39 protein-coding genes and 3 pseudogenes (1 of these 42 running past the window's edge) are annotated in these 57,671 nt (G+C 41.6%); 12 read left to right on the plus strand and 30 right to left on the minus strand.

What is annotated here, in order from left to right; translation table 11 throughout:
• Positions 1-95 precede the first annotated feature (95 nt).
• From V7K89_RS31950 to V7K89_RS31965, 4 genes and pseudogenes are all read left to right on the plus strand, one after another.
• Positions 96-551: pseudogene (locus V7K89_RS31950) on the plus strand (histidinol dehydrogenase); the annotation flags it as partial.
• Positions 552-585: 34 nt separating this feature from the next.
• Positions 586-762, plus strand: a complete 177-nt coding sequence (locus tag V7K89_RS31955; RefSeq protein WP_335194550.1) for a hypothetical protein — start codon at positions 586-588, stop codon at positions 760-762.
• A 334-nt stretch (positions 763-1,096) separates the two neighbouring features.
• Positions 1,097-1,270, plus strand: a complete 174-nt coding sequence (locus tag V7K89_RS31960; protein ID WP_335194552.1) for a hypothetical protein — start codon at positions 1,097-1,099, stop codon at positions 1,268-1,270.
• A gap of 95 nt (positions 1,271-1,365) precedes the next feature.
• Positions 1,366-1,494: a hypothetical protein gene (locus tag V7K89_RS31965; RefSeq protein WP_335194554.1), complete on the plus strand. Its 129-nt coding sequence runs from the start codon at positions 1,366-1,368 to the stop codon at positions 1,492-1,494.
• A 268-nt stretch (positions 1,495-1,762) separates the two neighbouring features.
• Here the strand turns inward: V7K89_RS31965 and V7K89_RS31970 are convergent, their stop codons facing one another.
• The 14 genes from V7K89_RS31970 to V7K89_RS32035 all read right to left on the minus strand — a co-directional run bounded on the left by V7K89_RS31970 (position 1,763) and on the right by V7K89_RS32035 (position 30,363).
• Positions 1,763-3,241: an alpha-amylase family glycosyl hydrolase gene (locus tag V7K89_RS31970; protein WP_335194555.1), complete on the minus strand. Its 1,479-nt coding sequence runs from the start codon at positions 3,239-3,241 to the stop codon at positions 1,763-1,765.
• 184 nt (positions 3,242-3,425) lie between these two features.
• Positions 3,426-3,737, minus strand: coding sequence for a cupin domain-containing protein (locus V7K89_RS31975; RefSeq protein WP_335194557.1), 312 nt, complete (start codon positions 3,735-3,737; stop codon positions 3,426-3,428).
• A 594-nt stretch (positions 3,738-4,331) separates the two neighbouring features.
• Positions 4,332-6,893 carry a CHAT domain-containing protein gene (locus tag V7K89_RS31980; RefSeq protein ID WP_335194630.1) on the minus strand — a complete coding sequence of 854 codons (2,562 nt, stop codon included), beginning with the start codon at positions 6,891-6,893 and terminating at the stop codon, positions 4,332-4,334.
• A gap of 135 nt (positions 6,894-7,028) precedes the next feature.
• The gene (locus tag V7K89_RS31985) at positions 7,029-10,193 is read right to left on the minus strand and encodes an S-layer family protein (protein ID WP_335194559.1); all 3,165 of its coding nucleotides are present in this window, start codon (positions 10,191-10,193) and stop codon (positions 7,029-7,031) included.
• Between the two features lie 249 nt (positions 10,194-10,442).
• Positions 10,443-13,979: a two-partner secretion domain-containing protein gene (locus V7K89_RS31990; protein ID WP_335194561.1), complete on the minus strand. Its 3,537-nt coding sequence runs from the start codon at positions 13,977-13,979 to the stop codon at positions 10,443-10,445.
• Positions 13,980-14,272: 293 nt separating this feature from the next.
• Positions 14,273-18,850 (minus strand): two-partner secretion domain-containing protein, encoded by a 4,578-nt coding sequence (locus V7K89_RS31995; RefSeq protein ID WP_335194563.1) that lies wholly within the window; start codon positions 18,848-18,850, stop codon positions 14,273-14,275.
• 589 nt (positions 18,851-19,439) lie between these two features.
• Positions 19,440-19,646, minus strand: a complete 207-nt coding sequence (locus V7K89_RS32000; protein ID WP_335194565.1) for a hypothetical protein — start codon at positions 19,644-19,646, stop codon at positions 19,440-19,442.
• A gap of 12 nt (positions 19,647-19,658) precedes the next feature.
• Entirely contained in the window at positions 19,659-19,823 is a 165-nt protein-coding gene (locus V7K89_RS32005; protein WP_335194567.1) for a hypothetical protein, read from the minus strand.
• Between the two features lie 550 nt (positions 19,824-20,373).
• A complete protein-coding gene (locus V7K89_RS32010) occupies positions 20,374-23,637 on the minus strand; it encodes a two-partner secretion domain-containing protein (RefSeq protein WP_335194569.1) in 3,264 nt (1,087 codons plus the stop codon).
• A 451-nt stretch (positions 23,638-24,088) separates the two neighbouring features.
• On the minus strand, positions 24,089-25,591 hold the full coding sequence (locus V7K89_RS32015) for an HlyD family efflux transporter periplasmic adaptor subunit (protein ID WP_335194571.1): 1,503 nt from the start codon (positions 25,589-25,591) through the stop codon (positions 24,089-24,091).
• A 25-nt stretch (positions 25,592-25,616) separates the two neighbouring features.
• Entirely contained in the window at positions 25,617-27,836 is a 2,220-nt protein-coding gene (locus tag V7K89_RS32020) for a peptidase domain-containing ABC transporter (protein WP_335194573.1), read from the minus strand.
• A gap of 128 nt (positions 27,837-27,964) precedes the next feature.
• Positions 27,965-28,366: a hypothetical protein gene (locus V7K89_RS32025; protein ID WP_335194575.1), complete on the minus strand. Its 402-nt coding sequence runs from the start codon at positions 28,364-28,366 to the stop codon at positions 27,965-27,967.
• 616 nt (positions 28,367-28,982) lie between these two features.
• On the minus strand, positions 28,983-29,537 hold the full coding sequence (locus V7K89_RS32030; RefSeq protein ID WP_335194577.1) for a hypothetical protein: 555 nt from the start codon (positions 29,535-29,537) through the stop codon (positions 28,983-28,985).
• 484 nt (positions 29,538-30,021) lie between these two features.
• Positions 30,022-30,363, minus strand: a complete 342-nt coding sequence (locus V7K89_RS32035) for a hypothetical protein (protein WP_335194579.1) — start codon at positions 30,361-30,363, stop codon at positions 30,022-30,024.
• Positions 30,364-30,699: 336 nt separating this feature from the next.
• Between V7K89_RS32035 and V7K89_RS32040 the strand changes: the two genes are divergently transcribed.
• The 6 genes and pseudogenes from V7K89_RS32040 to V7K89_RS32065 form a co-directional block, all read left to right on the plus strand.
• Complete coding sequence (locus V7K89_RS32040; RefSeq protein WP_335194581.1) at positions 30,700-31,902, plus strand: sigma-70 family RNA polymerase sigma factor; 1,203 nt, start codon at positions 30,700-30,702, stop codon at positions 31,900-31,902.
• A 58-nt stretch (positions 31,903-31,960) separates the two neighbouring features.
• Positions 31,961-33,112: a DUF1822 family protein gene (locus V7K89_RS32045; RefSeq protein ID WP_335194583.1), complete on the plus strand. Its 1,152-nt coding sequence runs from the start codon at positions 31,961-31,963 to the stop codon at positions 33,110-33,112.
• A 608-nt stretch (positions 33,113-33,720) separates the two neighbouring features.
• Positions 33,721-36,081: a CHASE2 domain-containing protein gene (locus V7K89_RS32050; RefSeq protein ID WP_335194585.1), complete on the plus strand. Its 2,361-nt coding sequence runs from the start codon at positions 33,721-33,723 to the stop codon at positions 36,079-36,081.
• A 284-nt stretch (positions 36,082-36,365) separates the two neighbouring features.
• Complete coding sequence (locus tag V7K89_RS32055) at positions 36,366-37,304, plus strand: DUF928 domain-containing protein (protein WP_335194587.1); 939 nt, start codon at positions 36,366-36,368, stop codon at positions 37,302-37,304.
• Positions 37,305-37,322: 18 nt separating this feature from the next.
• The gene (locus tag V7K89_RS32060; protein WP_335194589.1) at positions 37,323-37,466 is read left to right on the plus strand and encodes a hypothetical protein; all 144 of its coding nucleotides are present in this window, start codon (positions 37,323-37,325) and stop codon (positions 37,464-37,466) included.
• A pseudogene (locus V7K89_RS32065) lies at positions 37,430-37,631 on the plus strand (ATP-binding protein); the annotation flags it as partial. The gene V7K89_RS32060 and the pseudogene V7K89_RS32065, both read left to right, overlap by 37 nt.
• A gap of 7 nt (positions 37,632-37,638) precedes the next feature.
• On the opposite strand, the gene V7K89_RS32070 reads toward V7K89_RS32065, so the two are convergent.
• Positions 37,639-38,223: a Uma2 family endonuclease gene (locus V7K89_RS32070; RefSeq protein ID WP_335194591.1), complete on the minus strand. Its 585-nt coding sequence runs from the start codon at positions 38,221-38,223 to the stop codon at positions 37,639-37,641.
• Positions 38,224-38,339: 116 nt separating this feature from the next.
• Positions 38,340-38,978: a peroxiredoxin gene (locus tag V7K89_RS32075; RefSeq protein WP_292860289.1), complete on the minus strand. Its 639-nt coding sequence runs from the start codon at positions 38,976-38,978 to the stop codon at positions 38,340-38,342.
• A 121-nt stretch (positions 38,979-39,099) separates the two neighbouring features.
• Here V7K89_RS32075 and V7K89_RS32080 point away from each other — a divergent pair, with 121 nt between their 5' ends.
• Positions 39,100-39,810, plus strand: coding sequence for a hypothetical protein (locus V7K89_RS32080; RefSeq protein ID WP_335194593.1), 711 nt, complete (start codon positions 39,100-39,102; stop codon positions 39,808-39,810).
• On the opposite strand, the gene hpsP is transcribed toward V7K89_RS32080, so the two are convergent.
• The 6 genes from hpsP to glmM form a co-directional block, all read right to left on the minus strand.
• The gene (hpsP, locus tag V7K89_RS32085) at positions 39,807-40,985 is read right to left on the minus strand and encodes a hormogonium polysaccharide biosynthesis glycosyltransferase HpsP (RefSeq protein WP_335194632.1); all 1,179 of its coding nucleotides are present in this window, start codon (positions 40,983-40,985) and stop codon (positions 39,807-39,809) included. The two genes, V7K89_RS32080 and hpsP, sit on opposite strands and share 4 nt — an antisense overlap.
• Before the next feature lie 43 nt (positions 40,986-41,028).
• Positions 41,029-42,204, minus strand: a complete 1,176-nt coding sequence (gene hpsO / locus V7K89_RS32090) for a hormogonium polysaccharide biosynthesis glycosyltransferase HpsO (protein ID WP_335194595.1) — start codon at positions 42,202-42,204, stop codon at positions 41,029-41,031.
• A 74-nt stretch (positions 42,205-42,278) separates the two neighbouring features.
• On the minus strand, positions 42,279-43,259 hold the full coding sequence (gene hpsN / locus V7K89_RS32095) for a hormogonium polysaccharide biosynthesis glycosyltransferase HpsN (RefSeq protein ID WP_335194597.1): 981 nt from the start codon (positions 43,257-43,259) through the stop codon (positions 42,279-42,281).
• A 234-nt stretch (positions 43,260-43,493) separates the two neighbouring features.
• Positions 43,494-45,149, minus strand: coding sequence for a hormogonium polysaccharide biosynthesis protein HpsL (gene hpsL, locus V7K89_RS32100; protein WP_335194599.1), 1,656 nt, complete (start codon positions 45,147-45,149; stop codon positions 43,494-43,496).
• A gap of 405 nt (positions 45,150-45,554) precedes the next feature.
• Entirely contained in the window at positions 45,555-46,331 is a 777-nt protein-coding gene (locus V7K89_RS32105; protein WP_335194601.1) for a glycosyltransferase family A protein, read from the minus strand.
• A gap of 414 nt (positions 46,332-46,745) precedes the next feature.
• Positions 46,746-48,218, minus strand: a complete 1,473-nt coding sequence (gene glmM / locus V7K89_RS32110) for a phosphoglucosamine mutase (protein WP_335194603.1) — start codon at positions 48,216-48,218, stop codon at positions 46,746-46,748.
• Positions 48,219-48,794: 576 nt separating this feature from the next.
• On the opposite strand from glmM, the gene V7K89_RS32115 reads away from it, so the two are divergent.
• A complete protein-coding gene (locus V7K89_RS32115; RefSeq protein ID WP_335194605.1) occupies positions 48,795-49,511 on the plus strand; it encodes a biliverdin-producing heme oxygenase in 717 nt (238 codons plus the stop codon).
• Between the two features lie 686 nt (positions 49,512-50,197).
• On the opposite strand, the gene V7K89_RS32120 is transcribed toward V7K89_RS32115, so the two are convergent.
• The 8 genes and pseudogenes from V7K89_RS32120 to V7K89_RS32155 all read right to left on the minus strand — a co-directional run.
• The gene (locus V7K89_RS32120) at positions 50,198-51,385 is read right to left on the minus strand and encodes an MFS transporter (protein WP_335194607.1); all 1,188 of its coding nucleotides are present in this window, start codon (positions 51,383-51,385) and stop codon (positions 50,198-50,200) included.
• Positions 51,386-51,894: 509 nt separating this feature from the next.
• The gene (locus tag V7K89_RS32125; protein ID WP_335194609.1) at positions 51,895-52,905 is read right to left on the minus strand and encodes an SDR family oxidoreductase; all 1,011 of its coding nucleotides are present in this window, start codon (positions 52,903-52,905) and stop codon (positions 51,895-51,897) included.
• 373 nt (positions 52,906-53,278) lie between these two features.
• Positions 53,279-53,494, minus strand: a pseudogene (locus V7K89_RS32130) (NAD(P)/FAD-dependent oxidoreductase); the annotation flags it as partial.
• A 558-nt stretch (positions 53,495-54,052) separates the two neighbouring features.
• Entirely contained in the window at positions 54,053-55,324 is a 1,272-nt protein-coding gene (locus V7K89_RS32135; RefSeq protein ID WP_335194611.1) for an ATP-grasp domain-containing protein, read from the minus strand.
• A complete protein-coding gene (locus tag V7K89_RS32140) occupies positions 55,321-55,560 on the minus strand; it encodes a hypothetical protein (RefSeq protein ID WP_335194613.1) in 240 nt (79 codons plus the stop codon). The genes V7K89_RS32135 and V7K89_RS32140 overlap by 4 nt, the downstream gene beginning before the upstream one ends.
• A gap of 539 nt (positions 55,561-56,099) precedes the next feature.
• Positions 56,100-56,522: a hypothetical protein gene (locus tag V7K89_RS32145; RefSeq protein ID WP_335194615.1), complete on the minus strand. Its 423-nt coding sequence runs from the start codon at positions 56,520-56,522 to the stop codon at positions 56,100-56,102.
• A 129-nt stretch (positions 56,523-56,651) separates the two neighbouring features.
• On the minus strand, positions 56,652-57,239 hold the full coding sequence (locus V7K89_RS32150; protein WP_335194617.1) for a DOMON-like domain-containing protein: 588 nt from the start codon (positions 57,237-57,239) through the stop codon (positions 56,652-56,654).
• A protein-coding gene (locus tag V7K89_RS32155; protein ID WP_335194619.1) for a phosphotransferase enzyme family protein crosses the window boundary here: on the minus strand, positions 57,236-57,671 show its 3' end. 683 nt of this gene lie beyond the right edge of the window; the window shows 436 of its 1,119 coding nt (coding positions 684-1,119); the start codon falls outside the window, past its right edge — the gene reads right to left on this strand; it ends in the stop codon at positions 57,236-57,238. Before V7K89_RS32155 ends, V7K89_RS32150 begins: the two co-directional genes overlap by 4 nt.

The raw sequence follows: 57,671 nt of genomic DNA on the forward strand, positions 1-57,671 counted from the left end.
CGTAGATCATAACTGTAAGGGTTTGCCATACGAATGCAGAAATCAATCACTTCTCTATATATTCTACGTCCTAACTAAGATGGCGACTGCTATAAGTAATAAAGGCTGTTGAGAAAATTCTCGTTGAGCTACCCACTAGAGAAGTTAGTTGCCAGTACAAGTTGGCAAAATTATGCAGCCGTGATTCTGGTTAGTGATTTAGCCGAGAGTATACCACTGCTCAATCAACTAGCTCCAGAACATGTGGAATTGTGCACAGAAAATCCGCAACTCCTTGCCAATCAAATTAAGTGTGCTGGCAGCGTGTTTTTAGGACGCTATACTCCAGAAGCGATTGGTGATTATTTAGGAGGTCCCAACCATGTACTGCCAACTGCCCGTTCAGCTCGCTTTGCTTCTGGTTTAAGTGTCTACGACTTTCTCAAACGAATTACTCTTTTTTAGAATGTGACAAACAATCATTACAGACAATAGGCAAAGCATCTGTCACCTTAGCAGAAACAGAAGGTTTGCCAGCCCATGCAGGTAGTGTATCTGTACGCTTGCAATAAAAAGCTGAAATAATTTGTGAATCAGATATCAAAGATGAACTTGGTCATGGGTTTGAGGAATGCGATCGCAGTGGGTAAAATTCCCATTTTGGGAAAATTCACGAGAGATTTTGTGCAACCACTCGATAACGCTGTTCAATCAAAGGTGCAAACACTGTTCCAAATGAATAGCCTTGAGCTTCCAAATCTTCGAGATTTCCGGCTATTTTAATGAGAGCGATCGCAGTAGGGTTTCGTCTTTATAGAGTAATATCAGTCTAACTCCCAAGCAGCATAGAAGATTGAAAATAGGAGAAGTAGGCTTGTTCTTTAAAGCAACCGATAGCGATTTTGATATCACCACAGTACAGCTTGCGGTCTGAGTCTAGATCCGAATGGCGGCGATTGCTTCATTCTAAATAGAACAAGTCGGATTTCTTTGCACGTACCATTTTGTCATTTTCAATATGAACCAGATGTGAAGGTATTAACTTGACGACCATTAATTGTGGTTAACTCAAAAAAGAGTTCATCTGTTACAAAGCTTAGGGGGTGGAATGTTTGGGATGACTACTCGTTGGTGTTTGGGGATTGGGATAGGAGGTGCGATCGCTTTGGGTGCAAATTGTGCTTCTGCCCAAATCACCACCGATGGCACTCTGCCTAATAATTCCATCATCACATCAGATGGTAACACCACCAAGATCACAGGGGGTACACAAGCTGGTGGTAACTGGTAACTCTCAATCCCAGCACCAGAGAAGGCAAGAGTCCACCTGTTACCATCAAATCTACTACTGTTACGCCAAAACCCATTATAGAAGCTACTGGGTGGGTGACAAATGCCAAAGGGGAGTTGGAACTTACAGCGAATGCACTCACTAAGCCTCATGGTTTATGGCAGAACCCTGTATCTTGCCGTGCTGCTTCTTATCGCTCTTCCATCACTCTCAGAAAACAATAATCGAAGCAGAAAACTGAAACTATGACTAAATCAAGGTTTGAGGCTTTATTTTCTCATATAAATTCTTATTGTTAAAAAACGTACTACTAATTCACGTAAAGCCGAGTAGAAACCTGCTTGATTTCTAATTTTTTTAATTTTTCTTTTTGCTTCTGCTCAACTTACCTTCCCTGAGTCATTTTGTACTTTTTAGTCTAAAGTCCAGATGATAGCGTTGACGCCGTTGCAAAAAAATGGATAAAGTCGAGCTAAGAGTAGGAAGGAACATCTACACTTGACATTGATTAAAAGATTCTCGAATAAAATAGAGTGCATCGCGTTTTTGAACTTCCATACCGCCTCTATTCCAGTTTCCCCAACGAGTTATAAGTTTTTTCCCACCTTGGCGACGTTCAATAGCAACAGTAAAATTATTACGGAGTTCCCGATAACATCCATCCAAATTCGTCAAGGTCAGATCCAGTGCTGGGATATCAAATTTATTATTCCCTTTATTGACAACAAAAAATCCTTCACTACCTCGCTCCATTAGCAATACAGTCGGACTATCAATGGCTGCTAAAACATTTTCTTTGATATTTTTTCCCTGATTTCCTCGTTGATGCATAATTTGGCGGAATTTGACACCATATTTGATAAAAGAAACATCTCTGTTATCCCAGTTCAGTATTAAAGGAGTGCCACTTTCTCTCGCCAGGATATATGCTGTTGCAAGGAAAGAATCAGAAGGATCGTTATAGGGGTTAATGGCATAGGAATTAATCTCACGGATAGTATCATGATTTCTGCCAAAAGTGACGCTACGCGGATCGTTTATGCCTGTGGGAACTCGCAGAGAACGCAAATCTCCACCAAAGCTGAAGGCATTTTTCATTGAATTGTAGAGAACAAAATCTGTGACAGTAGCAATCCAGTTATAATTTTCTGCACTGGTGTCGCTATCTGTGATTACCTCAAGATAATTCCATGCTTTTCCTTGACTTTGTTGATCCACATAGCTGATGTACTCTTTGATAACATCTGCTGGGATATGCTTGGCAGCATCAAACCGAAATCCATCAATTCCTAAATCTAGCAATTTTTTTAAATGAGCTTTTTGAATTTTTTTAACATTATTGGTAAATCTCAAGTCAGGAAGACCACCTAACCAACAATTAATTTCTGAATCTCTGTTGCCATCACTATAATTAATTCTACAAGGTTTTTTACCTGGACTGTTTGAATCCGAATTAAAGTCATTTATAGAAAGACCTGGAAATTTAGTTAAATCTTCAAAATCATCATTACCATCTAAATTAGCCATGTGATTGAAAACAACATCAGCAATCACTTTGACCTTACAACTGTGGGCTTGACTAATAAGTTTTTTTAAATTTAAGAGTGAACCTCTACCTTCGATAATGCTGTAGTCTACAGGCTGATAGCGTGCCCACCATTCTGGAGCAGGATTAGATTTTTGGGCTGGAGAAATTTGAATGTGAGAATATCCTTGCTTCCCTATTTCACATACAAAGTTTTCAATATCAGTGTACTGCTGGTCAAATGCATGAAAAATCGCAGAAGGTTTTTCTCCTGCTGATGTCTTAATCGGGTAAATACAAGCTGTGCAGATTACAACTGCACAGATGAAGATATTTTTCATCAAAGATATTACTCCTAAACCGTATCGTGTTTTACTATTAGTTCGCCAAGGAAACTTGACCGAACAATTCGCAATTTGTAGTTCGCAATTCGCTTTTTCTGACAAAATTGTAAATTGATTATCCTTCGAGTCAAAGCCCCCACTGATTTAATTGCGAATGGGCGAAAAAGGAAATTGCAAATTGGTTTGACTCTTTATTGGGTAAGGGGAAAAGGTTTTTAATCCCTTACCCTTTACCCTTTTCCCAGCCCTCACAAGCTCGCTAGATGAAGGGTTTAAGACTAACTGCCTAACCAAATGCTTTAGCATCCTTTCGATCAAATATTTCTACAGAATCGCCACATCGAACCATGCATTTTTCCAGATGTGGAAAATCTGCAATTTCCACATCAAGATTTTCTCCTCCCATTAAGTAAACTAAGTTTTCGTCTCCTGTATTCCTGAGATGGTGGGCTACTGAAGGAGTTGGGAATGCCATAAACTCTCCTGGGAAAACCTCAAATTCTTCTCCATCGATTTCTGCGATCGCTTCTCCCGATAAAATATAAATCCATTCTTCCTCACAGTGGTGGGAATGGTAAACAAAAGATTCTTTCCCCACAGGAATAACAGCAAAGTTGACCCCACCCAGTACGCTTTAGCCCAACCATGCGTCCCATATATGTCCCCGATATTTCCGAATTTGGATTCCAAGGGTGAGAGAAGGTCTGCATACTGTCGGCAATTTCTTCAGCACGCAAAATCAAAGATTTTTTGTTTGTCATATTTCTTAACTTTTTAAGTAAAACATTTTAGTAATCATAGTTCTCACACATTCAATCTGGCTCAATCTATTGCAATTCAATGACATCATGTTCTATAATTTTTATTTCAACATTATCTATTTCTTACAAAGCTGAATTCAGGTAGCTTGTATTCTCAAACAAGAGTGAATTTCTTAACAATGCAGTTATACCAAATAGAGAAAGGGAGTATCATTTGAAGCAGGGGAAGAGAGGTCATTTGACTTGACTACTCAAATAATAAATACTTCCTATCCCAATTCAGTATGAGTGCTTAGATTACTCGCATCAAGCAGCTTCCTCTTCACGTCGCAATGCCTGGATACTAAAGTTCTGTGTATACGTTTGTTGCATCTTATATCACTCTCCAGAAAGGTAATCTCTAGAAACTTCAATAAAGTAGATAGAATTTGTCAAAGCCAGTTACCAACTAAAACATAAGGTGCCCAGTAGCCAGGACGACTGTAATTGGGATAATCTTTTAACAACTTTACTTGGGCACGACGCAAGGCTTCAGCCTTTGTCACCTCATTTTTAACTAACTCATGATAAAATTCACCAATTAAGATAGCAGTGGATTTATCACTGATATGCCATAGTGAAGCCAAGGTACTACGGGCGCCAGCTTTCACGGATGCTCCTGCTAGCCCTAGCGTGGCGCGATTGTCACCAGTAGCAGTTTGGCAAGCACTTAACACCAACATTTCCAAGGCTTCTGAGCGAGTTTGATCCCGACGACGCAGCAGGCTATCAAATTGCGTGACGTTGATCGGCCCATCATCTGCAAGTATAAAAGTATTCTCAACACTGGAGCTAAATTGACCGTGAGTTGCCAGATGTAACACATTAAATGGTACAGTATTTACCTTGCTCTCTAGGTTTTTGCTGTTGAAGTCTCGATCTAGTAACTGGGTGGTAGACGCGATCGCTTGGGAAATAGAGTCGAATTCTGATTTAATTTCTGGTAGCGGTGGAAATTGCTGTTTAAAGCCTTGTGGTGGTTGCACTAACCCGGCAGCTAGTACATTGAGTTTTGTTTGTGTCAAAGGTTTGAGTGCGAGTAACTGAAGTCCTAAGCTGAGTGCTACAGCGTATTTTTCTACCAGATATTGCTGACCGTCATACAATATAGCCATTGGCACATTTCGCAATATTCCATCCAGTACAAATACAAGGGTTTTGACGCCACTATCTTTTAAATCTGACTCAATTTCTTTGATTAACCACCCATAGACTTCCTGTGATAACGCCTGCACTTCCTCTGCGCGATCGGGTTCTAATAGATACTCTCTGAGTTCTCTTATAGTACCTTCTACCTCGTTCTGTGACTTGTTTACTGTATAATTACGCAGTGGCTGTTTAGGAATTTTGACAATCACTTGGAGTTGATCAGGCAAAATAATTGGATAAATGATTGCGGCTGTGGGATTATCTTTATCTACTATTGTGTCAAGCAAAACAGTTTTGGCATTAATGCAAGCTTCCCGGAAAAAGTCGTCTAATTCCGCTAGTTGCAGTGCTTCAATCCTCTGTCTAGCTTTGTCTAGCATTGGTTCGCTCGGATGAGTTTGCTGAAACTGTAACAATAATTCTACGGACTCTCGATATACAGGTTCTACGCTTTCTTTAAAGGAAAACTGGACATCTCGATTCACAACTACTAAGTCATTACGGAGAGTCTGCAACTCACCGATCGCAGTATCATAGCTGGCAATAGCGCCCTCAATCTCTCCCTGCTGTTTTAACAAGCGTCCTAACTGCCAATACCAACGATAAGCGATATCTGGGGCATTGATTGTTTGGGCTATGTTCAGTGCCTGTTGGGTGAGGTTCTGTGCTATTGACCATTGTTTAGTTTGTTCGTATACACTGCCCAGAGTCCCAAGGGCAAAGCTTTCCGCTCGTTTATCTGCCAAATCTTCAGCTTGTTGCAAGGCTCTTGCGCAGATTTGAGCAAGAGCTTGGGGTGTAGTCCCGAATTTCATCAAGCTTTGAGCTAGATTAATCTGGGCATAAATAGTTGTCACAGAAGCAGGTAGTTGTGCCAGTTGAGTTTGGATTTGCGGCAATAGTGTCTGCACGGCGGCTGTTTGTCCCGTGTTCACTAGTAAATTCAACTGATTAACTTGAGCCTGAACTTTGCTAATCGGGTTAGGAGCGATCGCAGCAGCTTGCTGATAAAACTTTATTGCACCCTTAAAATCTTGCTGTACTTGTGCCGTGTTGCCTAAACTGAATAAAGCCGCGCTCACATCCTGGGGAGAATCCAATTTTTGGGCAATTGACAAACTTTGCTGTAGTACCTGACGGGATTGATTCAAATCTCCTGCTAATTGCAGAGCATTACCAAAAGACCGTAATTCTACTGCTTTACTGACTAAATTAGGTTTTGATTGTAACTCCTGCTGCAATTGAGTCAAGATTGTTAAGGCCCGACGGTAAAATCCTAAAACTTGCCATGCTTGTGCTTGATTGATGCGATCGCGGGTAATGCCATTTTGATCGCCTAATTGTTTATAGCTGACTTCCGCACGTTGCCAGGTGTTAAGTGCCTGTTCAGCTTGTCCCAAGTCTAGCTGAATACTACCTTGAATATCTAGGATTGGAGCCAAAACCTGAATATTTTGAGAATTAGAGGATTTTTCGAGCAACTTCAAGCTATCTGTAATTGCCTGTTGCGCTGGTGGCAAATTACCCATTTTTTGATATGCCAACGCCAAATTACTTAATGCCACAGCTTGCTGCAATTCATTGCCCTGACTGGCATAACTTTTAACTGCTTGTTGCAAAACTTTAACCGCTTCTGCAAATTGTCCTGCCTCATACAGCACTTTAGCCTGTTGCAGCAAGTCTTGTGTTTGTGCAGGAGGATTTTGGATTGAGACTCCAAAAGTCGCGATATGTTGTGTCTCTAAAGTTGCAGCAACAGGAAAAGCAACAACGCACAAAAAAGCTGTCACCAGAACCAAGAGCATGAAAACAGGCAACTTATAGATTTTAAAGGGAAGAGTGAACCATATATTACATCCGTTACATATCCTTTGCCACTGATTATTTTTATAATTCTTGAGTTTCATCGTAATTCCTCCCCCGACTCTTGGAGTAACGAATTATTGACTACAGGACATGGCAGAGGGAATAAAAAAACTTTGAGGAAATTGAGCCACGAGCATAATATTACCATTAGCATCGGCAATCCATCCTTGAGCCTCCACAATCCGATCGCTAGATTTGGTCATAGATGCAGTAGATGATTTATCCGTGATGGCTGTTGCTTGTGCAGGCAAATCTACCCAACCAGTAATCACTACTCGTCCCCGCAACGGTTCATTGGGACTTTGGGGTAATCCACCGCGTCCGGTAGCGATAAAACTACTGGCATTTTGTCCTCTTCTGGGAGTGCAACCTTGGGCAATTTGTTGGGATGCATCCACGAGGTTAGAGGGTAGTTGAATTAAGCCGCGACTAGGGTCAGTATCTGGAGTGTTGATAGTTACCTGACCGTTTAAAGTAGGACTTGTCTGGGAAATTGCCGTGATCCTACTTGGAAGCTGTTGAAGGTCGAGTTGAGCTAGGTCATTAGTTCCCAACAGTCGCACCAAGTCTTCTCGACTCAGCACTGTCATACCAAAAATACCAGTAGCGTTGATTGTAACTTTGCCACCAGAGCCTTTGAAGGCATTGGCGGTGATGTTGCTATTTTCATTGGGAACGGCGACGAGGAAAGGAGTGTTAATCGTAATGTTGCCACCATTACCACCAGCCTGGGCAATGCCTGCGGTGGTTGAAATCAGACTTTCACGGCGCAGCAGGAAGATATCTTTTGCTGATACGACAATATCTCCTCCGTCACCAGATGTAGTTAAAGATACAACACCACCTCGATCGAGACGGATAGAGTCTGCCTCGACTTTTACGTTGCCTGCCTTTCCTTCTCCTGATGAACTGGCACTCAGAAAACCACTATTTAAAGAAAGGGAGCCAGTTGTGATGTTGATGTTACCCCCGTCACCAACTGCCCCAGGTTCTACACTACTAAAAGCACCACTATACAAGCCATTACGACCTACACCAGCAAAGGTAACGGTGTCATAAGCATCAATATTGACATTGCCCGCATTTCCCTTTCCAAAAGTGCTGGCAGCCAGTTGAGCGCCATTAGTAAGCGAAAGGGATGCTGTGGTGATGTTAATGTCTCCACCCCTACCCTTGCCATCATCATCTAAAGTACTGAAGGCAATAGTATCATCTCCATTCAAAGAAACAGTTTCTTGGGCATTAATTATGATATTACCTGCATTACCATTACCATCACTACTACTAGCTAGTTGAGCGCCATTGGTAAGGGAGAGCGCTCTTGTAGTGATGCGGATGTCCCCACCCCTTCCTTCACCTGTTTTTTCTAACGTGCTCAAGGCAAAACTTCTATTACCATCCAAGAACACAGCCTCTTTTGTATCAATTATGATACTTCCTGCATTTCCCTGTCCAAAGGTACTAGCAAGCAGTTGAGCATTATTACTGAGAGAGAGTGATTTGGCACTAATGCGGATATCTCCTCCCTGTCCTCTGCCTTTTTCTTCCACCCTGCTAAATATAGCACTGTTATCAAAGGCAACGGTATTGCGAGCATCAATTGTGATGGTACCTGCATCGCCCTGTCCATAAGTGCTACTGGCTACTTGAGCGCCATTAGTAAGTGAAAGCAACCCTGTAGTGATATTGATGTTTCCTCCCTTACCCACAGTATTAGATCCCAAAAAACTGAAAACGCCACTGGTAGAGCTTTTATCTACACTTACACCATCAAAGGAAACGCTATCACGAGCTTGGATAATCACATTGCCTGCATTACCAAGATTTCCTAAGTTTTGATTTGTTATATTTGCTCCGTTAACTAAAGAAACTGACGCTGCATTGAGGTAGATATTACCTGCATCACCTACACTATTCGACCCGATATCGCTAAATACACCAGTGATATTAGGCTTAGAGCTGTCGAGAGCATCCAAAACAATCGTACCTTGGGTTGAAATCGTCACATTCCCCGCATTTCCCTGTCCTAAACCACTAGTACCTATGTAAGAGCCATTGATGAATGCAACCCTATCTTGAGCTTGAAGTGTTACATTTCCAGCATCTCCCTGCCCAAAGGTGCTGGTTAGTACAGTAGCTGCATTTGTAAGCGTAAATGATCCTGCGGTTATGTTAATATCTCCTCCCTTTCCAGTTGCGCCTAGCATAGCGTTAGAAATGAGGCTGCCATCCCTAAGATTAACTGCCCCTGTTGCATTGACCTCAATGTTTCCTGCCTTGCTGCCAGTCGAATCCAACCCCAATCCTATTCCTGCCCGCAGGCTACTTCCTCCTAAAAGCTCCAAATTCCGAGCATTGATTGCAATACTGCCATCATTGTCTGTACGAACATTTATTTGAGCGCGATTAATCAGTGATACATCTGCTCGTTGCACCCCATCAGGAAAACTCAAACTTAGGTTATTGCCATTAATATTCAGCCCAACTGTTCCTGCACTTGCTAATCCTCCCAACTCTACTCGCCCACCAAAAGCATTTAACCTTCCACCATCCATGCTGATGTTGCCACCCACTAGTAGCAAACTTTGACCATCTGCTACACGTAAACCAAAGGCATCAAAGCCAGACTTATTGAATCCTGCTAGGGCGACTGAATTATTTTGAATCGGTGCAGCAGTAATTTGATTGAATAGCAAAGCGGAAGGATTAACTGTTAGTAATGAGGAAGAAGTCTGAGGATTAGTTGCACTAAATTCCAACCCATCACCAAACACAAAAGAATTCGCCGTACTTGCTACAAAGGAACCCGCCACATCCAGTTGTGCATTGTTCCCAAATAAAATGCCATTGGGATTGATAAAAAACAAATTTGCGCCACCATTCACCCCCAAAGTGCCAAGAATATTTGAGACGTTACTTCCTGTCACTCGTGTGAGAATATTGGAGATTCCCGTGGGATTGGCAAAATAAACTCGTTGGGATTCTTCGACATTGAATTCCAGGAAACTATGGAACAGGTTTGCACCGCGAATTGCTCCACCATCAATCCGGTCAGCCGGAAGCCCTTTAATATTGACATTGGGAGTGATTTTTGAAGAGTTATTACCCAATGTTCCATCAGGAGTAATCTGAGCTAAGACGTGATTTTCAAAACAAAATATGACATGAGCAAGCACTCCAATAATACTAAAAACTCCTAATAAATCTGAGTGCCAATTCTTATCTTTACAGGTTGTCATATCATAACCAGCCTCGCTTGCTCATTTCCTACCTGTGAATATGCAATTTTCTTACACCACGGCTTCGAGCCACATATTCAAGGGTTTTTTGCTAGCCGTCCTGATAAATTTTTATACAATTAATTTCAGCAGATATTTTAACTAGATCGGAGTAAAGTTTTTAAAACTTAAAGTTAGGTAATGCATCTGATTGTTTTGATCGCTTTTGGGTTTCATCGTAATTCCTCCCCCAACTCTTGGAGTAACGAATTATTGACTACAGGACATGGCAGAGGGAATAAAAAAACTTTGAGGAGATTGAGCCACGAGCATAATATTACCATTAGCATCGGCAATCCATCCTTGAGCCTCCACAATCTGATCGCTAGATTTGGTCATAGATGCAGTAGATGATTTATCCGTGATGGCTGTTGCTCGTGCAGGCAAATCTACCCAACCAGTAATCACTGCTCGTCCCCGCAACGGTTCATTGGGACTTTGGGGTAATCCACCGCGTCCGGTAGCGATAAAACTACTGGCATTTTGTCCTCTTCTGGGAGTGCAACCTTGGGCAATTTGTTGGGATGCATCCACGAGGTTGGAGGGTAGTTGAATTAAGCCGCGACTGGGGTCAGTATCTGGACTGTTGATAGTTACTTCCCCACTTACTCCCAATTGTGAACTCGCTGTAATGTCGCTGTTTTCGTTTGGGCTTTTTTGCGGGAGAATACCGAAAATACCGTTTGTTGTAATGTCAACTCTACCACCAATCCCTGTGAAGGCGTTAGCACTGATATCGCTATTCTCTTTGGGAACTGCAACGATAAATCTGGAGTTGATATTGATGTCACCGCCATTGCCACCTAATTTTTCTGTACCTGCGTTAGTGGAGATTTGACTGTTGCGACGGAGTAAGAGGAAGTCGCTATTGAGGTTGATATTACCACCGTTACCGGATGCAGATTCGGCGTTGAGTTTACCTTGGTTATCTAAGGTAATTTTGGGTGAGTTGATTTCGATGTCGCCGGTGATTCCTGAACCAGTGGCACTGACAAATAAGCCACTGTTAGCACCGATATTTAGTACGTTGTTAGGAAATTTAGTAATGCGATCGCTGTAACTAGGGTCAATACCCCTAATTATTACCTGCTCATCAGCGTTGACAGTTATTTTACCTGCACGTCCATTGCTTGAGGTAGTACTGGTGAGTTGTCCACCATTGAGTGCTTCAAAGAGATTTGCATTTACTGTAATATCGCCACCTTTTTGATTATTTCTAGTGCGTGCATCCAGTAAAGCGCCGTCTGATAGGCGAAAAATATTGGTGTTTATAGTGATGTTACCACCCTTACCTGTGGAAGTAGAATCAGTAAATGTAAATAAAGCACTAGAAAATCTTCTCTGTTGACTAGTCCCATAAACATTTATCGCATCTTTTGCATTGATGCGAATATTCCCTGCATTCCCCACTCCTGAAGTTGAGGCAAAAAGTCGAGCGCCATCACTTAGAGAGAAGTCACTAGAATCGATGTTAATGCTACCGCCATTCCCAAAAGTCCCCGTTTCCACATAGCTAATAATCGCACTGGAAAAATTGTTTTTCTCCCCAGTAATATTAACAGTACCTGTTACCAAAATATTGACATTGCCTGCATCCCCCTGTCCTGCTGGTTGGGTAGCAGATGCTCCACGAGTAATGGTTAGCAGTTGAGTGCCATCAGTGAGTGAGAGTGTTGTAGCATTGATGTTAATATTGCCTCCTTTACCTTTGCCTCCTGCTTCCACGGTGCTGAGGATGCTAACGTTACCTGCAAGGTCAACAGCATTTTTTGCACTCACTCTCACATTCCCTGCATTCCCCACTCCTGAAGTTAAGGCAGAAAGTCGAGCGCCATCACTTAGAGAGAAGTCACCAGAATCGATGGTAATGCTACCGCCATTCCCAAAAGTCCCCGTTTCCACATTGCTGCGAATCCCACTAAACGAACCGTTTTTCTTACCAGCAATATCAACAGCACCTGTTACCAAAACATTGACATTGCCTGCATCCCCCTGTCCTGCTGGTTGGGTAGCAGATGCTCCACGAGTAGTGGTTAGCAGTTGAGCGCCATCAGTGAGTGACAGTGTTGTAGCATTGATGTTGATATTGCCTCCTTTTCCTTTGCCTCCTGCTTCCACGGTGCTGAAGATGGCAGCGTTACCTGCAAGGTCAACAGCATTTTTTGCACTCACTCTCACATTCCCCGCATTCCCCACTCCTAAAGTTGAGGCTTGAAGTTGAGCGCTATCTCGTAATGAGAAGTCACCAGAGTCGATGGTAATGTTACCGCCATTCCCAAAAGTCCCCGTTTCCACATTGCTGCTAATCTTACTAGAAAAATCGTTTTTCTTACCAGCAATATCAACAGCACCTGTTACCAAAACATTGATATTGCCTGCATCCCCCTGTCCTGCTGGTTGGGTAGCAGATGCTCCACGAGTAATGGTTAGTAGGTGAGCGCCATCAGTGAGTGACAGTGTTGTAGCATTGATGTTGATATTGCCTCCTTTACCTACGCCTCCTTCATCCACGGTACTGAGGATGCCAGCGTTACCTGCAAGGGAAATAGCATTTTTTGCACTCACTCTCACATTCCCTGCATTCCCCACTCCTGAAGTTGAGGCTGCAAGGTAAGTGCCGTCTCGTAATGAGAAGTCACCAGAATCGATAGTAATGTTACCCCCATTGCCTTTTGAATTTTGACCCACAAGATTGAGAATCCCACTTCTGGAGTCAGCAACTTTGATTTCCCCTGTAGCATTAAGCGTGATATCCCCAGCAGTCGCCTCTGGTTGATCCAAACCTTTAGCGATACCAGCAGAAAGCCGACTCTCTCCCAAAATATCTATGTTGCGGGCATTAATCGCAATATCACCGCCACCAGCAGCTTCTACATACACACGCGCTTGATTGGTAAGCGATACCGAAGCACGGGTCACATTAAGAGGAAATTTTAAGCTGAGATTATCGCCATTAAAAAGAAGATTGACATTTCCAGGTGCTGCTAACCCCCCTAATTCAACTCTCCCGCCATAAGCATTTAACTCGCCGCCATCCATGATGACATTACCACCCACTAGGAGTAAACTTTTACCATCTCCTACTCGTAAACCAGATGCATTAAAACCTGCTGGATCTATTCCTGCTGGTGCAATTGACTTATTTTCAATTCTACTAGCCTGAAGTTGATTAAAAAACAATGCTGAAGGATTAACTGTTAGTAATGCAGAAGGAGTCTGAGGATTAGTTGCACTAAATTTCAACCCATCGCCAAACACAAAAGAATTTGCCGTACTCGCCACAAACGAACCTGCCACATCCAAACGTGCATTCTGTCCAAAAAAGATGCCATTGGGATTGATCAAAAACAAATTCGCGCCACCATTCACTCCCAAAGTACCGAGAATATTCGAGACGTTACTTCCCGTCACCCGTGTGAGGATATTGGAGATTCCCGTAGGATTGGCAAAATAAACACGCTGGGATTCTTTGATATTAAATTCACGAAAACTATGGAACAGGTTTGCACCGCGAATTGCTCCACCATCAATGCGGTTAGCAGCACTACCTTTAATATTGATATTGGGAGTGATTCTTGAAGAGTTATCGCCTAATGTTCCATCAGGGGTAATCTGGGCTAAAGCGTGATTTTCACAACAAAATATGACATGAGCAAGCACTCCAATAATACTAAAAACTCCTAATAAATTTGAGTGACAACTCCTATCTTTACAGGTTGTCATATCAAATAAGCCTCGCTTGCTCATTTCCTACCTGTGAATATGCAATCAATTTATTAAAAAATTTATTTACTATTAATTTCATTTCAGCAGATATTTTGACTAGATGAGAGTAAAGTTTTAAAAACTTAAAATTAGGTAATAGACATAAGAGTGAAATTAAATATGCGTTATCCAAAACCCTTGTAATAGAATGAAAACAGGCAATTTATGGATTGAATAAATCATCTCTTACATCCGTTATACATTTGTTGCCACTGATTATTTTTAAAACTCTTGAGTTTCATTGAAATTCCTCTTTTGAATCTTGAAGTAACAAATTATTGACTACAAGACATGGCAGAGGGAATAGAAAAACTTTGCCCAGATTGAGCCACAAGCATAATATCACCCTTAGCATTAACAATCCATCCTTGAGCTTCCACAATTTGATTGGTAGATTTGGTCATAGATGCAGTAGATGATTTATCCGTGATGGCTGTTGCTTGTGCGGGCAAATCTACCCAACCAGTAATCACTGCTCGTCCTTGCAACGGTTCATTAGGGCTTTGGGGTAATCCACCGCGTCCGGTAGCGATAAAACTACTGGCGGTTTGTCTTGCTTTGGGTGTGCAGCCTTGGGCAATTTGTTGGGATGCATCTACGAGATTAGAGGGTAGTTGAATTAAACCGCGACTGGGGTCAGTATCTGGACTGTTGATAGTTACTTCTCCACTCACTCCCAATTCTGAACTTGCTGTAATGTCGCTGTTTTCGGTTAGGCTTTTTTGCAGGACGATACCGAAAATACCGTTTGTTGTAATGTCAACTTTACCACCAGCTCCAGTGAAGGCATTAGCAGTAATATCGCTATTTTCTTTGAGGACGGCGACAATGAAGGGGCTATTAATGGTGATGTTACCGCCATCACCACCAAATTTGCGATTCCCGGCAGTGGTGGAAATTTGACTGTTGCGACGGAGTAGTAGCAGATCCTGCACCGTTAGCGCGATATTTCCACCTTGACCTCTGTTTGCTATTGCCGAGAGGAAAGCCTTATTGTCGAGGGTAAGAAAGCCTGCTTGTACCTGTAAGCTGCCACCCTTCCCGGTTCCTTGGCTATCTACGGCAATACCCGCACCATCTGCGATCGCTAACTGCATCGGGTCAATGAAGATACTGCCGCCATTTCCACTAGAGCCAGTCGCGGTGTTGGCAAACAACCCTGCTTCTGGGCGAACAGGATCAATTGTAGCTTTGGCTTGCTCCTCACCAAAAACTTTAGCAACAGAGTTAAAGCGATCGCTGAAGGTGGAATCACTGCCTGAAATAGTGATGCGGTCTTTAATTTTGACGTTGATGTTACCTGCATCGCCACTGTTGAAGGCAGTGGTCAGAAATTGCCCACCATTTATTACTTCAAGCACATTAGCATTAACAGTGATATTACCACCCTTGGAGCCGCTTTGGCTGCGGGCGCTCAAAACTGCCCCATCTGATACACGTAAGATACCAGTAGTAACGCCCAGTTCACCACCTTGTCCACTGGCTCCACTGCTGGTGGTTGTAAACAACCCACTAGAGAATCCGCCTGCACGACCATCTTCAAGGACTGGGAACAAAGCAACTCCAGAGAGTTCAACAGAATCTGTTGCATTGACTAGAATATTTCCTGCATTTCCCTGTCCTTGAGTGCTAGCTGATAGTTCAGCGCCACCCGTTACAGAAAAAGACCGGGATGAAATGTCGATATCACCACCCTTGCCTACTCCTCCACGGTTCACAGTACTGAAGATATCAGTGCCACTACCTGCCAGAGAAACCGAATCTTTAGTTTGCACAAATACGTTACCAGCATTGCCCTGTCCACTAGTACTCGAAATTAGTGCAGCGCCATTGGTCAAAAAGAGTGAGCCAGCAGTAATATCGATCTCGCCACCCTTGCCCACCGCTTCAGAAGATACATTACTGAGGATACCAGTGCCACTGCCTGCTAGAGAAACCGAATCTTTCGCTTGGACAAATACGCTACCAGCATTCCCCTGTCCAGCAGTACTGGTTTCCAGTTGAGCACCGTTGGTCAAGGAGAGTGAACTAGCAGTAATATTGATATTGCCACCCTTGCCATTGCCGACAATTCCTTGATCTGGTATCAATCCCAAAAATCCGAAAGCCTCGAACTGGCTAGCTGATAACGCTCCCACCCCGCTGTAAACGCCGCTTGGTACAGGGATACCACTTATTTCCCCCGCACCGTCTAATAAAACTGCACCATCAGCTTTAATAGTTACGTTTCCTGCATTCCCCTGTTCACCAGTGAAGGTACTCAATTGAGCGCCATTGGTTAGAGAAAACGAACCTGCGGTGATATTGATGTCGCCACCATTGCCAATGCCCACACTTCCTAGAGTTGCTACTCGTATCACCCCACTGTAAGCCCCGCTACCTCTAGGAAAGCCATCTATTACCCGTACACCGTCTAAGGAAACTGCACCATCAGCTTTAATCGTCACATTTCCTGCATTCCCCTGTCCAGTAGTGGCGGTAAATAGAGCAGCGCCATCAGTTAAGGAAAGCGAGTCGGCGGTGATATTGATGTCGCCCCCTGTTCCTACTCCTATAACATTGCTAGAAATGTAGCTGCCACTTGCAAGCGAGACTCTACCTGATGCCTGTACAAATACGCTGCCTGCATTCCCTTTTCCAAGGATGCCGGTAACTAAAGCAGCTCCATCAGTTAAGGAAAATGTCTTAGCTTTAATATTGATATCGCCACCATTGCCGACTGCTCCACTGTCTACACTGGTAAGCATGTTGCTATTTGTGAGAGAAATCAAGTCCGACGCTTGCACAAAAATGCTGCCGCCATTCCCCTGCCCAGAGGTGTTGGCAGACAGGGAAGCGCCATTAGTTAAGGAGAGCGACCCAGCAGTAATATTGATATCACCACCATTGCTGCCGACTACTTCTTTTGCTACACTGGTGCCGATAAAGCTATTGTTTGCAAGAGAGACTCTACCCGAAGCTTGCACAGATATGTTACCGGCATTCCCCTGCCCATATGTGCTAGTAAACAGGGAAGCACCATCACTTAGATAAAGCGCCCCAGTAGTAATATTAATATCACCACCATTGCCGACCGCTTCATTTTGTACAGGGCTAGCAATGATGCTATTGATGAGAGAAACCGAGTCAGAGGCTTGCACAAATATGTTACCTGCATTCCCCCGTCCAAGGGTACTAGCAATTAGGTTGCCATCATCAGTTAAGGAAAGTGTCTTAGCTTTAATATTGATATCGCCGCCCAGGCCTTCCGCTTCACTTCCTACAGCACTGAGGATGTTGCTATTTGCGAGTGAAACCGAGTCAGACGCCTGCACAAATATGCCGCCGGCATTCCCCTCTCCATATATACTGGCATCCAGTTTAGCGCCATTGGTTAAAGACAGCGACCCGGCAGTGATATTGATGTCACCCGCATTGCCTATCGCTCCCTTGTCCACAGAGGTGTAAACTCCACTGACATATTCGTTATTCACCCCATCAATAATGACAGCATCGCGGACATCAATATTCACATTGCCAGCATTGCCACGCCCAGCAGGGAGTTGATCAGAAGTTCCCCGCACGAAGGTTAGCAGTTGAGCGCTATTAGTTAAAGACAGCGACCCGGCGGTGATATTGATGTCGCCACCCGTTCCGACTGCTCCTGTTTCTACAGTGCTGTAGATGTGACTATTTACCAAAGAGACAGAACCTGATGCCTGCACAAAAATGCTTCCCCCACTCCCCTTACCAAAAGTGCCGCTCTCTAGATAACTACCATTGCTAAGAAAAAGTGACTCAGCATTAATACGAATACTACCACTGTTACCATTTGCATTATATACTGAGTCCCATATTGAACTTGTATCAACTTTGATTGCTCCCGTTACGTTGAGTGTAATATCTCCTGCCTGACTATCCACAGATCCTAAAGACGGTCGTATTCCTCCCACAAGCTCACTCCCTCCAGCAATATTTAGATTTCGCCCGTAGATGGCAATGTTGCCGCCATCCCCAGCAGCGACATCTAATCTAGCTGCGTTAGTAACAGACACATCTGTTCGCTCTACCCCCTCAGGAAAACTCAGACTCAGATTATTACCATCCATATTTAGTCCAACTGTTCCTGCTGCTGCTAATCCTCCTAACTCCACCCGCCCACCAAAGGCATTTAATTTCCCGCCATCGATGCTGATATCGCCACCAACTAACAGCAAACTTTGACCATCTGGTACACGTAGACCAAATGCATCAAAGCCTGATGGGTCTAATCCGGCTGGTGCTTGTGAGTTGTTTTGAATCGACGCAGCAGTAATTTGATTGAATAGTAAAGCTGAAGGATTAACTGTTAGTAACGAGGAAGGAGTCTGAGGATTAGTTGCACTAAATTCCAAACCATTGCCAAACCCAAAAGAATTCGCTGTACTCGCTATAAACGAACCCGCCACATCCAGCCGTGCATTCTTCCCAAATAAAATACCATTGGGATTGAGAAAAAATAAATTTGCACCGCCGTTCACCCCCAAAGTGCCGAGAATATTGGAGATATTATTTCCCGTCACTCGTGTGAAAATATTGGAGATTCCCGTGGGATTATTAAAATAAACTCGCTGGGATTCTCTGACATTGAATTCACGAAAACTATGGAACAGGTTTGCACCGCGAGTTGCTCCACCATCAATCCGGTCAGCAGCACTACCTTTAATATTGACATTGGGAGTGATTATTGAAGAGTTATTACCCAATGTTCCATCAGGGGTAATCTGGGCTAAAGCGTGATTTTCAGAACAAAATATGACATGAGCAAGCACTCCAGTAATGCTAAAAACTCCTAATAAATCTGAGAGCCAATTCCTATTTCCACAGATTGCCATATCATAACCAGCCTCGCTTGCTCATTTATTATCTGTGAATATGCAATTAATTTATTGATAAATTTTTCTACAATTAATTTCAGCAGATATTTGAACTAGATAAGAGTAAAGTTTTTAAAACTTAAAATTAGGTAATAGACATAGGAGTGAAATTAAATATGCGTTATCCAAAACCTTTGTATAGACGTAGCACTTCTATGTCTAAGCTCGACTTTATCCAAAATTAAGAACTTGGTTTTCTTTATCTGGCAAAAATTTTAGCTTTTTGGCAAATACTTTTTCAACTTCACAGATTATCGATGAAGTTGAAAAAGTAAAACTCCCGTCTCGCAGAGGTTTCAGCGATAGCTTGAGCGTTGCCAAAAAAATGGATAAAGTCGAGCTTAGCTCCCCGACTTTTTAAAAAAATCGGGGATTCTGAACACCGAGGTGAAAACTATTTTAGTCAAGTTGTTGAGTTGATAAGCAATAAAGCAAGCAAGTTAAAACTCCTACTGAATCGTTGCTTGCACCGTCAACGGTTCACTATAAAAAATACTAAATCGACCATTGACAGCTTCAAAATATTCCACATCGAACAGCGTCTTTATTAAGCAACAGCCCCTTGTTTAGGCTGACGCATTGGACGCTTGCGTAGGCGTAGCCCGTCGTAGACATCGCTTCGACGAACGCCTCCTGCCATTTTGTACTCATCGCTATTCTTGCCATACTTTGCAGCTACACTGACTAACATATGTTCTGTTAGTTCCATCAGCGACTTTTCGGCAACTTCTAAGGCTCCCTGAGTCAGATCCACGGTGGAGAGGCTTTAGTTATATGTTTCTAATTTGTCTTGCGTTGTTTTGATGGCGGCTGCAAAGAAGTCAATTGTTACCCCATTGCCGAAGTCTAAGGTAGGACTAATCGATTTCAAAGCTGCAATCCGACGCTGTGCTCTATCAAGTACTTTAGACCCACGTTTGGGACGTGACATAAATCACTTTCCTATTATTAATAATGCGCTAGGACAAAAACTGAGTTATACCCTGAACTGTACAGCACTAAAATAGACAGAACTTGGGTTACTTGACACCCGCATAATTCCGTATAAAATGACTTATTTATTACAAAAATTTATTAAGTATTTTTATGTAAATTATTGGACTTTGCCCGAATTCAATAAACGACTGCCCGAATTCAATAAACGACTGTCCAAATTCAATATAGGAATTTAGCAAACTTGCTTTTATTAAACACAAAAGCGATGGCTTTGCCAACGCCTGCCGTAGGATGCCCGTACCCCTGCGGGGAAGCAAGCTACGCGGAGCGTCTCGTAGAGAAGGGCTGTAGGGCGATCGCAAGAATTGAACTGATACAAAGCGTAGACTTGCGTTCCCTTAACATAATCACAAATTACGAATTACGAATTATTTAAAGGGACGAATCAACCATATATTACATCCGTTACATATCCGTTGCCACTGATTGTTTTTATGACTTTTGGGTTTGATCATAATTCCTCCCCCGACTTTTGGAGTAATGAATTATTGACTACAGGACATGGCAGAAGGAATAGAAGAACTTTGCCCAGATTGAGCCACAAGCATAATATCACCGTTAGCATCGACAATCCATCCTTGAGCCTCCACAATCTGCTCGGCAGATTTGGTCATAGATGCAGTAGATGATTTATCTGTGACTGTATGTGTTGCTTGTGGGGGTAAATCTACCCAACTAGTAATCACTGCTTGTCCCCGCAACGGTTCGTTGGGACTTTGGGGTAATCCACCGCGTCCTGTAGCGATAAAACTACTGGCATTTTGTCCTCTTTTGGGAGTGCAACCTTGGGCAATTTGTTGGGATGCATCCACGATGTTAGAGGGTAATTGAATTAAACCGAGACTGGGGTCAGTATCTGGACTGTTGATAGTTACTTCCCCACTCACTCCCAATTGTGAACTTGCTGTAATGTCGCTGTTTTCGGTTGGGCTTTTTTGCGGGACGATACCGAAAATACCGTTTGTTGTAATGTCAACTCTACCACCAATTCCTGTAAAGGCGTTGGCGCTGATATCGCTATTTTCTTTGGGAACTGCAACGATAAATCTGGAGTTGATATTGATGTTACCGCCATTGCCACCTAATTTTTCTGTACCTGCGTTAGTGGAGATTTGACTGTTGCGACGGAGTAACAGTAAGTTGCTGTTGAGGTTGATATTACCACCGTTACCAGATGCAGTTTCGGCGTTGAGTTGACCTTGGTTGTCTAAGGTAATTTTAGGTGAGTTGATTTCGATATTGCCAGCCTTACCCACACCTCCGGCTGACACCATGCTGAAGATGCCAGCATTATCTGTAAGGTAAACAGCATTTTTTGCACCCACTGTCACATTCCCCGCATTCCCCTGTCCAAAAGTTGAGGCAACAAGTTGAGCGCCATCTTGTAACGAAAATGAGCCGGAATCGATAGTAATGTTACCCCCATTGCCAACTGCCCCATCTTGTAACGAAAATGAGCCGGAATCGGTAGTAATGTTACCCCCATTTGCCCCACTCACCTGGGTGTAAATCCCAGTAATACCACCGTTTTTGTGCCCAGCAATATCAACAGTACCTGTTACCTTAATATTGACATTGCCTGCATCCCCTCTTGCTGCTGGTAGGATATCAAATGCACCACGAACAATGGTTACTTGTTGAGTACCATCAATGAAGGTTTGCAGTTCACCATCAGTCAGTACCACGGTTGCTCCAGCAGTGAAGGTTTGCAGTTGAGCACCATCAGTGAGTGACAGGGTTGCTGCATTGATGTCGATATTGCCACCCTTACCCATACCTCCGGCTGACACCGTGGTGAAGATGATAGCATTATCTGCAAGAGAAACAGCATCTTGTGCACGCACTGTCACATTCCCCGCATTTCCTTGCCCATAAGTTGAGGCAGAAAGTTGAGCACCATCTTGTAACGAAAATGAACCGGAGTTGATACTAATGTTACCCCCGTTGCCAACTCCCCTATTCACCTGGGTGCGAATCCCACTCGATAAACTGTTTTTCTCCGCACCAATATAAACAGCGCCAGTAACATTAACATTGACATTCCCTGCATCCCGCTGTCCTACTGGCTGGGTACCATATACACTAGTAGTCTCGGTTGTTAGGGTACCGCCATCAATTAGTGATAATGTTGTAGCATTAATGTCGATATTGCCACCATTACCTACACCCCCAGATTCCACTCTGCTCGATATCTTAGGATTATTTGTAAGAGAAACAGCATCTCGTGCATGTACTGTTAGATTTCCGGCATTTCCTTGTCCAGATGTTGAGGCAGTAAGTTGAGCACCATCTCGTAACGAGAAAGAACCAGAATCGATAGTAATATTACCACCATTACCAACTGCACCCGTATCCACCAAGCTGAAAATCCCACTTTCACTAAATAAAGCGTTTTTCTCCCCAGCAATATTAACAGCGCCAGTAACATTAATATTGACATTCCCCGCATCCCCCCGCCCTGCTGGCGCTGTTGCAGATGCACCACGAGTAAGGGTTTGCAGGTTAGCGCCATCAATTAGTGATAATGTTGCAGCATTAATGTCGATATTGCCACCCTTACCTACACCCCCAGATTCCACCGTGGTGAAGATGATAGCATTATCTGCAAGGGAAACAGCATCTTTTGCATGTACTGTCACATTTCCGGCATTTCCTTGTCCAGCAGTTGAAGCAACAAGTACACCAACATCTTGTAAGGATAAAGAACCAGAATCGATAGTAATATTACCCCCGTTACCTTTTGAACCCAAAAACACAAAATTGCTAACTCCGCTCCTAACAAATTTGATTTCCTCAGTAGCATTAAGCGTAATATCTCCTGCAACAGTTTCAGGTGTTCCCAAACCTCGTCCAATACCACCGCTTAAAATACTTTCTCCTAACATCTCTATATTTCTGGCATTGACTACAATATTACCGCCACCAGCACCTTCTACATATATACCTGCTTGATTGGTAAGGGATACCGAAGCTCGCCCAACATTGGAAGGAAATATCAAGCTAAGATTATCGTCATCTACACCCAGTGCTACACTACCAGGTTCCGCCAATCCTCCTAACTCAACTCGTCCACCAAAAGCATTTAATCCTCCCCCATTCATAGTCACATTACCACCTACTAGCAGTAAGCTCTTACCATCTGGTACTCGTAAACCTAATGCGTCTAAGCCTGCTGGATCTGTTCGGGCAGGTGCAACTGAGTTATTTTGAATCGCTGCGTTTTGATTAATCTGATTAAACAGTAATGCTGAAGGGCTAATAGTCAACAACAGTGAAGGGATATTTTGATCAGTAGCACTAAAAAATCCGATATTTCCAAATTGCAGTGCATTCGCTGTACTCGCTACAAAAGAACCACCAATATTTAATTGAGCATTTGCACCAAATACAATTCCATTGGGATTAATTAGAAATAGGTTAGTCGTACCCAACGTGCGAATTATCCCATCAATATTAGAAACTGAGCCACCTGTTACTCGACTAATAATATTTTGAATATCTAGAGCATTATTAAAAGAAGCAGCGCCACCAGTAGTCACAGAAAACTCACCAAAACTGTGAAACAAATTACCGCCAGCTTGAGTTCCTCCAGTAATGTTAAAGGTGTTACCCTCTCTTGTGACGCTAGAGTTATTAGGTAAAGTGCCATCTGGAGTTATTTGAGCGATCGCATAATCAATGGTACAAAAGTTGACACCGAAAGCAATAGTCATTAAAGCACCCCAATGAGTACAACTTAAACCTGACATTGCAAGCCTCCACTAATAGCAGTACCAAAGCTTAGTTAAGCATAAATCAAGTTACTAGCTGTTAGATAGCGAGTAATTAGGCTACTAAGCTTTCACCCGAAAACTCTTTTCGCAAAAACTTGAAAAATTTACAAAAATTGGTTCTTCCGTACCTGTTATGCTGAATCTTTAGTTAAGCATCAGAACTTGACTTTGAAATCCAGGTTAGAAGCCTAAATTTCGCGCATAAGCATAAAACGCTAGTAATAACGACTGCTATTGTTGCATAGCAAGGGTTTAAAGCTTTTGATTAGACTGATTTAGCATACTAAGTAATGAAGACCCTTAAAACTTAAGATTAGGTAATAAATATCTCCAGAAATTAAATATGCGTTATCCAGAACCCTTGTAAAGACGTAGCACTGCTACGTCTCTTTTTTCCCAAATATATAATACATACCAAAATAAAAAGTTAAAAATCACTAATCAACCTCGCCTTACGGAGAAAGAATTGCAGCACTGTTTCTTCACGGGAAATAATATCAACCCTACCCTCCATGCCCAATTGAATATGACACTGGTTTTTCCCTTTACCTAAAACCAGAGTTTCCGGTTCAATAGTCACTTCGTAAAAAGCACCAGGCGCAGTAGCTTTTGGGCTAGTAGTTCCATTCATTGATGCATTTGTACCATTTTTTTGAGGAGCGATCGCATCTGGAGAAATCGTTTGCACTTGACCATTGAGAGTACCATAATCTGGATAGGGGCAAGCGCTGACCCGCATTTGGACTTTTTGACCAATTTTTAACTTACTTTGATCTTCAGATCCTACTGCTGCTTTCAAAACTTGAGGCGCATCAGTGGGGACAATTTGCAATACTTCCTCGCCAGGACGCACAGTTTGACCTGGGTTTCGCAAATTGAGTTGGGAGATGATACCATCGGCAGTAGCTGCGATCGCAGTTTGAGCTAAATCTATTTTGGCTTGTTTGAGTTCGCTAGTATCGTGTTCTAACTGCTTTTCAATTTCAATCTGTTGGTTAACTAAGGCTTGGCGTTCCTTTTCTATTGTTGCTTTGTTGCTTTCCCCTCCAGCTTTTTCTTGAGCGATTCGCTCAGTAGCAACAGTTACTTCTGTATTACTTGGATTTACGGCAACTTGGGCGCGTTGTCTTCTGGCAATGACAGCAGATACTGCTTGTTGTAACCGTTCAATTGTTTCTTTTTGCGCCTCCACTGCTGCTGCTTGCGCCTTTACCGCTTGCTCTTGCTGTTTGGCAGCTAATTGTGCTTCTTCAAATTGATCCTGGGATAGCGCCCCAAGGGCAGCTACACTCTCATATCGCTTCTGTTTTGACTGGGCTACACCCAAGGCAGCTTCAGCAGCATGGAAATTTGCTTGTGTTGTTTTTAACTGTGCTTTCCCAGCCAGCAATTCTTTTTCGGCTATTTTGACGTTGGCATCAGCTTCTTGGAATTCGGAAACAGTGGTAAGATTTTTATCTTGATATTCCCGACGACGACCGCTCAATTCGGCTTGGGCGCCAATAATAATTCGGTTGATCCGGTCAGTTTCGGCTCGAATCTGGCTATTAAGGGAACTAATCTGGGCATTGATTTGCACTAGTTGTAACTTAGATTGTTGAATACTAGTTTGCAATTGGCTCTTTTTGGTTTGCAGACGAGAGTCATCAATAGTTGCGATCGCATCTCCTTTTTTGATAAGTTGATTTTCTTTGACATAAATGTGCATCACCTGACCTTCAGTCGCCGCTTGCACAATTCGCAATTCACCCGCCGGACGCACAACCGCCTGTGCTTGGACTGTAACCTTATACTTACAAATTGCTGCAAGTGGCACAGCTAATCCGAGAACACAGAGAATAAACATTCCACCCCATGTTGTCCAACGAGTAATTGGTGGAAGAAATTCGTTTGTTTGAATTGGGGGGAGAAAATTTGTGTTGCTAACCATGATGTCTTACAAATTACAAATTATCTTAATTAATGGTGGTAGTCTTACCGTTATGATGAACCGGGGAAGATATTAGCGCCAACCCATTATGAGAGGTAAAAATATCATCTAAGAAATCTAAATGTTCGCCAGGTAAAGAGCGTAATTCTTCTGGTGTACCTTGGATTTTTAAGCGTCCTTGTTCTAAAAATACAATTAAATCTGCCCTCTGTATCACCTTAGGACGGTGACTAATTAAAATAGTCGTTTGATTGTGACGATAGGATAAAAGTCTATCTAGTACTTGTCTTTCGCTTACTGGGTCGAGTGCCCCCGTAGATTCATCTAAAATTAAGATTGGTGGCTGAGTAACTATGGCTCTGGCTATGGCTAATCTTTGGCGTTGTCCACCAGAAAGATTTGCCCCAAATTCTCCTAAAACAGTTTGATATTTATCAGGTAGTTTGCTAATAAATTCATCTGCACCTGCAATTTGACAAGCTCTGACAATTTCTTCAAAACTAATATGGGGATAGCTAAACTGGAAGTTATCAATAATAGAACGACTCCAAAAGTGGGGTTCTTGGGGAACTAATACCACTTGTTGCCGTAAACATTCTAAGGATAGGTCTTGCTGATTATAAAAACCATAACGAATATTGCCAGACTCAACTTTATATAAGCCAGTCAGCAATTTTGCCAAGGTACTTTTACCACAGCCAGATTTGCCAATTAAAGCAATGACTTTACCGCCAGGAATAGTTAAGGAAAAATCTTGGAGGAGATCAACTCTACCTGCATGATGAAAGTTAAGTTCAGTGCAAGTAATATCTGCATGACCAGGAATTTGTGCCCAAGGCTTTTTAAAATCATTTTCGGATTCTGGGGTAGCGTCAATCACTTCTGTCATGCGTTGCAGGACTATCTGGGCTGTGATAAACTCATCTACTAAGCCAATAGCAGCACCTAAGAAGCCGAGAAAGTTGCCACTCATGCCGTTATATGCCATTAATTGACCGATTGTTAAGGTGCGATTAATGACTAAATAGCTACCTATCCAAAGGATGCCAATACTAATGAAGGTGGAAAGAATGCCAGTAACTGTACTGCTATACAGTCCCAATTTCATCATACTCCAGCCCAAGTTGGCGAGGCGACCATAATTACCTTGGTATTCTGACCAAGCTTGGGGAGTGGCTTGGGTAGTTTTTAATACTTGGATGCCGCGAAATGTTTCTACCAGAAAGCCTTGATTTTCTGTACCAGAAACAATTAAATTTCGGGTTTTCTGCCGCATTGCGGGTAAGAAAAGCAGGTTAACACCCGTGACAATCATAAATGCAACTATGGAAGCTAGAGTTAGTTCCCAACTGTAAAAGAGCATAAAACCCAAGGAAATTACCGCAATAAAGAATTGACTGGGTAATCCGAGGACAATTTGGGAAACTAAGTTATTGATGGCTTTGACATCAGCAATGCGGCTGACAACTTCCCCACTGCGTCGTCCTTCAAAGTAGGAAAGGGGTAAATGTAAGAGTTTGCGTCCGTATTCTAGAATTAGTCCTAATTGCAATCTTTGACCGAAGTGACCTATGAGGTGAGATTGGACTAAACTAATGGCACTTCTAATTAAATTCATGGCGATAACGCCAATGGCAACGGTGGTTAGTAGTTGGGTATCACCCCGGACTAAGACATCATCGGTGAGGAGTTGCATCATGAAAGGAGATGCTAAAGAAAGCAGTCCAATGGCGATGTTAATAGCGATCGCTTGAGCGAGAATAGAGCGATAAGGCCAAACCCGTTGCAGATATCTTCCCAGACCGCCAATTTTATCTGATTCTTGTTGATAAAAACGACTGTCATCTGGAGTCAGCAGTAACATGACGCCATTATTCCAACCTGCGATTAACTCTTGACGGGTAAGATGACGAATACCAACACCAGGGTCGGCTATGATATATTTTTTGGCTTTTTGTCCGTATAAAACTACCCAGTGGTAACCTTTCCAGTGGATAATGGCTGGTAAGGGAGCTTGATCTAATTGGTCGATTAGTTGGGGACTAGCTTTAACTTGGCGGGCATTGAATCCTAATACTTCTGCTCCTCGCTTCAATCCCAGCAAGGATGTTCCTCTAGAACCTGTGCCTACGGCTTCTCGAACGCGGTTGAGGGTAAATGTGCGTCCGTGGTGTTTGGCAATGGTTGCAAGACTTGCAGCACCGCAGTCTTCTTCACTGTGTTGTAGAACTATCTGGTATTTCATTTTCAAGACGAATAGCAAGGGAGAAAGAGATATCAGGGCTTTCGCCCCGATAGGCCAGGGAAGCTTACACGAAAAGCTTTAGCTTCAACTACGCTATTTTTAGAGGACAAGTGCCTTATACAAAAGGATCAAAAGGGATCGATGGGTTCTACGACGGCGTAAGTCAGTGTGTACTGGGAACCACTTCCGGACAAGGTTATGGTTGTCGCCGATTGAAGGCCGTTGATTGTAAAGCCACCCATGAAGTCATCACGGCTCCAAAAGCCATCGTCGTCGTAGAGACCAACGAATGAGCCGTTATCGACCGCAACCTTGAGCCGGGGGTCGAAATCCTTATTACTCCCTGATCCCATGTCACCGCTCCAAACCTTATTCCCATTAACCTTGAGGATAGTATCGTCGTCACCTAATATATCTGCACCTGCCTTCACGCAATACAGCTGTTTGATCACAAGTTCGTAAGCACCGCCATTGAGGTCTGCTCCTTCTTCACGAGTTAAATCAGTAAATAATTGTTCTTTGTCAGCCATTATTTTCTCCATTTGAAATTGTTAATTACTAATTATTTGACTTAGATCAGTTATCAATTAGGCACTAATTAAATGCCCAATACAGAGATAATTAGATAAATTATAATTCACCTTTTTTGTAGTACTTACTAGGTGAATCTCTCTGCATATCACTCTTTACGACAACTTTGAGTTTTTATGCATTTAGAGCAGAACTATTTTTAAAAATCTGGTAAATCCTTATGCATAAACAAATCGGGGCACTTGCCCCGACCTTATATTGTATTCAGCTTCTTAACCCAAATTTTTAAGTAGTGACTCTTTGATCTGAACCAAGACAGGACAATCTAATCTCGAAAATTAAAATTAGTAAATCCACTTGAGAACTGCAAATTAGGCTACCCTATAGAGTTCGATATTATATGGATTGGCAACAGAAAAATTGTATGTTGGGTTACCCTGCGGGATCTTGCTACGTTCCTCAACCCAACCTACACACTTTAAGGCTTTTGGTGCTAACTAAATTAGGTAACTTTTAAGAAGTTGCAGTTCAGACTTTTGATAGCTTGGGTGAGGCGCTAAAAAGTCATTGCGCTTGCCATAACCCATATATTAATAATTGTCGTAATTAATCCGGCTAAATAGGGTTGAGGATTACGTCATTGCAAGATTGGAACCACTTAGAGCCGCCAAAACCTCCAGTAACGTAGTTTCTGCTAAATTCTGGGACACTTCCGTTCCAGCCTGGTGGAACACTCAAATTAAGAATTCCTCCAGAGCGGATTCCACCTCTAGGGACATCAGCCCATTGCCCAATAACCGTATCGCCAATTCTTGTTCCCTTGAATACATTAGTCCAGGATCTTCCTTCATCAGCGCTCATTCCAAGCCACCAAATGTCATTGCCAATTTGCCTAACGTAATAAGTGCCTCCGTCATCCGAATGCCAAATTCCATTGAAGTCTCTAGGTGCAATACATAATGCTTGCACTGGCTGGTTCAGCACTAACGGCATGGTTACAACTGAAATCGGAATCGCTGATAGGGCTACAAGTGTTGATAATCCCAAACCGAGTTTTTTAACTTTCTCTTTTTTTGGCGAAGGTATTTTTGTCTTATCACTGTTGGTATCTATATTTTTAGATATTACATCACCATTGGCATCGTAAGTATAAGTTATAGTTGAGGTCATAAATTTGTGTTCCTTGATAAATAATTGTATGACTCCACATGATATGCTCTTGTGTATATCTGCACACAAGCGCAGAAAAAGGAAAAACATTTTTGACTTTTGACTTCCGCTTTGCGGTATTACTGGTCTATCGCAAAAGTTTTGAGAGGTGAATCAGTTTTAAATTTCTCTTCTTTACCTCTTATACTTCTCTGCGAGACGCTGCGCGTAGCTTGCTTCCTACCCTACGGTCAGCCGATGCAGCGTCTATGCGGTTCGTTGTCTTAATTCTCAGAATTAATCGGACAGACCATTAGGACAATCTGGTATTTTATTTTTAAGCGCAATTATTAATGAGAAAATCCAGTCGGGTCAACTGACCCGACTAGATTGAGGGTTTGGCTTGTTAGCTGAGATTTTTGAGTAGTGACTCTTTGATCTCAACTAAGACAGGACAATCTAACCTCGGAAATTCAAATCAGTAAATCCACTTGAGAATTGCAGATTAAGCTACGGAATAGATATTGAAATCATATGGATTGCCAGGACTTGGGTCATCTTGGAACTCATATACTCTTCCATCAGCCAAATTGTATGTTTTGTATTGCTCGTAGCCACCTCGTTTATCACTGTCAAACTTAATAGTTCCTCCGCTGTAAGCGGTATATATCCATGTTTCATTTGCAGGCAGTGTAAATGACGTATCATCTAAGGAAAAGTTAACGTCAAATCCCACTGTATTTTTAATGCTAAAAACTTCGTAACCACCACTAATTGTTTCAGCAGCTTGTTCGTCAAGTTCTTCAATTAAACCAAAAGATTCTAGGCAGTTTTGATTAGTTAACATGGTTTTTCTCTCTTTGTGAATTAGATCATGCAGAGATAATTAAGTAAATTTTAAGAAGTTGCATATTTGTAGGATAAATTTGCGGCTGTAACTATCGAAATTTTGTTCTGTATTTGACGAACTTATTCAATGATTCCGCTATTCCCCAAAGAAAGCATCTTTTTAAATGAACTTCTCTGCATATCACTCTCTACGATGACTTTTAGTTTTTATGCATTTGGAGCGGAAAAATTATGAAAAATCTGTAAAATACTTACACAGCAAGGAATTAACTTTTGGCTGCATGGCTGTATTATAATTGAAATCAGCTATGGTTCAAATAACGGCAAGTATTCCATGCAACCCCGACAGGGCATTGTTGAAATCTTTTCTACCTTTGTGCAATTTGATGTAGACCAATTTAGTGGTTGGGCAATAGATGCCAAACTGCGACGCAGTATGAAAGTTTGCCTGGAGGGGACATCAACTGAGAAATCAGATGCCTTTTGGGCACTTTACTGGTATAGAGTTTGGCAGACTCAATCTAGTGCTGTGGCACTGGCACATATTTCTGCTTATTTACAAGAGGTGTGCTATTGGACTGCTAGAAAATTCGCCCTCAACTTTCCCACGCAGTCGTCTGTAGCAGATTGTTTTCAGATGGCGATCGCTCATATTAACAAAATACTCAAAACTTTTAACCCTCAATACAGTTCGCATTTAAAAGCCTATGCAGAATTAGCTTTTGAATCAATTATCAAAGATGCACTGCGCTTACACCGGGAAGCAGACATTTGCTCAGACTGGGCATTATTGCATAAACTCAGCCGCAAACGACTAGTGCAGTCATTACAAAATGCCGGATTTAACGCCGAAAGCATCGAGAGTTATGTTTTAGCCTGGGAATGCTTTAAGGAACTCTATACAGGTGACAATACAAAAATTCGTCAGCTGACCAAACCAGATGCTCGAACTTGGGAGGCTATTAGTCATCTTTATAATGCAGAACGTTTGGGCCGATTAAGTTCGCCCACTGCCGAAGTCAATCAGCAAACCATAGAAACTTGGGTATTATCTGCTGCTAAAGCTGCTCGTACTTTCCTTTATCCTAAGTTTATTTCCACAGACGCTCCCCTCAAAGAAGATAAGGGTAATTTATTAGATATATTGCCTGTAGATTTGCAAACATCTTTACTAACGGAAATTATTGAGCAGGAAGAAGCTGCAAATATGCGATCGCAGCAAACTCAGTTAAACCAAGTTTTGTCCCAAGCGATCGCTGCACTCGATGCTGAGTCTCAAAAGATACTACAAGCTTACTACGTTCAACAACTGACTCAACAAGAAATTGCTGCACAGTTAGAAATTAAGCAATATACTGTTTCCCGTCGCCTTAGCAGCATTAAAAAGTCATTACTTTTGACTCTCACGCAATGGAGTCAAAACACCTTGCATATTTCCCTTAAATCCGACGTAGTAGATGCCATAAACACAAGTTTAGAGGAATGGCTCAAAGTCCAATATAGCCATACCCAGATTCAACGAGCAGACAAGAAATAATTTTGTCTCTCCCCTTTCCCTAATATGGTTTTTATATGGAGCCATTCTCAAATTAATTATGTTGAACCTACCTCCCCCATTCACCATTGACTCACAGCATTTATACTTGGAAATTACCCAATCTCCAGAGGCGCAAGAACAACTATACTCAACAGCTGGTGCTTGTCAACGTGGGTGGATAAATCAAAAATGCTTGCAAGCATTTTTGCCTTGGTTCAAGGAGGAAATTGCTCCCACCGCCAGGGTTTATCCTAACAGTGAGGCATTGCCGAGTTTTTGGGAAGTAGTCAATGGCACAGCTATTACTTTTGCTCGCGATCGCCTTATTTTAATTCCCACCCTGGCGATGGATGATGATGAGTTGCGCGTACCGCAAGAATGGGTAGATATTCCAGAATGGGTTGCTGACTATTACATAGCAGTACAAGTTAATCCCGATGATGGCTGGATGAAGATTTTTGGCTATACAACCCATCAAATTCTGAAAACAAAAGGGATTTATGATGCTGGCGATCGCACTTACAGCTTGGAAAGTGAAGATTTAATTCCAGATATTAATGTGCTGTGGGTTACACGCCAACTCGATCGGTCAGAAGCCTTACGTGCCGAGATTGCACCTTTAGATTCTATTGCCAAAATCCAGGCAGAAAACCTTTTAGAAAGATTGGGCGATCGCGATGTGAAATTCCCGCGTTTGGCAGTTCCATTTTCACTCTGGGGTGCGCTCTTGGCACATAGCGGTTGGCGAAAAAAGTTGTATGAACTGCGTCAGGGTTTACTCATACAGCGCTCAATTCCGCAATGGTTACAGACAGGAGTAGCCAATTTAGCTCAACAGTGGGGATGGGAAAAAAGAGAATTCGTTCTAGTATCTGCCAGAATGCGGAGTGCAGAACCAGTTCTTGGTTTGTCTCGGCAAATAATAGTTGCAGAGCAAACATACGAGTTACGTATTTTCCCAAAAAGCGCTTCTGAGGAATATGTTTGGCGTTTTGAATTGCGAAGTACAACTCTTGATGGTCAAATTCCGGCTGGGTTTAAGCTCCGACTACTAACAGAAGACTTACAAGGTTTTGAAAATAATCAAGATACAGCAACAACTCCTGTAGATATGTTGTATTTGGAAGTAATTTTGGAACTAGGAGAAGGATTGGTTTGGGAAATAGAACCGACGCCTGAAGACTATGACCGAGAAATTTTGCGGTTTTAAGTGTTACCTTCAAAAATATTCATGTTTAGACTCTATTATTTACTCTTACACTGAATTTAACTACACACAGTAGGTAATTCATTTAGCAACCAAGATATATAACAGGGTGTAAGGGTACGGTAGTGCCCATAGATGTCAATTTAACCTAAAACCCTTGTCAAGACTGATATTGAGTTCATTCGCTTATGGTTACTCACAGCGTCACCCCACCTCGGTTTTGTCTAAAGCCAAAACCGCTTCTCCCCGATGCCTTGGGGCTACGGTGTACACACAAGTCAAATTACCCCCCTCAATCCCACGCCACTTGCTACAACGGAGGGAACCTCCCTTCGGGTTCGGGGGTGACGCTCCTGCGTCGCTAACGCTGCGCTAACGCAATCGACGGGAACCGCCAAGACTGCGACCCCCTCACCGCAACGCAGTGGCTCTCCTTTACAAGGGGGGGAAGCCGGAAATAGAGTTCCCTCCCCAATACATACGGGGAGGATTAGGGTGGGGTAAAGCGTATGTGGGACAAGCGTTTGAGCTTCAATTGACACCTATAGGTAGTGCCGTGCCCTACGGTGTACCTCACATAGATACAACTCAACATCCAGGGAGAACTAGCTGTGGACAAGTTAATCATCTTAAAGTTAGGGGAGGGAAACTTTGAACAAGGGTTTACCGTGACTCTACAGATTGGCAATGAAAATGTCCGCCCAACTGTGGAAATCACAGGTGAGCTTCCCCCTAACCCGGAAATTCTCCGCGATTATCACCGGTGGCAATCTATTTATCGTAATTTAAGGCTGCCATCTCGTCCGATTGGTTTACCTAAAGAACTTAACCAAGTCCCCAGCCTAGAATACTGCCAGCAAGTGAGTGAGGAATTTAAAATAAGTTTTAATACTTGGCTTGCTTCTGATTCCTTTCGTTCCATCCGCGAGAAATTGTTAGAAAAACTCATGCTTGCGGATAATATTCGTATGCTTTTACAAACCAAAGACCTGCGATTACAGAAACTCCCCTGGCATCTTTGGGATTTAATAGAACGCTATCCCCAGGCAGAAATAGCCCTGAGCGCTCCTGCCTACGAACAAGTCAACCTTAACCGCATAGCAACTACATCCGACAAAGTAAAAATCTTAGCGATTTTGGGTAACAGTCAAGGTATTGATACCAAAGCAGACCAGGCGCTACTTAATTTATTACCCAATACAGATATCACTTTTTTAGTTGAACCACAATGCCTTGACCTTACTGACCAGCTATGGGAGCAGAATTGGCAGATTCTATTTTTCGCCGGACATAGTTCTACTCAAGAAACAAATCAAACAGGAAAAATCTACATCAATCAAACAGAAAGTCTAACAATTAGCCAATTAAAGTATGCCTTGAAAAAGGCAGTAGAACGAGGTCTACAATTAGCGATTTTCAATTCCTGTGATGGCTTGGGATTGGCATGGGAGTTTGCAGATTTACATATTCCTCAAATTATCGTGATGCGAGAGCCTGTACCCGATCGCGTGGCGCAGCAGTTTTTAAAGTATTTTTTGGAAGCCTTCGCGCGGGGAGGCTTATTGTATTTAGCCGTAAGAGAAGCACGAGAAAGGTTACAAGGACTAGAAAACCAATTTCCCTGCGCTACATGGTTGCCTGTTATTTTTCAAAATCCAGCTGAGATGCCGTTGAATTGGGGAAAATTGTTTAGAAATACACACAATCTTCCTGCATCTTTGTCTAAAACCACGCCTGTTAGAGGAACTACAAATCGGCTTGGCTTCTCATTAATCTTACTGGCGAGCATGGTAGTAACTGGAATATTAATCGGGATACGGTATTTGGGAGTGCTGCAATCATTAGAGCTAAGTGCATTTGACCAACTGTTACGCTTGCGTCCTCCTGAAAAACCAGACTCACGCCTACTGATTGTGACTGTGACTGAAGAAGATGTGCAGGCGCAAAAACCGGAAAAACCTCAAGGTTCGTTGTCAGACAAATCACTTGCCCAACTGTTAGAAAAATTAGAAGCATATCAACCACAAGTTATTGGTTTGGATATATACCGAGATTATCCAGTGGATAAGAATTATCCAGCATTGGCAGAAAGGATGCGAAAAAGCGATCGCTTTGTGGGGGTATGTCAACTCAGCGATTCCCAAGCAGGAAAACCAGGTGTAAAACCACCCCCAGAATTTTCTTTACAGAATCTCGGTTTTAGCGATATTGCCGTAGATTCAGATCATGTCGTGCGTCGCCATCTGTTAGCGTCAACTCCTTCGCCCTTATCTCCTTGTACTGCGCCCTATGCCCTAAGCGTTCAACTGGTGCTGCATTACCTGTATATGCAGGGAATTGAGTTGCAGTTTACCCCTGATGAGGCGTGGCAATTAGGGAAGGTGACATTTAAACCAATAGAAGCTCATACCGGAGGTTATCAAGGAGTTGATGCTTTTGGACACCAAATTTTATTAAATTATCGTTCTTCTCCTTCACCAGAAGCGATCGCACCAAGTATGACCTTACAACAAGTGCTAACGGGTAAGCTAAATGCCAATGCAGTCAAAGACAAAATAGTAATTATTGGCACAACAGCAGAAACTTTTGGTGATTACTGGTTAACTCCCTACACCACTCCTCAAGGGACATTACAGGCAATACCAGGAGTATTTTTACAAGCTCAGATGGTCAGTCAACTGCTCCGTGCTGCTTTGGACGGAAAACCTCTGTTGTGGACTTGGCCGCTTTGGGGTGAGGTAATTTGGGTTTGGGGTTGGTCTTTTTTAGGCGGTTTGTTTACTGCTTATCTGCACCGATTCATTTATTTAAGCTTGGCAGGAGGAATAGCCATTATCAGTTTATACGTTAGCTGTTTTATATTTTTAATTGTATATAGTTGTTGGGTTCCTCTCATTCCTGCTATGTTGGCTTTAGTAGGTAATAGTTTAATAGCTACAACTTACTTAAATATGAAATTTAAAAATTATTGAAGAAGAATTCAGGAGCGAAGCCGGAGACGCTCCGCCTCCGGTCAGAATCAAGACGCTTGCGGACTCGCTAACGCTGCACTATCAGTTGGGGATTCAGACCCGCGACTGATTAAAGAACACCAAATTTTCAATTTTGTGGAGTGCAAAAACGCCGATTATTCATCCGCCAGTCATACAGAATACCTTTCCTGCATTCTGACTCCTGACTCCTGAATTCTGTTCAATAACAACGCCAATTTGAAGCATGAAAATCGCCGTTTATCAGGCAGAATTCAGAAGTTTTTATGAAAAGCTATTGGCAAAAAATACAATTAATCGCGGCATTCGGAATGACTTGGTTGGGAATTATCGGCTACTCTGCAATGATTTCGATGACACCAGTTGCAGCCATTCCTAAGAAATTTTCCCCTCCTTCGCCTCCTCCAGACAGGGGTGCCCCACGCGGTCGCAAAGAAGCTGCAAGTCGCGAATTTTCGCCTCCTTTGCCTCCTGGAGGTCGTATCAGAGGGGGTGCAAGTCGCAGATTTTCGCCTCCTCCGCCTCCTCCAGATAGGGGTGCAGCAGGCGATCGCGGCGGAGCTGCAAGTCGTGGTTGTGGTGTTAGTAATCAGTCTGTTATTGCACTTGTGCCTGTATACGAAGAGAGACTCAAACAAGGACAAACAGAAGCTGTTTCTGTTACTAAAGTTTGGGGCTTGACGAATGAGGAATATCCAACTTTTTGGTTTTTCGTCCCCTATAAAAAATCTACAATTGATTCCATTGAATTTGTTCTCAAAGATGAGTCAAGTAAACCAAGTCAAACTCTTTACCGAACAATAGTAACAATACCAGAAGTACCAGGAATTATTAGCATTCCCTTAAGCGCAAATACTTCCCCATTGCAAGTAGACAAGATGTATCACTGGTTTTTCAAGATAAAAGTTATTTGCAATCCACAACAACCTCCAGAACGAGAGTATGTGGAAGGATGGGTGCAACGGGTCAATGTAAATCCTAAATTAGTAGATAGCTTGAAGCAAGCAACTCCTGAGCAACGGGTAAACCTTTATGCCGAGAATGGTATTTGGTACGATGCCTTGACTACTTTGGCTGAATTACGTCTTAGCAAACCTGAAGATGCAACTCTAGCGGTGGAGTGGATGAATTTGCTTAAATCCGTAGATTTAGAGAATTTAGCTAAACAACCTTTGATAAAATGTTGCCAAGCTAATGCAAAGTAGCACAGCAAAGCAAAAGCCTTGCTTGAGGTCAAAACTGGCTTATTCGAGGAGGATTTGATCGGATCGCCTCAATTTTATGCTCAGTCTTTGCATGGCGATACCAAGCCAAAAGTAGAGGAATTTGCAGCGATCGCTCTCGTAAGAGTGGTGGTTCTGGATTAGGATTAGCGATCGCTCAGGCAATTATTCATGCACACACACTAAGGTAATTTAAATGTGCAGAGTCAATTAGGCAAAGGTAGCACTTTTACCATTCAATTACCCTTTGATGTCACGCCAATTTCTCAATTTAAATTGCTGTATTGTTGCCAGCCTAAATTTAAATAAAATTTTCTTACCAAACTTTACTCATATTCAAAATAAACCCAGGCAATACCAACTCACCGCTAACAGTAGCAGGATTATCTAAACATTCTTCTGGCAATCCAGGACAATAAACATAGACTTTACGCTGCTTACGGTCAATTAACCAGCCTAACTGTATTCCTGGCTCATTCATATATTCTTCCATTTTTTCCTTCAAAGTCTGGAGATTGTCGCTGGGAGATTTGAGTTCGACTACAAAATCTGGACAAATGGGTACAAACTTTTCTTGTTGTTTTGGAGACAGAGAATTCCACCGTTCTAGTTTAATCCAAGAAGCATCAGGGGATCTGTTTGCACCTGTTGATAGTTTAAATCCAGTACTAGAGTCAAAAGTTATACCTGTACTATCTTGTTCCGACCACACCCACAGTTGCCCAAAGATATTGCCTCCACGGTTGCCTGTTGTTCCACCTGTAGGCGGCATAATTGATATCTCTCCGAATTTATTCCGCTCAATGCGTAAGTCACAATTCACCTGACAGAATTCAAAAAATTGTTCGTCTGTCATTTGCATTGATGACGGAATTTGCAAAACCAAAGGAGATGAAAACATCGGATTTCCTCCAGCTTTAGATGCCTAGCCCACTGACTATATTCTCACGCAAAAAAACAAAGACGCAAAGTTATATCTTGGCGTCTTTGCTTTTTTATCCGAAATCATTTTCAGATTTACTTGTTAGGCTGAGGAGTTAGCCGCAGATAAGGTTTAACTTCCTCGTAGCCTTTGGGGAATTTCTGTTTTAGTACTTCTGGATCTTTGAGTGAGGGGACAATTACAACATCCTCTCCATCTTTCCAGTCAGCTGGTGTCGCTACGCTGTAGTTATCAGTCAATTGCAGAGAATCAATCACCCGCAAAAGTTCATCAAAGTTGCGTCCCGTACTGGGAGGGTAGGTGAAAGAGAGACGGAGTTTTTTATTCGGGTCAATCACGAAGACTGATCGCACTGTCACAGCTGCATTCGCATTGGGGTGGATCATGTCATAAAGGTCAGCAACCTTACGATCCGCATCTGCCAAAATTGGGTAGTTGAGGGTGGTGCTTTGAGTTTCTTCAATATCTCCCACCCAGCCTTTGTGGGATTCTACGTCATCAACGCTGAGTGCGATCGCTTTGACATTGCGCTTGTCAAATTCTGGTTTGAGCTTGGCAACTGTGCCAAGTTCTGTTGTACAAACAGGTGTAAAATCAGCAGGGTGAGAGAACAGCACAACCCAGCTGTCACCTGCCCATTGGTAAAAATCGATGTCGCCGTGTGTTGAGGCTTGCGTAAAGTTGGGTACTGTGTCACCTAGACGGAGAGCCATGAGAGATTCCCTGTAGTTAGAAAGGCATATATATTCTAGTATGCCATCATGACATAAAACCCCTATTTCCCAATCGGACTTTAGCAGTTTGAAACAAAATTTTAGTATTTTTGAATTATTTATGATAATAACCTTTTTAGTTATTGGTGTTATCCTCAGCACAACTGCGAGTTTTGTTTTTGGAGTTCCCCAGTTGATGCCAATTTTAGGTGCTGCTGTCCCTTATCCCATTTTCTTTTTACGAGTACGTCGTCAACAATATAAAAGTGCTTTTTGGTGGATGTTACTGTGGGGAGTTTTGCAGAGTATTGCCGTAATTATAGCAACAGCGATCTCACCAGAAACAGCAGCAAAAGTCATCCTCCGTGGACAGTCGTACACTACAGAGATGTTGCACTGGATTCGCACGGGAGAAGGTACAGAAGGTTCACTGGGTTCATTTTTACCAGACCATTTATTGTACTACGGAATTTTTTGTATTCTCTGCGTTGTCACCTTAAGTAGCATGGCATTAATATTCGGCACTTGGATGCTGAACTACATGAATTTTTATGTTACAGAATTAGTGAAAGTTAGCACTAAACCTTGGTTAGCAGCTATCTTAGGGTGGTATCCGTGGTCAATTTTGCGGATAATCGGGTTTATCGCCACTGGAGTAGCTTTAGCTGCTTTAGGATTAAATCTAGTAACTCGCATCAGAGGCGAAGTTCCGAAATCTCCCTTTCCGAAAACTTATATGTTGATTGGGATTGGTTTTGTGATTGCGGATATTGTTGTCAAAGCAGTTTTAGCACCTATTTGGCAGAAATTGCTGTTGTCTGCGTTGAGTTAAATTAATTTATTTGCCAGAATTTTTTGGTAGGCTAGGATTGTTTGCTTGGCGATCGCATCCCAGCTAAAATTTTCCAAGGCATACTTTTGGGCATTTAATCCCCGTCGTTGGCGTTCTGCGGGATTTTCCAAAGCCTCTTGCAGTAACTCTACCAGTGCTTGAACATTTGTTGCACCTACCCAACCCGACTCACTATCACGTATCTGTTGACAAATATGCACTTGGTCAGAAATGACTACGGGTACACCTGCTACCATCGCTTCAGCTACAGCAATCCCAAAGTTTTCGTAGTAGGAAGGTAAGACAAATAAATCAGCAGTTTGTAGTAAACTAACTTTGAGTTCACCAGTGACAAAGCCAGTAATTGTAGCGTGCGATCGCAGTGGTGAATTTTGAATTTGGGATATTATCTTTTGTTCATAATCTGGTTGTTGGGGATTAGTACCAGCTAAGACAAAATGAAACTTATAACCAATCGCTAATAGCTTCTCTAGCGCCGGAATCAACAAATTCAACCCCTTTTTCGGGTCAATTCGTGACATAAACAGTACCAATGGTACATCCTTTGGTATTTCTAACTGACTACATACATTTTTAAGAGAAGATTGACGGGGAATCACACCCAAGGGAATCACCAAATCTGGCGTAGATACTCCAAATCTTTCTGATATTTTAGCTTCTTGGTCGCTGGTAAAATGAATTGCTGCCGCACTAGCTAAATTTTGACGTTCTATAATTGCGGCATAAAGCTGTTTTAATTGCTTTTTCTTCTGTAAATCAGCCGGGTCGAGAGTACCCAAAGGACGGAAAATATAAGGTAGCTTTTGCTGACGACACACAAGAGCAGCAACACTAATTATTGGTGAGAATAAAGCATGAATATGTGCTATGTCAAACTCATGAGCGTGACGTTTTAGCCAGTTTAATAAATCTAAGGAAAATTTGTAGCGACGAAACGGCGCGCAACGAAAGTAAATTATTTCATAGCCATCTTGTTTAATAGGACGATTTAAAGGGACATCCAGAGGTGTCTGACCATTATCACCATTACTATCAGTTGTGAGAATTGTAACTTCTACTCCCTCTTTTACTAAGGCTGGAGCTAATCCTAGTACCATTTGACTAGGGCCGCCGTAAATTAGAGAAACTGAAGGAACAATTTGTAATATTTTCATTTTTTTTGTCATTTGTCTTTCATCATTTGTCCTTTGTCCTTTATTATTCACTAATAACCAACTTTTTATAAAATTCTAATTGCTGTTTAGCCAAAGCTTTATTTGTATATTGAATCATTGCCTTTTGATAACCCATTTCACCAAGATTATGAGCAAAATCTGGTTTATCTATTAATTGAATTAAGCAATTAGCAAGAGCTTGAACATCACCTTCAGTAAATACTAAACCAGTATCACCAATTACATAGGGAATTTCCCCAGAATCAGAACCAATCACAGGAACTTGGCAAGCCATCGCTTCAATTAACACATGACCAAATTGCTCTTTCCAGCCAGCAGAAGTTAAGGTTTTAAACTTGTAAGTTGTTTCTGAAGGTAATACTAAAGTACTCATTAAGTTGATATAGCTTGCAACCTCATGATGAGGAACACTTTCTATAAAAATTAATCGTTCTTTAATATTGTTTTCTGTCGCTATTTTGATTAATTCGCTTTGTAACTCTCCCCGTCCCAATAACAGTAATTTCCAAGATTTATTTTTCAAAGTTGCTAAGGCTTGCAAAAGCGTTAACAAACCCTTCTCTTGCACAAATCGTCCCACAAAACCTACTACAAAATCCTCTTTTTCAATGCCTAACTTTGCTGCTAACTCTGGTTGGGTTTTAAAAGTAAATAAACTTTCATCTACACCCAGTTGTGGCATGACTTTAATTACCCCTTTATATCCTCGTTGTCGCAAAACTTCTGCTCCATCTTGATTGCCAGAAATAATGCCGTGGCTGTGGTTAAGGTTATACTTTTCTAATAAAGCAACTGGTAGTTTCAGTTTATAAGGAAGATTCCACCAGGTAAAAAATACATTTTTTGCATTGAGTCTTAATAGCTGATTTAGGGTAATCATTTGAGTATAAGCCAAGGCTCTAGACCCTTGTTCTACTTGGATGATTTGCGGGCGAAATTGTTTTAATAAAGATATCAAATCAGCGCCAAATGTAAGGAGTCCTTGATGATTTTGACTAAAATTAGAAACTGGAACTATTCTAAATCTGCCTTCATCACGGTATTCAGTTTCAATAATTTTGTTTTGTACACCACCTGGTTTCCACCGCTTTGGGACTACAACTGTCACTTCAATGTCAGATTCTAGTTGAGATAAAGCACGTAGTTTTTCACAGTTGAGGTCTACGATATAAGTGTGACTAGCAACTAAGATTTTCATTGATATTTATTATTTGTCATTTGTCATTTTTTTTAATAGCTAATACCCCATGCCCAATGCCCCATACACAATAACTAAACTTGTTCATCCAATCGACTGTAAATTTGACCATCGTTCCATAGTGATTGGATGACAGTACCCAAGGCTTTGAAAAAACCCAAAGTGTAGAAAATAGCGCGAGTGGCAATTTTGATGGGAGAACCGCTTTTGTGACAAGGTGGGCGTCCGAGAACGTGACAGTCAAATAAACGACCATATAAACGTAAAGCTTGACTCACAGTCAGGTTTTTCAGCCCCAGTAAAAAATGGTTGTGGTAGAAGGTGAGTTGATATTTTAGCGATCGCATACTAATATCATGACAACCCCCTGTTTCTTCGCCTAAATGCACCAAATGGGCTTCTGGGTCGTACCAAATCTTATACCCCGTTTGTCGCAACCGTAAACAAAAATCTGACTCTTCGCGTACTGCACTCCCAGCAAATCTCTCATCAAACCTCAATCCATACTTAGTAAAAATTTCGCAGCGAAATGACATATTACAACCCCTCGCTGTCAGCACTTGTTGGGGTTTAATGGTATGTACTAAATCAATATGATACCAAGCAATTCCTGGGTCCATAGCTTCGGGAGGCAGATATTCAATCTGTAAATCTCCTCCAGAATCACCTAATTTCATTTTGTCAAAGACCCGACCGGCGACAGCCCCAACCTCTGGATTTTGCACATAATTTTTCGCATGGGCTGCTAACAATCCAGGAGTTAACTGAACATCATCATCAATAAACAATATTATTTCACCAGATGACCGCCGGACAGCATAATTCCGCGCCCCTGGCAAACTTGCCCAATCTAAGCGCAACCATTTAATTTTACCTGCCTCCAGCATATCTTCTAGGTAGGCTTGAATTTCTGGTTGATGTTTTGGAGTTTGGTCTACAATTAAAACTTCAAAATTTGGATAGTCCTGTTTTAAGACATCCACAATGCTATCGCGTAGCGCTTCTTCTCGTCCGTAGGTTGCGATAACTACAGTAACTAATGGCCAATTATTCATAACTTTTATTAAGTAATTTTACAATTTCTATAATAGCCTTGTAAAAATTAGTTTTCATGAAATTCAGTAAATGATTATTGCTTTAATTTACACACTGTATTTTCACGGTTTCTGAAAAACCTCGCTTTCATTCCTCTCTCTGACTATGAAATTGCTTACTCATCAATAAGTATCATCGAAAAATAAGTGTATGGCGAGAATTTCAATGATATTCTTTGGTCATTTTTATTTCATTTAAATTGTTTTTAGACGTTTTTTCTTGTTTTTTTGCTGAGGGTTGGCATCTTCCTTATCTTGTTTCTCCAATTCTGGCAATTTAAAAAGAACTCCCGCAAAAAACCAATAATAGGCAGCAACAGGATCGACATCCAGAGGATAGTAGTAAGTGTTGTAACTAATAAACAATATAAACACCCATAAAGCTGCTGCGGAACTGCGGAAATTACGGTTCTTTATAGAACGATAGGTTTTAAAGCCAAGAACTGTTAAAGTTGATACCAAACCCAGAAACGCTAATAATCCAAAAATTCCCACTTCATAAAGTACTTTCGGGTAGTAGGTTTCTACAAGCTTAGTTTCACCCATCACACGCGCAGAGTTTGTTGCTCGTCCTAAGCCGCTTCCCAATGGCCCATCTACGTTTTTCCAATTTTCTTCAAATTGCTGGACGATAAAATCTTGAGGTGGTGAAGCGTTCCAACGACTGGCAAAACTATCGGTTCTCTCTTGTACAACAGCAGGGTTAGCCACCATCGCAATTCCCAGAATGAAGGCAAGTCCCACGCCTATAGGGATAAATCGTTTCAGGTTGCCAAGTTGTCCGGTGAGTAATAGCAAAATCCCGAAGCAGATTGGTACTAAAGCTAAGGCGATTCTCTGTCCAGAGATTACAGCATCGATAAAGACTCCCACTAAAGAAGCTAAACCGATTATCCGCCATATTGGGGAGGGATCGTTGAAGCCGGTGGCAAAGGTAAAAAAGGTGCTAGAAATTAAGAACCATGCCCACTGCCAAGGAGCTACAAATGTCCCTGGTAGGCGAATAATCCCTTCTTCGGGACTATATACTAGCGCTCCACCAAAATAACACCGGGCTTCGAGTGTTGCTCTAAATAAGGCATCTCCTTCAAGACCTCTAGTGCCTTGACATACACCAGTTAGTAGTAAAAAATATTGAATAAATCCCAGCGCGCAGCAAATCAGTGTAAGGACAATCTGGAGGCGCAATAAAAATAGAAAATCCCGCTTATCGCGAATTAGATAGTAAGCACAACCAATCAGGGGGACATAGCCTAAAAATACTTTTAGTCCCAGAATTCCCATGCCTAATGGTATTTCTTGGCGTGCTTTTTCTAATAGTCCCGCACTAGGCGGATTAAATTGTTGTCCACCATTGACAAACAACAGTGTTAGCAGACTGCAAGCCAAAACAATATAAAGTGGGATTTTAATGCCTTTGGGAATAATTATGGGTAGCCCCTGTCTACGGCAAGTCTGCCAAAGTCCAATTAACGCTGGAACGTAAAAGGCATCTTTAGCTAATTGGAGTATGGGACTGTTGCCCAAGTAGTAGGTGACAGTACCTCCCACAGGTATGTAAATGATGAAGGCATATAAGGCTTGGCGCGGATATTTGTAGGAAAGGGAAATGACTATTATCCCTAACACACCAGGGACTGCTGCTTTAATTCCAGCTACGAAAAAAAGTAGAATGCCAACGAAGACACCGCCAAAAATGGCGGTGGTGAGTAAGCTAGTGACTTCTTTACGTACTTGGGCAGATTTACGCTTTTGGGCTAACTGTTCTTTGAGGCTAAGGGTAGAAGTTTCCTTTTTAGCCTGTTTTTTCGATTTTTTAGATTGCCGAGATTTTGATTTGAATTTTGGCATAGTGGCACTGTAGCCTATCAGCCTCGCAAAATACTCCATTATATAGGAACTAATATTTGATTTTAAAATACACGTAAGGGATCTAGTGCGTTGCAGAGGTTCCCGACGCTCAAGTACTTGCTCTAAGCGTTGGCGCAGCCTCTCGTAAAGAAACTATGCTGTTCGCGTTAGCGTCTCCTTTAGGAGAAGGCTTTACGCTGCGTTATCCGTTGTACTCAACTGGTGTTGTGTTAAAGCAAAAACTACTGGCGTGTCAAGGCTAAAATAGTGCATTAGGAAATTCTTGTGGGACGGGCTTATAGCCTGTCTGGTGTGAGCATCTTGCCCGCACCACAAAAAAGTTTATTGCAACAACTTAGCCTTTACACGCCACTACAAAACTACTGAGATTTTTTCAAAAACAATTTACAATTCTGATAGTTGATAAATCTCTTTGGATTGCTGTAATTTGTATAATCCGAATTCATTTCTCAATGATTGATTTAACAATTTACGATTAAAAATGTTAAATCTTAATCTTTTTGAATTGTTAAAAAGATTTTCTCCTGTTTCCAAAATATAAACTGCCCCTGGAAATGGTAATGATTTAATTGATTTCCCTTTATTCTTTAAAATATCTCTGACTTGAGCGTGGTCTATATAATATTTGTAGTATCCGTAACCACGATTATATTCTGCGGTTTCAGGCAAATCATTCAAATTATATCGAAGAATATTACAAGTACCGCACATTTTATAAAAATTGCTTCTTTTAATATATATGTAATTACTGCCTTCTTGATATTTATAACCTTTATTTATAAACCATCCATTAGAATCAGGGTGTTGTTGAACAAATTTGGCTAAATTTTCACTCACACAATCGTCAGCATCAACGGTCATAGTGTGAGTGGGAGAAAATTGACGAGCATAAACCAATCCTTTTAAGATTTTACGCCCTTTATCTGTGTCTCCTTTGGCTTCAGCAGTAGGCTCGTTTGGAAAAGAAAAGTCAACTGTAATATATGTGATTTGAGGATGAGTAAATTCTATTTTGGGCTTTTCGTGGCAAACAACAATAACGTGAAAGTTAGGTGAAGTTTGATTGCAAACTGATTTAATGCATCTTTCAAATAATTGTGTTACACGCTCCCAGGAATTGGAAACTTGTGCACTTTTTAGTGGGATAATAAAAATAAGCACTGTATTTTATCAGAACAAACAGCTAGGAATCTCGAAGCAAATAATAACACGTTAAGACTTATGCTAAGACTAAATGTCATATCATGTCCGCATTCCTTAGTTGTGCCCACACAGAACTTACGCAAAAATCGCCAAAAAGCTTAATTTCCAACCGCCATCTCTATGAAATTAAGGCAAGAGACGCGATGAATCGCCGTCTCTACAATAATTAGTCGTTTCGTCTTGACGGCGATTGGTCACATCTATAGCGATCTAGAATTTTTATCAAAAAATCTTAACCAAACCTTATTAAATTATTCGGGTTTAATAAGTAATCAAAATGTCACAGCTTCTACACATAACCAAGGGTGGTTAAATGGTAGAGGCTGTGATTAAATTTGGCGTTTTTTAAGCTGAGATGAGATATTAGCTAATTTAGTCCATTAGATGCTGCTGTACTTGTGAAACTAGTTCATTTGTCCAGTAGTTAGCGAGTTCAGCATTGGCAGCTTCCACCATTACTCTGATGACTGGTTCTGTGCCAGAGGCGCGAACCAAAATTCTGCCGGAATCGCCCATTGCAGCTTCAGCAAGAGCGATCGCTTGTTGCACAGGTTGGCAATCTTGCCATCCCAAACGGCGATCGCGATCGACAACTCGCACGTTCCGCAACAATTGTGGATAGGTTTGGAAGCTCTGATCTACTAATTCGCTCAAGGGAACACCCGCCTCTCTCACCAAAGATGCTATGTGTAATGCTGTTAACAAGCCATCTCCAGTCACGCCATAATGACGGCAAAGAATATGTCCTGATTGTTCACCACCTAACATTGCTCCAGTGCGCTGCATTTCGGCTTGCACGTATTGGTCGCCAACTGCGGTACGAATTAAGTTACCACCAATTTGCTGCCAAGCTTTCTCAAAGCCCAAGTTGGCCATAACTGTAGATACAATCAGGTTGTCTGGCAATTGTTGGTTTTGTTGTAAATTGTGTCCCCACAGGTAGAGAATGTAATCGCCGTTAACTTGTCTGCCTGTATTGTCTACTGCTAAGACGCGATCAGCATCGCCATCGAAGCCAAAGCCGATATCAGCGTTGTGTTCTTGTACCGTTGCTGCCAGAATGTCTAGGTGCGTGGAACCACAGTTAACATTAATGCGATCGCCATCTGCCTCGTTATGCAAGCAGATTACCTCCGCCCCCATTTGTGTAAATATTGATGGTGCTAATCCAACTGCTGCTCCCCACGCCAAGTCTAAAACAATCTTCATTCCCTGAAGATTTAGGGGACTGTGCAAGGGTTTTTTCAATGCCGAACCATAATCTTCCACTAACTCCAAACGTGAGTAATGCCGTCCGCAATTACTGACTCTAGTAATAGGTGATATTTTGCCACGCAATCCCGCTTCAATTTCTGCCTGCAATATTTGCGGTAACTTCCCACCATTAGCACCAAAAACCTTAATCCCATTGTCTTCTGGGGGATTGTGGCTAGCAGAAATCATCACTCCGCCGATGGCATCAGTGACACTGGTGAGATAGGCAACCCCAGGAGTGGGACATAATCCCAAATACCAAACCTCTAACCCTGCTGCTGTTAACCCTGCACTCAAAGCCATTGCCAGCATATCGCTGGAGTTTCTAGAGTCCTGTCCGAGAATGACTGGCCCTACTTGAATAGCATGGTTACGTAAAACAATCCCCGTCCAAAAACCAACTTGCAATGCTAAAGGCGCACTCAGTAATTCTCCCACTCGTCCGCGAATCCCATCTGTACCAAATAAGGGATTTGCTGGTAGTGAGATTAAATTCATTCCAAAACTGCTCTCAATCCCTTTGCCCAATCCCTCAACTTCAGAAGTAGAACCCCCAGAAATGCCTGATGTCCGAGTTATAGATGAAACCATATTTTTAAACACTCCACACAATCACACTGAAAAATAAATAGCACTTAAGACCTTTATTCAGCAATTTTGACATGCTTTTTCTCTTTAAGAAATTCATTTTAGAACAAAATATCTTTACGTAATAATACTGAATTATTTGGTTTTTGATTGTAAATCTTTGATAAAGTCAGTATTGGTTTTTACCTGATCAGTAAAATCTCCACATTTTAGCTAATTATTCCTTCTATATTCGCAACTTTATTTTTGATTTTTATCTGTTTTAGTTCCCACATTGCAATGCTACCAACCACGAAGTATGTAATAAACATTACTCTGGTTTTATCACAAAAATTTTCACCAAAGCTGAGAATGAAAGCAAGATTCAGTTAAGAACACAAAAAAATCATCAAAATATTGAAATTTAAAGTTCTGTTTTCTTAGCCTCGTTGCTGTGTAAAAAACGACAAAATCATCACAGCTTAAAAAATTTTAATATAAATTCTCATCAAATAGTTTTAAGGTAACGTTTTAATGGCCTTTTTAGCCGTTAGCGAATCAAAACTCCGCCAGTTAACTTTTTAAAGTGAGAAATTTAGCATGAGCAGCAATTTAGCAACCAAATTACGTGTAGGCACTAAGAAAGCCCACACAATGGCAGAAAATGTAGGTTTTGTCAAGTGCTTTTTAAAAGGAGTAGTGGAAAAAAACTCTTACCGGAAACTAGTTGCTAACTTCTACTTCGTCTACTCAGCGATGGAAGAGGAAATGGAAAAGCACCGCCAGCACCCAATAGTTTCTAAAATTAACTTTCCTCAGCTAAACCGCAAGCATAGCCTAGAGCAAGACCTGAGTTATTACTTTGGTGCAAACTGGAAAGAGCAAATCAAACTATCTCCGGCGGGTGAAGCTTATGTACAGCGCATCCGAGAAATATCTGCTACAGAACCGGAATTGTTAATCGCCCATTCATACACTCGTTACTTAGGTGACTTATCCGGGGGGCAAATTCTCAAAAATATTGCTGTAACAGCGATGAATTTGTCTGATGGGCAAGGAACAGCTTTTTATGAATTTCCAGAAATTCCTGACGAGAAGGCATTCAAAGCCAAATATCGGCAAACTTTGGATGAATTACCCCTTGACGAGGCGGCAACCGATCGCATCGTTGATGAAGCTAACGCCGCCTTTGGCATGAACATGAAGCTATTCCAAGAATTGGAAGGCAATTTAATTAAAGCGATCGGTGTAATGCTATATAATAGCCTCACACGGCGTCGTACACGCGGTAGTACTGAACTCGTCACTGCTGAGTAATCGTGTTGAGATTGCGGAGTATGGTGTGTGGAGTCATAAGTTCAGATATCCCAATTGAGGATAATTCATAGGTGTTTGTGGGGAAAGAGCGATCAACGCTCAAAATATTTAGGGGCAATAGCCTTGTGACTGCTTTTGATTCGTGAAAGCAAGCATGGGGAGATTGCCCCTCAATTATGATTGAAGGACTTATTAATACCAAATTTTTGGTAATGATGAAACTATAAAGGCACTGCTAGAATCAAAATCTATCTTCAGTATCCAGTGTGATGATGTATAGACAATTATGAGTACTGAGGTTATATCTTAAGGAAAATGGACTTTCATTATAGGGAAGCCAAAATTTAACCTCAAAAATTAGTAGTAATCGTACCCAAAAACTAGCTCTTTTAGCTCAAATATACGTAAGTTTGCTCAGAGAAAGGGGCATGATAGATACTTCCTGCTGAAGTTCTGTGGCAGGCTAGCGGTGTTATTACTCAACATCAACCAGTTCTGATTTATGGCTACTTTCATCCCCGCATTGACCAACTTAACTCTTTAAATGCGATCGCAGATGATTTTTCTCTGGTTTGTCTTCACACAATCTCAAGGATTAAAAGTTGAAGCATCTGGTTTAATGTTCTTAGATTACATCTTATGCTGACTTTTTGCTTAAGTTCGACACCAATGGGTATACCGTGCCCCTACTTGCCTCTTACCGAATGTTGCACCAGCCAGCAATGTAAGCCCACCATTAAGAGCGCCAATGGCAGCATCAACATTGGGATGATTTCTAAATTTGCCCAACTTGCAACCCAGCCTGCTCCAGTGGGTATAATCGCTGCCCCCAAACTGGCGGCACTAGTGGCAATGCTAACAGCCGCAGGAACATGGGGATCAGGTAATCGTTGAGGAATTAACCAAATGGTCGCAGGAAAGATGGCTGCCAACCCAAAGCCAATCAACGGTAAGCTAATCCATTGATCTGGCAGTTGCCACCAAGCAAGCAATCCAATGATCACAAGACTGAGCGACATACTAATTGTGCGAACTGCCCCAAGCCATTGCAAGAAATAACTTAAGATGAAACGTCCCAATGTTAATCCCAGCCAGTAGGCACTAACGCTGTAACCAGCAATCAGCGTGGGAGTGTGACGAGCGACGGATTGCACAGTGTATGCCCAGTTGCCAATGCAGGCTTCAGTACCAACATAAACTAGCAAAAGTAGTCCAGTTAGCAGTACTATCGGGTTTTGGAGCGCTCTGCCCAGATTTTCTAACGCAGTTGTCTTTGATGGCAATACCCGTAGTGTCATTGGTGTGTAGTTGAAGATGATGACGCCCAGCACGCTCACAATTAATAAACTGACAATTCCGGCTAATACCCCATAAACCTGTCGCCAGTTCATGCCAACTGCTAATAAAGTAGTAGCGATCGCGGGGCCTGAAAGTGCACCAATACCATAGAAAGCATGGAGCAAACCAATCAGACTGGCACTGCGGGAATTTTGCACAATGTAGGTGTTGATGCCTGCATCAATCAGCCCAATGCCCAATCCCAACCCCGATCCAGCCGCAACCATGAGAAACCAGGAGGGTGAGATGGCATAGATTATCAGTGCCATCGTCAGCGTACCCGCAGCAATCAATAGCATTCGGGCTAACCCCAGCCGACTACTCACAAGACTACTGGTGAATGCTGCTAGAATGTAGCCGCTAATTTGACTGAGAAAAAGTAGGGTAACGGTTGCTGGAGTCAGGTTATATGTAGACAAAATCGAGGGCAGAAGAACTCCTAATCCTGCTTCAGCAATGCCAATGGCAATAAAGGCATAGAAGGCGATCGCTGAACCTATCCACAGAGGTGGTAGGGTGCGTTGATAGTCTCTCATTGGCTGGAATGCTCCTGGATCGGACAATTTGACTGCTGAGATTTACTCAATTAATCATCCTCAAAAATAACTTTATACTCATCTTTTTGTAGTCATGCACTGACACAACCTAAATTATTTTATTGATGTCCACTACGAATTTAGCTATAAAATTCGTTATTAATTGATGTAAAAATGAACTTACCAAACTGACACGGCAAACGCATCTAAATATTGACGAACCTGAATAAGAGTGAAATACGCCAATACCATAACTACATAGGGCTTTCAGAAAATTAAATCTTCCCTCTTAGAGTATTGCTTGATTCAATTTGAGAAAAAATAGCGTAGGCGAAGCCCACCGTTCGCGTAGCGTCTCGTAGAGAAGGCATCGCCTGAATCAATAGTTATGTATTTTTCTACCCTAAACTATTAATAACCTTCTTTAAATTACATTACTACATTGCCAACAATTCTACAAGGATTTCTCTCAAATCCTTGTAAAAACGCAAATTTTCGGACAGGTCTATTTATCCTTGCTTTTTGAATGCTTGAGTTGCTAGCAATGCTAATGCTACTGTACCAGCGATCGCACCCCACTGGAGAAGCGGATTTTTTTCTAGCCAGTCAGAAACACTCGGTATAACTAAGTTACCAAAATCTCCGTTAACTCTGTCGTCTTCAGGAACAGATTGGTAAAAATTATTTGGTGCATCTTCAGACTTCGGCTCAGAAGAATGTAGTAAATCGAAGCCGACGAGCAGTAACAGTGAATCTACTAATGATGGTGAGACGCGCTGTACCACATCTAATATTTTAGCTACATCCCCAACTAAGTAGTCACGAGTTGGATGTTCGGCTACATAGAGGATAGCATCAGCTACAAGTTTAGGCTCGTAGTAAGGTGGTATCCCAGAAGGCTTTACGCCTAATTTCGTCAGACCATTATTCCAAAAGGGAGTGTTGATCACTGCTGGTTTCACACTCGTGACGCTGATCGGCCATTTTTCATGTTGCAACTCAAGGCGCATGGCTTCGATAAAGCCCTCCACCCCGTGTTTAGCTGCCGAATAAGCACTTTGGTAGGGGAGCGATCGCCTACCTTCCATTGAAGAGACGTGGATCAGTGCCCCCTGTCCCTCACGCTTCAGATGGGGTAGAGCCGCCATTGCACCATACACTTGTCCCATGAGATCGACATCAATGACATGCTTAAACTCTTCTGGTGTTGTATTGTCGAAAGTAGCAAAGATACCGATAGCGGGGACATGTACCCATGTATCGAGTCGTCCGTAGACTTCCACAGTTTTATCTGCGATCGCCTTAACTTGCTCAAATACTTCCACATCAGCTACGCAAAAAGTTGCCTCACCACCAAAGCTACGAATCTCCTCCACTAAAGACTTTAGCTTCGACTCACTCCGAGCCGAGACTACGACTTTTGCGCCGCGTCTAGCAAACTCAAGAGCTGTGACACGTCCGATACCGCTGGAGGCTCCAACGACAGAAACGACTTGCTGATTGATTGGCTTTAATTGCATAAGTGTTACTTTTTAAAATAAATTAGGGATTGAGAATTGGCTTCGACAGCGTTATAGCACTTTAGCTTCAGTAGGTAATTCAGTCGCTTTCTTAGTATCAATTGCTATTAAAAATATTTTTTAATAACTCTACTATACATATATATGTTAATTATTATTACGGTTGCAGTTCTCTGTCTATTGGGGAATCTGAAAGCGTCACAGGATGTATCTCAGGGTATTGTCTAGACTTTTGATAGTTTCGACTAAAAAGCATCAAAAACTTACTCGAAAAAGTTTAGAAAATCTCATTTGTAGCCATTTACCTACTTCAGACTCAACTTTCAAATGACGCAATCTCCTGATGCTATTTACTTTTTTTACAAACAGCCTCTTAGTCTGATTCACTCCTCAAGACAGATGCGAAAGCAGATTTAATTGAACCTCCCGCTTCCTTGATTTTCTGGGCGATGGGTTGCTCATTATGCAAAAACACACGCGCACAGTTACGTCCTGGCAAACCGGAAATTGAACCACCCGGATAAGTTCCAGCACCAGTAAGATACAAGTTATCAATTGGTGTTTTGTAGTTAGCTAATTCTGGCAAGGGTTAGAAAGTGTTGAAGATATCTAAATCTTTCGTGGGTTATAGAATATTTATATATCTAGCAGTAGTACTTTTATCGCCAAGAAGCAAATTTATTTTTAATCTAATTTTGCTACTATCTACGTATAGGATTGTGCCCAAATGAGTAAGGCTATAAATAAATCAAAATTTTAGATTACTTGCCATTTAAATCAAGCGATAAATAAGATAAATATTATATTTAAATTATATAAAAAATCTATCTATCAAATAAAGTATAGATTATTAAGTTTCAATTTAATCTTCATCAAAAGTGAATCTCTACTAACAAAAAAATGCTTATACTTAATCTTTTTTAGCTTATTTTATAAAAAATTGATAACAATCTAAAACATTAATTTTATAGTTTCCCAATTTAGCTTAACTGCTTTACCAAATATTGCTATAGTATTCTAAGTTATTTATTTTTATTTTTTCCTCAATTGTATAAAACGAAGTTAATTCTTTTAAGATTTAGGCAAAGAACCTCAGTTTCTACGAGAAATAAAACTTCTTAATACCAAATATAAACAATGGTATTGTTTAAGGGAGCCATTGTAATCCTTTCTTTTCTAATTTATGCTCGATATACTGCATTTCTTCGAGAGATTCTCCAGTAGCAATCGCATAAACTTCCGTGTAGATTTTTCCGTATTTGACCTTCTCTAAAGCCGACAGAATGATCAAGTCCTTGCGATCTAGTTCTGGTTTTAAGGTCACTAAAATTGAATCCAACGCTCCTTCCATACGGTAGTCACTGGAATATTTAGCTACTTCCTTTCCTAGTCCCAGTAGGGTATGACGCTGCAAGCACAACGGAGTCGATCCATTGACTCGGAAATTGGCATCGATCGCATAAAATTGTCCGTCTTCATCTTCCAACACATCGAAGCCAATCACGCCAAAATAACCTTGTTTGTGAGCATACTGACCAATGGCAGCAATCATTTCAAAGAACTTGCTCATGTCAGTGTTGCGGTAGTTAATCAGTCCCCCTAAATAGTTGCCTTCTGGAGTGACGAGTTGGCAGGTAGTGCCGATCAGGGTTATGTCTCCCGCCTTGTTGACATAGAACTGTACGCAGTAATTCTGTACCTGATTCTTGACGAACTCCGAGACAATAATTTTATCGAGCGACTTAATATCTAGATATTTATTGATTTCTTCAAGGCAGTAGTTGAGATCGCTGGGGCTTTTGATAATATAAGTGCCTTCTCCTGAGAGTCCGTGGGACGTTTTAATTAAGTAGGGAAATTGTGGTAACTGAATGTCTTCTAGACTACAGGTGTGCAAATTGTAGCTCTCGTATTTTGGACATTGCACCCCCAGTTCGGCTAGGGTTACTTTGCTGAGTAAGCGGTAATGGGTGTCTGAATCGATAGCGTGTTTTTCAGGTTTTAGGCGATCAAAGGGAAATAGAGTGATGAGTTTGTCAAAGCGTTCGCTGTGACTGAGGTCATCCAAATAAGTCAAGCGATCCATCATCGATATATTGGAGTAGCTGAAGCCGAAATGCTCTTGCCAGTAGGCAAGCAGCGACTTTGGCGGCGGATTAATCGCAATTCCGGGAATGCGATCGCCTAATACAGCTAAAATTTTCCAAGGTTCCTTTTGGCAAATCTTGTCAAAGGAGGTTTTGGTGGCTTCACTACTGCCATCTTGAATAAAATATTTTTCCAGGTTGGGATAAGCAGCCCAACTGGCAGTTGCAGGGTAATTTAGGATAAACCCATAAGATGCATCTGTGATGTCTTGAGCAAATAGATCAGAAAGAGAACTTCCTTGAAAGTATTGAAAGTTATATTTTGAGTTCATTTAGCCCTCCGATAAACCGCATTCTCAAACAGTTGGACAGATACATCTGCTATCTGCACTCCTACCAGTAGCATCCTGTCTTGATGAGAGACAATTTCTTTCGTAATTGCAGCAAAGGCTTGGGCAAGTTTCGGTGAAACAAATCTATCTTTTGGTTGATTTTTTTGATAAAAGCGCTGTAATTGTTTTGTTTTACTAGATTTTATACTCTGAAGATTGCTATATTTTTTTTGCATAAAGCTAATATTTGCTATTTTGCTCTTTATTGATCTATCTTACTTGTAGTTTAATTAACTCTATCAAACAAAAGAAGTAAATTACTTTATATATTATTTTAAAATAATATTAGTCTAAAATGATTGTTTATCTGATATAGCAATAATTATAAAAATGCAGATGTGTAAATATAGCTGTGGTATAAGATATTTAACCTAATCTTTCTGCCTGTCAGTACATCACCCTTTAAAATACTCAAGTAGCGATTTGAAACAGCTATAATTCTTAAAATTGCCTTTATTTTTTGCTGTGCATCTACCGCGAGTATAATTCGATTCATTGCGATCGCTGTTGCTCAACTGCCGAATGGCATAATTCAATTAAGATAGCAGACACGTAATATTCTTATTTAATAAAAATAGCTAAAAAATCTAATCTAAAACCCCCATACCTTAGATGTACAGGGGTTATTTCAACTGATGCGAAAGGAGTTAAGGTAAAGGTGAACTTGTATTGCATCCAATTACAAATTTACAAATAACCATAGACAAAGCTCGACTTATCCAGGATAATCTATTCCGGTTAATATTCCTAATTGTGAACTAACAGCGCTGATGTAATCTTGATTGTTTAAAAATTGTGTTGGTAGTTTGCGAGCATTGATTGCAGCTTTGACTAAATCTTTCGCAGTAATATTTCCACGCTGACCTTCAGAAATCAAAGCTCCTCCACTAGGAACTCCTTGTTGTTTGAAACCACCTTGGTAAGCAAGATAAACAAGATTAAAAGGTTTAATGTAGCTGACATTGGTGGAATTACTGCCTAATGCATCAGGATTAACTGCTGTGTTTATTGATTTCTCACTAGTTACATCAGCACTTATGTAGTTGCTCTTTATGGCTGTTTGAGCGCTAGCAATACTAGATGTGAAGGCAAGAGAGGCAATGATAACCGTATAATTTATCAATGTTGTTAATTTCATTACGTACCCTTAACTAGAGTAAAGTAGAATCAATAGTTTCTACTAATAGATATCTCTTATTTATAGAAATTAACCTTATGCAATTGGCTCACTCAAACGGTTGAATTGTTTCTCATCCAAATGGGTGACTTATTTGCTGCCTTTTCGTTCTGGCATCTTGGTAGCAGTAATCACATCTGATAACTTAACAATAAAACTGTCTCGTAGATGAAAGTCAGCCTCCATGCCTTGATGAGTTAACGCCCAGTAAGTCACCTTGCCATCTCTATGTTTGATGACTGTAGTAATGCTAATTTCAATTTCTTGTTCTGCTAAGACGATTTTATCCAAATTGACATCTAAGGCAAGTGTTAAACCATCGGCTTGATTTTGAACATTAAATGGTAGCTTTTCAAAGGCTGTTTCCTCTTGCATTCCTTGACGATACCCATCAAAGCGATAGACATTCCAATGTCTGGCGGGGGAGAGGTTGAATTCCCAATACTGTTGAGAATCTTTAATGCCAAAGAAGAACTCAAAGCAAGTGTCTTCCCACAATCCATACTTGCGTGATGGTGCATTTGACAGTGGAGCAATTGCAATTTTTTTTAAGTCACCTCCAAGGTTGTAGCAGATGGTAAGTTGATTAGCATTTCGGGAGATATTGCCTGTAATTTTTAAATTAGGAAAGGAATCAGTAGAAAGGAAAGGATGCAGGGAAAATGTCTGGAGGTTCATTTCATATCTTCGATAATTTTGCGAATTTGCGTTTCTTGAGATTCAATACTTTCGGTAAGCTTAAACTGGACGATCGCTCTTGCCAAGTTATGTTCTGGGTGCTTAACTTTGAAGTAGACATTCCCTGCTAAATAATCAGCAAAGAATCTCAGTCCTAGTTCAAAAGTAATTAGACGAATCGCATCATATATGTATGCATAATCATTCTCGGTCAGAAATGCCTTGGCCACAGCGAGATAACCCTGGAGGATTTCCTGACACAAATCGGTATCGAAATAAATACTTTCCCAATTCTCGGTTTCTTCACCAGCCGGATTGCAACCCGATCGCAGGCAATCACCAATATCGTAATGTACCAAACCGGGTTTCACGGTGTCCAGGTCGATGACGCTGACGGCTTGCTGGGTAACAATGTCAAACATCACGTTATTA

The sequence above is a fragment of the Nostoc sp. genome (assembly GCF_036917515.1).
Taxonomy (GTDB): domain Bacteria; phylum Cyanobacteriota; class Cyanobacteriia; order Cyanobacteriales; family Nostocaceae; genus Nostoc.

Coding starts and splice junctions, on each gene's coding strand:
- V7K89_RS31955 (WP_335194550.1), top strand. CDS start 586: ATGAACTTGGTCATGGGTTTGAGGAATGCGATCGCAGTGGGTAAAATT.
- V7K89_RS31960 (WP_335194552.1), top strand. CDS start 1,097: ATGACTACTCGTTGGTGTTTGGGGATTGGGATAGGAGGTGCGATCGCT.
- V7K89_RS31980 (WP_335194630.1), bottom strand. CDS start 6,893: ATGCTCTTGGTTCTGGTGACAGCTTTTTTGTGCGTTGTTGCTTTTCCT.
- V7K89_RS31985 (WP_335194559.1), bottom strand. CDS start 10,193: ATGACAACCTGTAAAGATAAGAATTGGCACTCAGATTTATTAGGAGTT.
- V7K89_RS31990 (WP_335194561.1), bottom strand. CDS start 13,979: ATGAGCAAGCGAGGCTTATTTGATATGACAACCTGTAAAGATAGGAGT.
- V7K89_RS31995 (WP_335194563.1), bottom strand. CDS start 18,850: ATGGCAATCTGTGGAAATAGGAATTGGCTCTCAGATTTATTAGGAGTT.
- V7K89_RS32005 (WP_335194567.1), bottom strand. CDS start 19,823: ATGTCACGTCCCAAACGTGGGTCTAAAGTACTTGATAGAGCACAGCGT.
- V7K89_RS32010 (WP_335194569.1), bottom strand. CDS start 23,637: ATGTCAGGTTTAAGTTGTACTCATTGGGGTGCTTTAATGACTATTGCT.
- V7K89_RS32015 (WP_335194571.1), bottom strand. CDS start 25,591: ATGGTTAGCAACACAAATTTTCTCCCCCCAATTCAAACAAACGAATTT.
- V7K89_RS32020 (WP_335194573.1), bottom strand. CDS start 27,836: ATGAAATACCAGATAGTTCTACAACACAGTGAAGAAGACTGCGGTGCT.
- V7K89_RS32025 (WP_335194575.1), bottom strand. CDS start 28,366: ATGGCTGACAAAGAACAATTATTTACTGATTTAACTCGTGAAGAAGGA.
- V7K89_RS32030 (WP_335194577.1), bottom strand. CDS start 29,537: ATGACCTCAACTATAACTTATACTTACGATGCCAATGGTGATGTAATA.
- V7K89_RS32035 (WP_335194579.1), bottom strand. CDS start 30,363: ATGTTAACTAATCAAAACTGCCTAGAATCTTTTGGTTTAATTGAAGAA.
- V7K89_RS32040 (WP_335194581.1), top strand. CDS start 30,700: ATGCAACCCCGACAGGGCATTGTTGAAATCTTTTCTACCTTTGTGCAA.
- V7K89_RS32045 (WP_335194583.1), top strand. CDS start 31,961: ATGTTGAACCTACCTCCCCCATTCACCATTGACTCACAGCATTTATAC.
- V7K89_RS32055 (WP_335194587.1), top strand. CDS start 36,366: ATGAAAAGCTATTGGCAAAAAATACAATTAATCGCGGCATTCGGAATG.
- V7K89_RS32070 (WP_335194591.1), bottom strand. CDS start 38,223: ATGTTTTCATCTCCTTTGGTTTTGCAAATTCCGTCATCAATGCAAATG.
- V7K89_RS32075 (WP_292860289.1), bottom strand. CDS start 38,978: ATGGCTCTCCGTCTAGGTGACACAGTACCCAACTTTACGCAAGCCTCA.
- V7K89_RS32080 (WP_335194593.1), top strand. CDS start 39,100: ATGATAATAACCTTTTTAGTTATTGGTGTTATCCTCAGCACAACTGCG.
- hpsP (WP_335194632.1), bottom strand. CDS start 40,985: ATGAAAATATTACAAATTGTTCCTTCAGTTTCTCTAATTTACGGCGGC.
- hpsO (WP_335194595.1), bottom strand. CDS start 42,204: ATGAAAATCTTAGTTGCTAGTCACACTTATATCGTAGACCTCAACTGT.
- hpsN (WP_335194597.1), bottom strand. CDS start 43,259: ATGAATAATTGGCCATTAGTTACTGTAGTTATCGCAACCTACGGACGA.
- hpsL (WP_335194599.1), bottom strand. CDS start 45,149: ATGCCAAAATTCAAATCAAAATCTCGGCAATCTAAAAAATCGAAAAAA.
- glmM (WP_335194603.1), bottom strand. CDS start 48,218: ATGGTTTCATCTATAACTCGGACATCAGGCATTTCTGGGGGTTCTACT.
- V7K89_RS32115 (WP_335194605.1), top strand. CDS start 48,795: ATGAGCAGCAATTTAGCAACCAAATTACGTGTAGGCACTAAGAAAGCC.
- V7K89_RS32120 (WP_335194607.1), bottom strand. CDS start 51,385: ATGAGAGACTATCAACGCACCCTACCACCTCTGTGGATAGGTTCAGCG.
- V7K89_RS32125 (WP_335194609.1), bottom strand. CDS start 52,905: ATGCAATTAAAGCCAATCAATCAGCAAGTCGTTTCTGTCGTTGGAGCC.
- V7K89_RS32135 (WP_335194611.1), bottom strand. CDS start 55,324: ATGAACTCAAAATATAACTTTCAATACTTTCAAGGAAGTTCTCTTTCT.
- V7K89_RS32140 (WP_335194613.1), bottom strand. CDS start 55,560: ATGCAAAAAAAATATAGCAATCTTCAGAGTATAAAATCTAGTAAAACA.
- V7K89_RS32145 (WP_335194615.1), bottom strand. CDS start 56,522: ATGAAATTAACAACATTGATAAATTATACGGTTATCATTGCCTCTCTT.
- V7K89_RS32150 (WP_335194617.1), bottom strand. CDS start 57,239: ATGAACCTCCAGACATTTTCCCTGCATCCTTTCCTTTCTACTGATTCC.